The following is a 41,929-nucleotide window of genomic DNA, read 5'->3' as shown; positions in this document are numbered from 1 at the left end:
ACCCTGGTACACCTGCACGGTCACCGAGGGCTGGTTGTCCTCGGCCGTGGTGAAGACCTCCGAGCGCCTGGTCGGGATCGTGGTGTTGCGCTCGATCAGCCTGGTCATGATGCCGCCCTTGGTCTCGATGCCCAGGGACAGCGGGGTGACGTCCAGCAGCAGGACGTCCTTGACCTCGCCCTTGAGGACACCGGCCTGCAGCGCCGCGCCGATGGCGACGACCTCGTCGGGGTTGACGCCCTTGTGCGGCTCCTTGCCGCCGGTCAGTTTCCGCACCAGCTCCGTCACCGCGGGCATCCGCGTCGAGCCGCCGACCAGGATCACGTGGTCGATGTCGGAGACCTCGGTGCCGGCGTCCTTCACCGCCTGGTGGAACGGCCCCTCGCAGCGCTCCAGCAGGTCCTGGGTGAGCTGCTGGAACTGGGCCCGGGTGAGCTTCTCGTCCAGGTGCAGCGGGCCCTCGGCCGAGGCCGTGATGTAGGGCAGGTTGATGGTGGTCTCGGTGGCGGCCGACAGTTCGACCTTGGCCTTCTCCGCGGCCTCGCGCAGCCGTTGGAGGGCCATCCTGTCCCTGGACAGGTCCACGCCGTGACCGTTCCTGAACCGCTCGACCAGGTGGTCGACGATTCGCTGGTCCCAGTCGTCACCGCCCAGGCGGGTGTCGCCGGAGGTGGACCTGACCTCGACGACGCCGTCACCGATCTCCAGCAGGGACACGTCGAAGGTGCCGCCGCCCAGGTCGAAGACCAGGACCGTCTGCTCCTCCTTGTCCAGACCGTAGGCCAGCGCGGCGGCGGTCGGCTCGTTGACGATGCGCAGCACGTTCAGACCGGCAATCTCACCGGCCTCCTTGGTCGCCGTGCGCTGTGCGTCGTTGAAGTACGCCGGGACGGTGATCACCGCGTCGGCGACCTTCTCGCCCAGGTAGGTCTCGGCGTCCCGCTTGAGCTTCTGCAGCACCCGCGCGGAGATCTCCTGGGCCGTGTACCGCCTGCCGTCGATGTCGCCCGTCCCCGGGAAGCGCCAGCCCGCGTCGCCCATGTGCCGCTTGACCGAGCGTGCGGTGCGCGCCACGTTCGTCACGGCCTGCCGCTTGGCGATCTCCCCCACCAGCACCTCGCCGGCCTTGGAGAACGCCACCACCGACGGGGTCGTCCTGGCGCCCTCGGCGTTGGCGACGACGGCGGGCTCGCCGCCTTCCAGGACGGAAACCACCGAGTTCGTCGTACCGAGGTCGATGCCGACCGTGCGTGCCATCTCCGCCCTCCTCGTCCCGTCGGCCAGGAATCGAGCAAGATGTCGCCTGTCGCTGCTTCCTGCATAAAACGTGAGCCGTCCGGAGTCAAACGCGGAACCGGGCCCTCCGCGACACCCTGGCGCGATGCCCCACTGGGCAGCGCGGAGGGCAGCACACCGGGACACTCCGGGCAAGCGCGCCGCAGTCCATGTCAATCGGGGACGGGGCGCTTCCCGGAGGGTTACCGTGCTGCGATGAACGACAACGGCGATCCCGACGACGCGGTGCTGTTGGCACAGCTGGACACCACCCCCGGACGCGCCGACGCCTGGGAGCGTCTGCTGGCGGCGGCCGACGAGTTCGCGTCCCGTCCGCACGTCGAGGACGACGTGCGCTGGGAGATGCCCAGGAGGCAGCCGGACGGCAGCATGTCCTTCGGCTACCCGGTCTACGGCGAACGCGTGGAGCGCGCCCGCCGGGCGCTGTCCGAGGTCGGCGCGGTCACTCCGGCCTACCACTGGACGCGGTACGTCCCGCCGCGGCTGCCGGACGACGGCTCCCCGCCCTCTCCGGCCGACGCGATGCGGCTGGCCACCCACATCGTGCGCGGTGAGCGCTTCGGCGACGGCCACATAGGGAAGGCCCTGGAGCACGGCACCCTGCAGGCGGCCCTCGCCTCCCTGGCCGCCTGGTACCGGGACCGCTCCCGCGGATAGGCCGGAGCGGAGGTCACGGGCCAGGTGGTTCGGGCGCCGTGCCCGTCAGCTGTCGGCGAGGAGAGTTCCTTTTCCGCTGCTTGGCACACTCTTTCTCGCTGCGGCGTGTGACACCGGCGGACCGGGGCCCGGGACGGCGGGAGCCGCCGCCCGCGTCCGCCCACGTCCGCGCGGCGCCGTCGTCGGGGCACGGCCCGTCGGGGGGAAGCAGCGGGTGCGGCGCGTCCCCCGCACGCGCCGCACCCGGTGCCCGCCCCCGTGGCGGTGTACCGGCCAGGGGACCACCACGGGGGCGGCGCCGGCCCCGGCGTGTGCTCCGCTCGCACCCTCCCCCGTTGTGCGGAGCCGCCGGGGCCGGATCTCCGTGCTGCGGCCATACAGCACGTACCCCGTGTCACGACGACCCGTCGGCGTCGGACAACCAGAAGGCTAGGCGGCCGGGCGCGGCTGGAGGGCTGTGCATGTGCGGCGGCGCACTGTGCAGGCGATGCGCGCGGACGGGCGGCCGGACGCCCCGGCCCGTGCCGCGACCGTCACCCCCGCCGTCGCCCCGGCCTCACCGCGGGCGCGGGCCGTCGGCCACCGGGTCGTGGAGGATCTCCGCCGACAGTCCGCCGGTGAGGACCAGCGCCCACAGCACGTCGTGGCAGCCGGCCCCGGGCCGGGTCAGGGGGCGGCCCAGTGCCGCACCGGCCCGTTCCAGGCGCTGCGAGCAGCTGTTGCGGTGCATTCCGAGCCCGGCGGCCGTCCTCCCGACCGCGCCGTCGGCCGCGATCCACGCCGCCAGCAGGTCACGGGTGGCGGTGTCGAGCGGTTCGAGGAAACGCTCCGACTGCTGCCGGGCCGCGCCGGACCCGAGCAGCAGGGGCCGCAGCCGCGGCGGCTCGCCGCCGGGCTCCTCCGGCCTCCCGGGTCCTCCCGGCTCCCACGCCTCCCCCGGCTCCCCCGGACACTCGCCGAGCCGGAACGCGAGTTCGAGCACGGCGCGGTCGGCCAGCCTGCCCCGGTCCAGCCCGGCCTGCCGCATGACCAGTGACAGCCGTTTCCCCGCGGTGGTGCGGTCCACCCCGACCAGCCGGGCGGCGAACGCCGTGCCGTAGCCGAGCGCCAGCCGCGTGGTGTGCACCAGTTGGTCGCGCTGCTCGGCGGGCAGGCGCTCCAGGGGTTCCAGCAGGGCGCGGGCCCACTGCCCGGCGGCGGCGGGCAGGAGTGCGGCCAGCGGGGTTCCGCCGGTGTGGACGGTGATCCGCTCCGGTGTCTGCCGGGCGGTGGCCAGGGCCCGGAACGCGGACTCGTAGGCCCGGGCCGCGCGGCTCCACGGTTCGGGGCCGCTGACCCCGGCCACCCGGCCGGGCGCGCGGACGACGGCGGCCAGCGGGGCGGCGGACCCCAGTTCCGGGCCGGTGCCGGTGCCGGGGTCCGGGCCGGTGCCGGACGGTTCGGGGAGGACGACGATGACGTGCCGGTCGTCGGCCGGGCAGAGCACCACCAGCGCCCGTTTCCCCACCGCCTCCTCGCACTCCCGGGCGACCCGGACGCGCTCCTCGGCGGCCGCGCACTCCACCACGGCCAGCCGGCCGCCGTCCGCGGTGAGCACGCCCGGAGCCAGCGGTTCGGCCGCCCGTACCGCCGCGGCCACCCCTCCGACCATGAGGTACTGCAGGATCGACACGCGCAGCGCCATCTCGGTCCGGCGCAGCCGGCGGCCCGCCGCGCGTCTCTCCAGCGGGTGCCGCAGCAGGCCCAGTTGCCCGGCGGACAGCGCGACCAGGTCGCGCAGCCGGGGCGGCCAGGGTTCGGAGCGGACCGCGGCGAGCACCGGGTGCGGGGCCTCGGCGCCCGTGGCGTACAGCAGGACGTGCCGTTCCCCGGCGGTCAGGGCGGCGGCGTGCGCCCGCCCGTCCCGGACCCGGTCGAGCAGCCGGCCGTGACCGTCCAGCTCCTCCCACTCCTCCTCCCGCTCCCCGGTCCCGGGGCCGATCAGCCGTACCCGGGCGCCGCACTCGTCCGCCAGCTGCCGCAGCAGCCGTCCCGGGTCCTCCCCCTGCCGCTCCAGCCGGGCCGAGAGCCTCAGCAGGCGGTCGCGCTGCTCGACGCCCTCGCGCAGCACCCCGGCCAGCCGCCGCAGTACGAGCGCCTGGAGTTCCGCCGGGCCGCACGGGGAGACGGGCACCAGTACGGGCAGTCCCGCGGCGCGCGCCGCCGCGGCCACCCGCTCCTCCTCCGGTACGGCGCCGCCGTCCCCGGTGGCGAGCGCGACGGCGACCACTCCCCGGCCGGCCAGCGCCCGCAGGGCGGCGGGGAGTTCACCGGGCGGTCCCGCGGCCCCGGCCGGGACGACGGCCAGCGCCTCGTGCGTCCGCGCGGCGGTTCCGGTGCCGTCGCCGGTGCCGGCGGCGGTGCCGGCGGCGGTGCCGGCGATGAGTCGCCAGCGGTCGTCGCACGGCTCCACCCGGCCGATCACCCGCGCGGCGTCCTGCGGTACGCCGGCCGCCCCGCCCAGGTGGCGCAGGACCGGTCCGGCTCCGCCGGTCAGGTCGTACAAGGTCAACATCGCGCCGCTCTCCCCAGCTGGCCGTCCCCGCGCTCCGATACTCACCGACCGCCGGAGCGCGGCCAAATCGGAGCGCCCGCATCCGCTGAGCGGCCGTCAGATCGTAAAAAACGGTGCACGGCCCGTGACCAACCGGTAGGAGTGATCCTACTCTTTGCGTTCACACCGACACGGAGTCAGGGGGCAGGGGAAGTGCATCGGGCAAGCGTACGGAGACCGGGCCGGAGACTGGGGATCGCGGCGATCGTCCTGCTGGTGGTGGGACTGGCCGCCGGAGGAGCGAGCCTGCACCTCCGCGGCGGCTACCTCGACATCACCGTGTCCGGGTCCGCGATGGAGCCGACACACCGGGCGGGGGAGCGGATCGGCGCGGAGCGGATCGACGGCTCCGAGGTCCGCCCCGGCGATGTGGTCCTCTTCCAGGACCTGGCCTGGTACCCGGACGGCAGCCTGGGCCTGGAACGGGTCATCGCCACCGGCGGCGACCGGGTCACCTGCTGTGAGGGGGACCGGATCAGCGTCGACGGCAGGCCGCTCGAGGAGCCCTACGTCCAAGGCGGCGACCCGGTCGGCGTCCCCGGGCTGGAGTTCGACGTGACGGTCCCCGCCGGGCAGCTCTTCCTGGCCGGCGACGACCGTGCCAACTCCTTCGACTCCCGGCTGCGCGCCACCGGCGACCGGCCGGGCACGGTCCCGGCCACCACCGTGCGCGGCCGGGTTCTGGAGAGCCCGGCGGTTCCGCTGCTGCTGACCTCCGGGGCACTGGGCGGGGGCGTGCTCACGGTGATCGGGCTGGCCCTGGGCACGGCCGCGCTGATCGCCCGGCGCCGCGCACAGGACCCGCCCGCCGCGCCGTCCGCCCACCTCCCGGTCGCCGTGTAGGGCGGGGGCGGTCCGCGCCGAGCCTGGGGTCGCCGTCCCCTGGTTCGGCGCGGCCGCACCGGGGACGATGGCGGGCATGGACCTTCCCGAACTCGCCGCGTTCCTGAAGTCCCGGCGCGCCCGGGTCCGGCCCGCCGACGTCGGCCTGCCCGCCGGACCCCGGCGCCGGGTGCCCGGCCTGCGGCGCGAGGAGGCCGCCCAGCTCGCCGGGCTGTCGGCGGACTACTACACCGAGCTGGAGCGCGGCCGCGGCGCCCAGCCCTCGGTCCAGGTGCTGGCCTCCCTCGCCCGGGCGCTGCGCCTGCGCGGCGACGAACGCGACCATCTGTTCCACCTCGCCGGCCGGCCCGTCCCCCCGGCCTCCCACGGTCCGGCGGCCCATGTCCAGCCGGCCCTGCTCGGCCTGCTGGACCGGCTCACCACCACCCCCGCCCAGGTCATCACCGACCTGCACGAGACCCTCGCCCAGAACGCCCTGGCCGTGGCCCTCATCGGCCGGCAGCCGCTGACGCCCGGCCCGGCGGCGAGCTACGCCTACCGCTGGTTCACCGACCCCGCCGCCCGCGCGCTCTACCCGGTGGACGACCACCCGCACCAGTCCCGGGCCTTCGTCTCCGATCTGCGGGCGGTCGCCGCCCGGCGCGGCCATGACGCCCGGGTGAGGTCGATGGTGGCCGAACTGCGGCGGTGCAGCGAGGAGTTCGCCGCCCTGTGGGACACCCACGAGGTCGCCCTGCGCCGCAGGGACCACAAGCGTCTCGTCCACCCCGCGCTGGGAGTGATCGAACTGGACTGCCACAGCCTGTTCAGCGAGGACGGCCGCCAGCGGCTGCTGTGGTTCACCGCCCCGCCCGGCAGCCGGGACGCCGGCCGGCTCGAACTGCTCTCCGTCATCGGCGCCCAGGACATGACCGCCGAGGAGGGCGGCCTCCGCGAGGCGCCCCGCCGCACCGGCCCCGCCGCCCGGGACGGCGCCCCGTAACCCGCCGCAAGCCCGCCGCGGCCGTGCCCCGCGGTGCTTCCGGAATCGAAGACGGCATCCTTCTTTACCGGTTCACCTGTCACTGACATAGTTCCGGCATCCGCTGATGACTTCGAGGCGTCAGCCACCGGAAGGAGCCGGACGATGAGGACGAAACCGCTGGGAGGGACGCTGTTAGCCGCCGCGCTGCTGGCCGTCGCGGGCTGCGGCGGCGGGGGCGCGCCCTCGGCCGGGGACGCGACCGCCCCCGGCGATCCGGCCGAGGTCTCGGGGGACATCACCGTCCTGACGCACCGGACCGACCTCGTCCAGGACGGCACGATGAAGAAGTACGCCGCCGAGTTCAACAGGACCTATCCCAAGGTGAAGGTGAAGTTCGAGGGCATCACCGACTACGAGGGTGAAGTCAAGATCCGCATGAACACGGAGAACTACGGGGACGTGCTGATGATCCCCGGGGTGATCGCCCAGAACGACTACCCCAAGTTCTTCGCGCCGCTGGGCGAGACCGCCGAACTGGAGAAGAAGTACCGCTTCACCGGCAAGACCGACGTGGACGGGAAGACGTACGGCATCGCCAGTTTCGGCACCGTCAACGGCTTCGTCCACAACAAGGCCGTCTGGGAGGAGGCCGGGATCACCGACTGGCCCGCCGCCCCCGGGGAGTTCCTCGCCGCGCTGGAAGCGATCGGGGAGAAGACCGGCGCGGTGCCCTACTACACCAACTTCAAGGACGGCTGGCCGCTGTCCAGCCCCTGGTCCAACAGCGTCGGCTCGGTCAGCTGCGACACGGAGGCCAACGACGCACTCGCCGGCACCGAGGAGCCCTGGACCGAGGGCAGCGACCTGTACGTCATCGACAAGCTGCTCCACGACATCGTCGCGGACGGGCTGACCGAGAAGGACCCGACCACCACCAACTGGGAGAACTCCAAGGGCATGCTCGCCCGGGGCGAGATCGGCACCATGCTGCTGGGCTCCTGGGCGATCACGCAGATGCGGGACGCCGCCGAGCAGGCGGGGACGGACCCGGACGACATCGGGTTCATGCCCTTCCCCGTCGAGCGGGACGGGAGGTTCTGCGCCACGCTGCTCTCCGACTACCAGCAGGCGGTGAACATCCACTCCGACCACAAGTCCGCGGCCCGCGCCTGGATCGACTGGTTCACCGAGGAGTCGGGCTACGCGGAGACGGAGGGCGCGGTCTCGGCCCTGAAGGAGGACCCGATGCCCGAGACCCTCCGCCCCTACGTCGACAACGATGTCGAGTTCATCGAGCGGTCCGAGGCGAGGACCGGCGAGGTCAACACCGTCGACAACGCCTCCGAGATCGGCCTGGCCAAGCCGGACTACCGCAAGAAGCTGGTGGACATCGCCCGCGGCGCACAGGACGGCGATCTGGAGGGCTACTTCGCCGAGCTCAACAAGCGCTGGTCCGAGGCCGTGCGGACGGCCGGCTGACACCCGGCCGCGTGGACCGGGGGCACGGGTGGCGTACGCCTTCGGCCGCCCGTACCCGGTCCCCGCGCTCTCCCGCCTCCCCGCCTCTCCCCTCCTCCTCCCGCTCCCGTGTCCGCGGACGACGACAGGCCGAGACGAAGGGCCGACATGAGCGATACGACAGACACCACCGGCACGGCCGCCGCAGACGGCACGGCCGGCACGACGGACGCCGCCCCGGCGCTCGGTGTCCGCAAGGCGGCCGCCGCGCCGTCCGGCGCCCGCCGGGACCGCTCCCCCACCGCCTCCCCCGCCCCGCCGAGATCCTGGCGCGACCACCCGCTGCACCGCGTCACACCGTGGCTGTTCCTGGCGGTGCCGCTGGCGCTGCTGATCACGTTCACCTACGTCCCCGTGGGCAACATGGTCTTCTACAGCTTCACGGACTGGGACGGGGTGAGCCCGGACCGGAACTTCGTCGGCACCGGCAACTACACCGAGCTGTTCACCCGGCCCGAGCTGTTCCGGGTGTTCTTCGTGAGCTTCTACTACCTGGCCGCCTCGGTGGTGCAGATCGTCCTCGCGCTGTACTTCGCGACGGTGCTGAGCTTCAACGTCCGCTTCCGCAACCTGTTCAAGGGGATCCTGTTCTTCCCGTACCTGGTCAACGGCGTGGCCATCGGCTTCGTCTTCCTCTACTTCTTCCAGGACGGCGGGACGCTGGACTCCCTGCTGTCCTGGTTCGGCGCCGGCACCGACCGCGCCTGGCTGGGCACCCCCGAGTCGGCGAACACCTCACTGGCGGGGGTGTCGGTGTGGCGCTTCATGGGGCTGAACTTCGTGCTGTTCCTCGGCGCGATCCAGTCGATCCCCGGTGAGCTGTACGAGGCGGCGCAGCTCGACGGGGCGAGCCGCTGGCAGCAGTTCCGGTACGTCATCGCGCCGGGCATCAGACCGGTGCTGAGCCTGAGCGTGATCCTGGCGGTCTCCGGCTCGCTGTCGGTGTTCGAGATCCCGTACATCATGACCGGCGGGGCGACGGGGACCGAGACCTTCGTCATCCAGACGGTGAAGCTGGCCTTCCAGTTCAACAAGACGGGGCTGGCCTCGGCCGCGGCCGTCGTCCTGCTGCTGATCATCCTGCTGGTCACCTGGATCCAGCGCCGCATCGTGCCCGACGAGAGGGTGGACCTCGTATGACCCCGGTGACCGCTCCGCCGCCCGCTCCCGCCACCGCCCCCGCCCCTGCCGCCGCCACCCCGCCGCCCCGCGCGCGGCGCCGGTGGCTCGGCCCTACGCTGACCTATCTGTCGCTGGTACTCGCCTGCCTGGTGGTGCTGCTGCCGCTGGTGGTGGTCTTCCTGACCTCGCTGAAGACCTCGAAGGAGGTGACGGGCGGCGGCGACGCGCTGTCCCTGCCCGGCGACTGGCTGAACCTCGGCAACTACGCCACGGCGTTCACCGACGGGCACCTGCTCACCGCGTTCGGGAACACCGCCTTCATCCTGGCCTTCTCGATCACGGGCACGGTGGTGATCGGGTCGATGACGGCGTACGCGATCGACCGCTTCGACTTCCGGTTCCGGAAGCTGGTGGTGGCGCTGTTCCTCGTCGCCACGCTGGTGCCGGGGGTGACCACGCAGGTGGCGACGTTCCAGGTGGTCAACAGCTTCGGGCTGTTCGACACCCGGTGGGCGCCGATCCTGCTCTACATGGGCACCGACATCGTGTCGATCTACGTCTTCCTGCAGTTCGTCCGGGGCATCCCGACCACGCTGGACGAGGCGGCGCGGCTGGACGGCGCGAACACCGTCACGATCTTCTGGCGGATCATCTTCCCGCTGCTGAAGCCGGCGATCGCCACGGTGGTCATCATCAAGGGCATCACCGTCTACAACGACTTCTACATCCCCTTCCTCTACATGCCCTCGCAGGAGCTGGGGACGATGTCCACCGCGCTGTTCCGCTTCAAGGGCCCGTTCGGCGCGCACTGGGAGCACATCTCGGCGGGCGCGATCCTGGTGATCCTGCCGACGCTGCTGCTGTTCCTGTTCCTCCAGCGCTACATCTACAACGGCTTCGCGCGGGGCGCGGTGAAGTGACTCGCGCCCCTGTCCGTCAGTGGTCGAACTGGCCGCGGACGGCGCCGTCGGGGAACTCCTCGTTGTGCAGGTTGAGGTAGAAGTCGGGTGCGTTGGCGGCGATGTGCCCCAGACCGGCGGGGCCCAGTCTGCCCACGGTGCCGCCCAGCGCGAAGACGTTCTCCGGCACCGGCTGGGTGAACAGCGGGAACCGCACCCGGCCGTTGACGCCGGGCCCGCCCTGGTGGACGTGCGCGGCGGTGGGGCTGCCGATGTTCAGCCACGCCACGGAGTAGTCCGCCCGGCCGCCCCGGGGCTGGACGAAGCCGACGCCGTAGCCGTCCAGGTCACCGGCGAACGGCCCGCCGTCCTCGCCGATCTCCTGGAAGCCGCCGGCCAGGGCGCGCAGCTTGCCCGCCGTGAAGACGCCGAGCGGGTTGACCTTCTTCTTCAGGTGCCGGAGCTGGCCGCGCACCGCCCCGCCCGGGAACTCCTCGGTGTGCAGGTTGACGTAGAAGCCGCCGGGGTGGGCGGCGAGTGCCTTCAGCGCCTTGGTGCCCACGGTGACCCGGCCCGCGGCGGAGCGCGCCGTCTTCGGCATGGCCGTGGTGAACAGCGGGATCTTCACGTCACCGTTCCGCCCGGCGCCGCCGACGTGGATGTGGCCCGCGCTCGGCGGCCGGATGCCCTGCCACTTGAGGGCGTAGATCAGCCGCTTGCCCTTGACGGTGATCAGCGCGATCGCCCTGCCCTGGTCGTCGCCGGCGGCGGGCCCGCCGGGATCGCGGACCTCCTGGTCGCCGGTGAGCTTGGCGGCCAGTGAGAACGACGCGCTCTTCGTGGTGCGGAGGGCGCCGGGCGCGGAGGCGGCCGGGGCGGCGGACGCGCCCGGAACGCCTCCCAGCAGTGCGAGGGCGAGCGCCGCGGCCGACAGGGTCAGAAAACGCCTTCTCATGTGTGCGTCCTTCCGGGAGGCCAGGGGTCGGCCGGGCCGCCCCGCACGGGGCGGCCGGTCGTCTCCCTCCACGGACCGGCGCGGCGGACCGCTCAGGCGGGACCGGACTTTGGCGTTTTCGCACCAGCCCTGAGTCACCGGGCGGGAGTCGTGCGTATCCCCGTCGCGACACGGCCGCCGCGACCGGCGGCCGCGCCACGACGGGCACACGGACATCACGGACATGAGGACGGTCGTCATGCGCGCACGCATCACTCTGCTCGTAGCGCCCCTGGTGCTGGTTCTGGCCGCCTGCGGCGGCGGGGACCCCAGCGGCTACGGCTCCGCCGCGAGCGCGCCCCCGCCGGTGTCGGCGGACTCCTCCGGTGTCGGGGCATGGTCCCGGGCCCCGTCCGCGAGCGCCCCGGCGAACGGGGCGGGGGACGGCTCGGCGGACGGCCGGGAGGACGCCGGGAACACCTCGGCCGGTACGTCCGGGGGTGCGTCGGACCGCGACTCCGGCATCGCGCGGAGCAGACGTACCGCGCCGCGCATCGCCGTCCAGGTGGTGGAGTCGGACCTCGGGCGCATCCTGGCGGACTCCTCCGGCCGCACCCTGTACGCCTTCACCAAGGACAAGGACGGTGCGAGCAACTGCGACGCCGACTGCGTCGCGGAGTGGCCGGCGCTGATCAGCCCCGGCGAGGTGACGGCCGGGAAGGGCGTGGACAAGAGCCTGCTCCGCCAGGACCGGCAGGGCGGCGGTATCAGCCAGGCGGTGTACGGCGAGTGGCCGCTGTACTACTACGTCGGGGACGCCGGACCGGGCGAGACCAACGGCCAGGGCCTGGACGACGAGTGGTTCGCCGTGGCCCCCGACGGCAAGCTGGTCCGCACGGACGGCTGAGCCGGGCGGAGAGGCGCCGCAGCGGGGGCCTTCACGGCGAGGACGCCGCAGCCCGTGGGGTGCGGGGACCGGTCCCCGCACCCCACGGGCCGCGGGCGGTGTGGTCGAGGAAATCCGCCCAGGCGGCCGGGGACACGGACAGCGGCTGCCGCCGGATGTCCTTGGAGTCCCGGACGAGGACGGCCTGGAGACGTACGGCCACCTCGACGCAGTTGTCGCCTTCGCTTCCGCTGTAACTGCTCTTGAACCAGCCCTGTTCGTCAGTGGCGCTCATACGCTCCTCGCATCTGTTCCAGCAGGCTCACAGTGGCCCTGCCATCATGGGCCTGCGAGCGCAGGCTGCAATAGCGCTGGAGCAGAACACTCACGTCCTTAGGGGCAGTGAGCAGGTTGCTCGACCTCTGTCCTTCGGTGTAGCCGACCCACCGGTGGTCCGGGGTCTCCGCCAGGTACAGGTGCCCGTCGACTCCGCAGTGGTCCTCCTGGCAGAGAGGCATGATCTGGATCTCGACGTTGCGCCGCCTGCCCATGGCCAGCAAGTGATCGACGACGGCCAGCGTCACCTGATCGCCACCCACATTCCGTTCCAGTACGGCCTGCTCGATGACGAAGCTGAACGCGGTGTTCGGCTTCTGCTCGATGATCCGCTGCCGGTCAAGTCGAGCGGCAGTCTCTCGCTCAAGCTGTTCTTCGGTGACGGGTGGCAGGCGGCGCTCGAAGATTGCCCGGATGTACGCCTCGGGCTGCAGCAGGCCGGGAATCGCCCGGCACTCGTACGCGTACAGCGACAGCGCCTCCTCCTCGACACCCGCCCACTGGTGGAACCAGGAGGCCAGGCCCGTGCGGCGGGTCAGGCTGCGGTAGGCCGCCGTCAGGACGCGGGAGGCGACGTAGCCCAGAGGCTCCTCCGCGCGGGCGGGCAGGTCCTTCGGCGGGTACCGCTTGCCCTGCTCGATCTTGGCGATGTAGTGCGCCGAGTACCGCACCCGCGGGGCGAGCTCCTCCTGCGTCAGATTCGCCTCCTCCCGCAGCACCTTCAGCACCGCGCCGAACGTCCTGAGGCTGTCCGACACCTCCGCCTCACCGCTCGGACGGCCCTTCGCTCCGCCACCGCCGTTCCTGGCGCCGTCGTCGTTGTCCGCCGTCATGGCAGCCGCCTCCCCGTACCTCTGCGCGTCACATGGCGTGCCTTCCCCACTGCTCAACGTGACAGACTCGTCATCGTCACACCATGTGACCAACCCAGTCCGCACCGCCCACCCGCACAGCACGGCCTATACCAGTGGCGCCCCTGCCGCCCCGGGCCGGAGAAGGGCGGGGCAGCAGGGGGGTGCTGCTGGTCACGGGCGCTGGGAGTGGGGAAGCGCGGCCGACCCGGCTCGTACGCCGGGCCGCGCACCGGCGCGGCGTGGAGGGCCGGGGAGCCGGGACGGTTCAGGAGGGGCGGAACGCTTCCTCGCCTTCACCACCCCCGCCGCGAGCCTCATATGCCACCGTCGGCTCACCGGCTGAACAACGGCTTACAGCTGGTCTCCCGCGGCGGCTGGTTCCGGAGGATGCGGCCCGCCGCCGTCCTTGACGTCCTGCTCGCAGGTTCGTCCTTTGTAGGACTGGTCATTGGGCACCAACAGCACTCCGGCAACCTGCTCGGGGTGTTCGACGGCGAGCCAGTCGTCGCCCGTGTGGGCACCGTCCGGCCCGAATGCCTGGGACAGGTAAACCGTCTGACACCCCAACGCCACGCGCTCCTTGTCGACCGCGCAGGCATCCAGTGCGGGGTCGGGTGTCTCTCTGGCGCTGTCGAAGCGGTAGTGGAAGTGAACCCGGTCACCTTCGGAGGGCACCTGCGGGTGGGGCTCCAGGCGCCAGTCAACGACCTCGGCGGTGACGCCGAGAGGCCGCCCGGAGACGTCCTCGACCTGCACCCTGACACCGGCCTCACCACGCTCCGCCGTCGTGTCGGTGCAGTTCCAGTAGAGAGAACAGCCGGACAGGGCGAGAATCACCAGAGCCGACGGAGCACCGGCAAGTATCCGTGCAGGGAACACCGAGACGACCTCCGGTCGGAGTGGGGCGGAGCAGTGTATCCCGGGGCATGGCAACCGCGGTTGACAGCGACGAGCGCCTGCGGTCAGTGAGTCCTCTTCTTCGTCGCCGTCGCCGCCGGAACCGCGACGAAGGGGCCCGGCGCGTCACGGCGGCGGCCTCCTCGGAGGCTGTCCGCCACGGGGCTCCGAGTGCACCGCCCGATCCGGGCGCGGCGCGCAGGAGGCCCCGCCGGGCGGCGGGGCCTCCGCTCGGGCGCGGGGCGCGGCTTCGTGGCCCGCGGTTCCGGCGCCGCGGGCGGTCAGGTGCGGGTCCACCGCTGGTTCGGCTGATCGTTGCAGTGCCACGTCGTGATGCTGGTGCCGTTGGACCGCCCGTGCCACACGTCGAGACAGTGGCCGGAGTTCTCGGCCACGAGTTCGCCCTTGGCGCTCAGCCGGAACCGCTGGCCCTGTGTGCCGTTGCACTCCCAGAGCTGCACCACGGCCTCGGTCGACTGCGAACCGTTCTGGATGTCCAGGCACTGGTCGCCGATCCGCACGGTGCCGTCGCCGGGGAACCGCCACTTCTGCGCCTGGGAGCCGTCGCAGTCCCAGACGACCAGCCTCGCCCCCTGCTTTCCGTCGCCCGCGCTCAGGCACTTGCCGGTGTCGGCGCTGACGACCCGGAACGTCCTGGTCTCGGGCTTGGCCGGGGGCTTGGTCGCGGTCTTCCGCGTCACGACCACCTTCTTCTTCTGAGCCTCCTTGGAGGGTGTCTCCTTGTCCGGCCCGGCACCGGCCGGCGGCACGGCCCGCTTGGTCACCGTTCCGGCCGACGGTGTTTCCGAGGGCTTGGCCGCCGAGGGCTTCGCGTCCGGCGTGGCGGGCGCGTAGGTGGCCGGAGGGCGCCGCGGCCCGTCGTCGCCGAGCGAGGTGTCGGCGCTGTCGGCGACCGCGACGGTGTCCTTCTTCTCCTCGTCGGATCCGTTGTTGACCATGATCAGCAGCGGGATCGCGATGAGGACCGAGCCCGCTATGCCGGCCGCGGCCAGCATCGGCTTCTTCGGGCTGCCGGGCGGGGAGGCGCCGTTCCCGGCGGCAGCGCCCGTGCCGAGCGGCGCGGCGGGTACGGCGGCCGAGGCGGCCACCGCGGCGGCGGCCGGCTCGGCGGTTGCGGCGGTGCTCCGGTCCTGGGCCGGGGTCCGGCCCTGCGCCGAGGCCGGGGTGGTGGCCGGGGTGGTGGCGGCCTCCGGAGCCGTCTTCGGCTCCTTCGTCGGTTCGGTCTCCGGCTCCGGCTCCGGCTCCGGAGCCGCTGCGGCCGCATCCGGGGTCTTCGCCGCCGAGGCGGCTGCCGGGGCGGTCCGCTCGTCCGGCGCGGTGCCGGGGCGCACCGCCTTGTCCGCGTTCCCCGCCTCCGGCGTCCGGGCCTGGGCGGACGGGGTCAATGCCTGTCCCGGGTCCGCGGCCACGGAAGGCAGCGCGACCGCCCGGCGGACGGACGAGTCGTTCTCCGGAGGACCCGAGGAGGCTCGCGTCTCCCTGTCCCTGGAACGCTCCTGGCGAGGCATCACGTGTCTCCTTGTTCGTGCTGTCGCGTGTCCCCGGCTGCCGGGGACGGACCGCGGAGGGCCGTATGGCCTCCCGGCCGCCGGACGTACGTGCCGACGCGGTGTTCCGGCCGTCGCCGGCCTCGTCCGGCGGGCGGGCCCCGCGGAAGTCCCCCGGCCTGTCGGATGCCGTCACGCCGCTGTCGGTTCTCCTCCGGCCCGTGGTCTTCCCCGTCCGGCGGGTCCGGAGAGGGCGGCCGGGCCTTGCCCGCCGGCACGGGCCGCGGTTCCGCCGCGGTTCCGTGTGCGGAGGGGACAGAAGAATATGCGGCAGGCAGATGTGAGGCACCGTCGGCCTTCCCGTGGCCCGTGCCGGGGCCGTTTCCGTCCGGCCGAACCGGCGGGGCGCGGCGGGTGGTTGATCAGCGGGCCGGGTTCCTCCCGGACGGGCACGGACGGCCGTTCGTACGCCACCGCGTCCCGGCGTCCTGTGGTGGCGAGCGGTGTACGACCACCGGACCAGGTCTTCGGTGGCACTCCGGCCGGGCCCGGGGGCCGATTCGCCGGGCCCGGGCGACGGCATAGCGTCACAGCATGCGTATAGGACTGCTTGGCACCGGCAACGTCGCCCGGGCACTGGCCCGCGCCTGGAGCGCCGCGGGGCACGACGTGCTCCTCGGCTCGCGCCGGCCCGGGGAGCGGACGGATCTCGGTCTCCCCGTGGCGGGTCTGGAGGAGACGGCCGCCCACGCGGAGGTGCTCGTCAACGCCACTCCGGGGACCGTCTCCGTGGAACTGCTGCGCTCCATCGGGGCACCGGCGCTGGCCGGCACCCCGCTGATCGACGTCGGGGTCGGCCTCTCCGACGACTTCACCGAGCTCGCCCATCCCAACAGCAGCCTGGGTGAGCAGATCCAGCAGGCCTTCCCCCTCACCCCCGTCGTCAAGACGCTGTGCACCATGGACTCCACCGCGATGACCGACCCCGGCGGTCTCGAAGGCCCGAGCACCGTCTTCCTCTCCGGTGACGACGCCGAGGCCAAACGGACCACCGGCCGGCTGCTCACCGATCTCGGCTGGCCCGCCTCGTCCCAGCTGGACATCGGCGGCATCACCACCGCGCGGGGGCAGGAGCACTTCGCGCTGCTCTTCATGGCCATCGCGGACGGTCTGGGTTCCCACACGTTCAACATCAACGTGGTCGCCCGTCCCGGTACCCGGTAGGGGGCGGCGGGTGCCCGGGCCGGGCGTACGTGCCGCCGGTGCGCCCCGGCGACACGTGCGCCCGGCGGTCGCGGGGTCCGCCCGTGCCCGTGGGTCCCGCCGGTGGACGGGCCGGCGGGAGTCAGTGCGGCCGGCGGCCGGGACACGGGGCGTTCAGCGTTCGTTGCCCGCGCGCAGCCAGGCGAGGTACTCGGCGGCGGCGCGGTCGGTGTCGTAGGCGGGCCGGTAGCCGGTGTCCTCCCGGAGGCGGGTGATGTCGAGGTGGGTCCGTGAGGCGGTGCCGCCGGTGGGCAGGTCGATCCGGGCGTCGGGGACGGTCTTCCGGATCGCGGCGATGATCTCGGCGTTGGTCGTGGCCCGGCCGGAGCCGATGTTGTAGGTGCGGTGGTCGAGGTGGTCCGCGAGCTGGAGGAGGGCGATGGCCCGGCCGGTGTCCTTGACGTAGCACAGGTCGATGGCGTCCTCCGCGTACGCGGGCCGGCCGAGGAGGGAGAGGTCCGGCTCGGTGCCGAGGGCGGCGGCGCGGACGAGTTCGGGGGCGGCGAAGAACAGCGGGCCGTGGGGGTCGCGCGGTCCCCAGGTGGCGGAGATGCGGTAGTTGACGACCTCGACGCCGGTGGCGTCGGCCAGATGGCCGCCCAGCAGCTCGCCGATCTTCTTGAAGGTGGGGATCGGATGGGGCGCGGTCACGGGCAGGGGCAGGTCCTCGCCGAGCGCGCCCTCGGCGGTGACGCCGCTGTACACGCCGATCGTGCTGGCGACGCCCACCCGCGTCACCCCCCAGGCGCGGGCGGCCTCGAAGACGTTGAACAGGCCGTCGAGCGCCTTGCGGGTCTGCTCGACGGGCCGGCCGGGGTCGGGCGGCCAGGGCATCGAGCCCGCGAGGTGCACGATGCCGGTGACCTTGTGGCGGGCACCGACGTCGAGCAGTGCCGTCAGGTCGGTGATGTCGGCCCGCTCCACCACCGTCCGGGTGCCGGCGAGGTCGGCCGGCACCTCGGCCGTCCGGCGCTGGACCAGCAGGCAGTCCTCACCCAGGTCCGAAAGGGCCCGCACGGTGTGGGAGCCGATGAAGCCGAGACCTCCGGTGACCAGGATCATTGCGTGACTCTTCTCGTGTCTGACCGGCCGCCGACCGGCCGCCCGGTCTCGGGCGTTCGGCGGCGGGCGCGGTGGAAGGGAGTACCCGCCCCGGCTTCCAGCCGAAACGGATCGTTGTTCCGGTAGCTTACGGAACAGCGTTCCGCTTTTCAAGGGGAGAGAGGAACGGAGCCGCTGCGCACCGGCTTCTTGCCGGAACGGCAACGGATTTCGGGGCCGCGGGAAGGACGCAGCAGGATGGGCACCGGCGCGGCCGGAGCGGCGACAGCGGGCTCCGGGCCGTTCCGTTCGCCGACAACGGCCGGCACCGGCCGTCCGCACCGTGGAGGATTCATGCAGCGCACGCCCAACCCCGGCCCCGTCCACCGGCTGGTGCCCTCACCCGCCGGCCGCGTCCACCTGGTCGAGCAGGGCAGCGGACCGCTGGTCCTGCTCGTGCACGGGTTCCCGGAGTCCTGGTACTCCTGGCGCCACCAGCTGCCCGCGCTGGCCGAGGCGGGCTACCGCGCGGTGGCCGTCGACGTCCGCGGCTACGGGCGCTCCTCCCGGCCCGAGGCCGTGGAGGCGTACCGGATGCTCGACCTGGTGGCGGACAACGCCGCCGTGGTGCAGGCCCTGGGCGAGCAGAGCGCGGTGATCGTCGGACACGACTGGGGCTCGCCGATCGCGGCCACCTCCGCCCTGCTGCGACCCGAGACCTTCCGCGCGGTCGGACTGCTCAGCGTCCCCTACACCCCGCCCGGCGGGCCGAGGCCCACCGAGGTCTTCGCACGGATGGGCGGGGACGAGGAGTTCTACATCTCCTACTTCCAGCGGCCGGGCCGCGCCGAGGCCGAGATCGAGCCGGACGTACGCGGCTGGCTGGGCGGCCTCTACGCCGCGCTGTCCGCCGACACCATGCCCCCGCCCGGCGCCCCGCACCCGTACTTCGTCAGCCCCGGCGGCACGATGCGCGACCGCGCCCCCGCCGACGGCCGGCTTCCGGCCTGGCTGACCGAGGACGATCTCGACGTCTACGCCGGGGAGTTCGAGCGCACCGGCCTGACCGGTGCCCTGAACCGCTACCGCAACATGGACCGGGACTGGGAGGACCTGGCCGACCACGCCGGAGCCCCGATCACCCAGCCGTCGCTGTTCATCGGCGGCTCCCTGGACGCCTCGACCACCTGGCTGGCCAAGGCCATGGCGGCGTACCCCACCACCCTGCCCAACCTCGCCGGCTCACACGTCCTGGACGGCTGCGGCCACTTCGTCCAGCAGGAGCGCCCCGAGGAGACCAACCGGCTCCTGATCGACTGGCTCGACTCCCTCACGCTCTGAGTCACGGCCCCGCGTACCGGCGGCGCCGGGGTGTCCGACGAGGCGGCGGACGCGTCCGGCACGGCGGACCGTCCGTACGCCGCCGCGGCCCGGCCGGTACGCGGGGCCGCATGACACATCCGGCGGACGCCCGGCCCTCCGCCGCCCCCGTACGCACCTGCGTCCAGCACTTCAGCGCCGCCCGGCGCGGCGCCCGCCTCGCCCGCCTGCCGGCCGTCGAGCGGCTCGACTCCCGGGGCATCCCCTACGGCGGCGAGCCGTCCGCCACCGCCGCCCTGGTGGTGGCGGAGCCGGCCGCCAACGCCGTCACCCACGGCCGCGTACCGGGCCGGGACTTCGAGGTGCGGCCGGCGCTGGCCGCGGGCACCCTGCGTGCCGCCGTCCTCGCTCAGCCCTCCGGCCGTGAGAAGGCCGGCCGCGGATCCCGCCGATCAGCGCACGGCTGTTGCGCAGGGCCGCCCGCATCCCCTCGCCGGGCGCGGTGTTCGCCCGCTGGTGCAGGACGGCGCCCAGCATCAGGCGGTTCTCGTCACCGACGCGGACATCATCAGGATCGGCCCCGCGCTGGTCTCCCTGATCCGGCGGCACAGCCCGATGCCGTCCAGGCCCGGCAGCATCACGTCGAGCAGCAGCAGGTCGTAGCGGTCCTCCCGGAACCGTTCGAGTCCCGTCAGCCCGTCGCCCGCCACGTCCACGCGGTAGCCGTACCGCTCCAGGGCCATCGCGACGGATCTGCGGATCACCTCGTCGTCCTCGACGAGGAGGATTCTGACGGGAGCGGGGTCAGACATGCGCGTCCACCGGGTGCGGTACCGGTCGGCCCTCCGGTCGGCCCTCCATCATGCCCCGCCGGACGGTGGACCGTGCGTGGCCGAGAGCCGCTGCCCGACCGCGGGGGTGCGGCTCAGCAGGACCGATACACGGCCGATACACGGCCGCGCGGCCCCGGACACGCAGTCGCGCCGCCGCGGCCGCGGGATCGAGCGTGCCGTGAGGCATCCGCGCCGCCGCCGCGGACCGGCGCTCCTCGGCGCTCGGCGGTCCCCGGGCCAGTTCCGGGGCTCCTTCCGCGAGACCGTCCGGTGGGTCTTCCGGCAGGTCCGGAAGGCGGTGGCCCAGATGTCCGGTGGGGTGCCGCCGGCCCCGTCCGGGCCGGCGCCCGGTGTCGGCGGGAAGGACGCGGAACCGCCCGCGCGACCGGACGCGTTCCTGTCACCGTCGCGCCACGCACCGAGTTCGCCCGGGGCGGCGAGACAGCCGTACACCGCCCCACCGGGGAGTCCCGCCCCGGCGCTCCAGGGCACGGGTGCCCGTTCCGTGCCGTTCCGTCGGTGCTCCGGGGGTGTGCTACCTACCGCCGCCAGCCGGGCCCCTGCCCCTCGCTTGCGCCGGAGCGGCCGGGCCTCCACCGGCCGGGGAGACGGCGCGTGAGTCGCTCGGGCCCGTGGAATACGGGGTCTGGGCGAGGGACCTGAGCCCTTCGGGGCCGAGCGGTGTGCCGGGGACGGAAACGACCGAGGCCCGTCTGGAGGAGGACGCGGAAGACACCGGGCTCACCGGCGACGGTGCGGTGCTGTTCGGGTTCTCGGCCGGTCCGTCGCCCTGGGACGACAGGGACGACCGGGGGCTGTTCTGGGACAGCCAGTACTGCGCCAGAGCCGCGTCGTATTCGTGGCCGGACCTGCCCGGCCCGTCCGGCGCGGTGGCGCTCACCCTCGTGGTGGACGGCTCCGGCGTGCTCGTCTCCGAGGAGCCTCGCAGCGACGGTGCCTCGCGTTCGAAGGTGGACGCGGAGAACCTCTCCCGGATCTCCTCCCCCTCCCGCCGTATCGACGCCGACACCTCCCCCCTGACGATCTCCTCCGGCAGGTCGAGCCGGGGCGGCGCGGAACCGGCCACCGCGCTCCGCCGGCTCTCCTCCGGTGTGCCGGGCCGCTGCTCGGCGGGGGCGGTCTTCAACAGCTCCCTCTCGTATGCCCTGTTGGCGTACTCTCCGACTCTCGGCAGCAGACCGGCGTTGTATGCGCTCCCCAGCCCATCGCTTTTCCTGATCCCGTTCAGGAGCGCGTCCTCGAAGGCCTCGCGCGCCTTTTTCGGCAGGGCATCGACCTGGGCTTCGAGCCTGTCGAGCCTCGCCGCCCTTCTCTCCTCGCGTGAGGGCTCCCCGCGCGCCGGCTCCGCGGAGAAGGGCGGCACGTACTGCCCGGACATCCCGGGCTGCCAGGGCATCTCCTGCTGCCCGTGCGTCCCCGGCTGTCCGGACCCCGGCCGGCCCTCGCCCGGACCGGGGCCGCCGCTCCCCTCTCCACCGGCGGAGGGGGCGCCCCTCCCGCGCGACCGCAGCCGCCTCGCGAAACGGCGGAACGCCTCCAACAGCGTCCGCGCCGGACCGTCGTCGCCCGGCCCTCTTTCCGCCTTGAGCAGCCGTCGCGCCAGCCTTCTGGCCCGTAGCCCCTGCCCGGCCTCCCGTATCCGGCGCGGCTCCTCCCGCGCCCACTCTCCCGCCCGCCGCATCCCCCGGGGCGCTCGCTGCGCCCGGGTCAGCCGGTTCCTGTCGTCCCGGGGACGCGTGTCGGCGTCGGCCATGGTGTCCCTCTCTCCCGGTCGGAGGCGCTGACGCGGGGAACAACGGGCCGCCGGGACGGACGGTTCAACGCACGGCGCACTCCTCGTCGCCCGCGTGTGCCCCGGCGTCCTCGGCGTCCAGTTCGTACAGGCTCGCGCGCGTGTCGTCGGCCTCCGCCAGCAGCACGAGCGCCCTGGACCAGGCCGCGCGGGCCGCGTCGCGGTCGCCGTCGGCCCGGTGCGAGGCTCCGAGGTGCCGCAGGACGTCGGCTTCGAGGTAGCGGTCCCCGATCTCCCGGAACAGTTCCAGCGCGCGTGTCCGGTACCGCAGTGCCTGGTCGGTGCGGCCGAGCTGGGTGTGGGCGAAGCCCAGCCCGCACAGGGCGTACGCCTGGCCGGCCCGGTCGCCGGTGGCCCGTGCGGCATTCAGCGCGGCGCTGTTGATCTCCGTGAGGTCGTGCCAGAAGCCGAGGCGGTTGAAGTACACGTCCAGGGCGCAGGCGGTGCGCCAGGCGTGGTCGTCGAAGCCGTGGGCGGCGGCGTGCCCGACGATCGCCCGCAGAACGTACCGCTCCGTGCGCGGCCACGGGGTGGCGCCCTTCCGGTCGTCGAACCGGAGCGGCGCGCTGCCCGTTGTGCCCGGCGGCAGCGGCCGTACCTGCTCGGTGTCGCGGGCGTTGTCCAGCACGATCAGGGCGCGGCGGTCGGCGAGGACGCTGCGGTAGAGGGCGGCCCGCGCGTCGAGGCCGTCCGGGACGGAGTTCGGGGCCACCCCCAGCGCGACGAGGAACGCCGTGAGCGCGTCGGAGGGATCCATCACGGAGCCGTCCCGGTCGTATCCGCGCAGGTTCACGTAGAGGCTGCCGCCGGGGAAACGGTGGGCGACCCGGTGGGCCCGGTGCACGGCCAGGGTGGTCTTGCCGGCGCCGGCCATTCCGTCGATGAGGGCGACCACGGCCGTACGCGGGTGCCCCTCGTCGGGCAGGAGCCCGGCCACCCGCTCGAGTTCGGCCCGCCGTCCGGTGAACGTCGACAGGTCGGCGGGCAGTTGGGAGGGCCGTACCGTCCTCGGCGGGCGAGCCGGCGCCCGGCCCGGTTCACCTGGTCCTCGAACCGGTCGAGATCGCTGGAGACCATGCCGGTCTCCACGGCGTATCCGTCCCCGACGGACAGCACGGTCCGGGGTGGCCGCCCCGGGGCCCGGCCGGGCTCCAGCAGCCTGCGCAGGCGCGAGACGTAGGCGCGCAGCACCGGGACGGCGCCGGGCGGCGGGTCGGCACCCCATACGCCGTCGACCAGGTCGTCGAGGCCGGCCGGCCGTCCCCGGCGCAGCAGCAGTGCGAGAACGGCCCACTGCTGAGGTGTCCCGAGCGCCAGTTCCGTGTCACCGAGCCAGGCCCGCAGCGGCCCGAGTAACGAGATGCGAACGGGGTGCGCGGCCGGGTGATCAGAAGCCTCCACGGTCCGGACCTTAGGCGATCAGCACGGGTGGGTGTCGGCGCGTACCGGCTCGCCCCGCGCGCCGCTGTGCGCCGGAACCCCTGTCGACCAGGGGTCCCGGCAGGGGTTCCGGCGGTCGGCTCAGGCGGGGAATGTGACGGAGTGCACGTTTGTGCGGAGGGCGGCACCGGCCGGACGGGGCGGGCCGGCCGGCCACCACCGCTCCCGGCGCGGTTCCGGTGTGCCGTGCACACCGGAACCGTTCACACCGTGAACCTGACGGCTTTGAGCCAGCGGGAGTCGCTGAGCGTGCCGCCGAAGATGTAGCTGCCGGGTTCGGCGCACTTCAGACCCAGCCATCCCCGGGTGTGGACGTGGGCGTTCTGGCAGACCGAACCCTCGCCGACGTGGATGGCGAAGCCCAGCATGTGCGGAGCGCCCTTCTCGGTGACGTTGATGTAGTTGTCCAGGCCGTCGACCGCACTGGGCCAGGGCGTCCGCCACCAGCCTTTCTTGTGGAGGAAGGCGTTGGCGGCCGTGCCCTTCGTGCCGGACACCGCGATGTTGAGGGACCTGATCTTCTTGTCCCCCTTCACTGCGCCGGCCGTGGCTCCGTCGCACACCGGTTTCTGCCAGCCGCCGCGCTCGAAGTGGACGCGGTAGCAGATGTGCCGTCCCGGTTCCCTGGCCGCCAGCTTCGAGACGGCGGTCGCCGCGGTCTCCTGCGCGGGCTTGGCCGGCTTCGGTTTCTGTACGGGCTTGGCCGGCTTCGGTTTCTGCGCGGCGCGCGGCCGGGCGGGTGCCGAGGAGGAGGGGGAGCGCGAAGCCGAGGCCGATGGCGAGGAGGACGGCGACGGTGAGGAGGACGGCGAGGGCGACGCCGACGGCGATGTGCTGCGGAACTCGGGGGCGGGCGGCGGGGGCTGGAGGTTCATCGGGGAACTGTCCGTGCCGCTGCCCGCTCCGGTGGTCCGGTCCGCCTTCCCGTCGCCTGCCGCTCCGGCGCTGCCCAGCGCCACCAGCGAGCCGACGACGAGTACCGCCACCGCGACGCCCACCGATCCGACGACCAGGGGCCTCCGGAGCAGTCCGGGCGGCTCGTACTCGTCGTCGGACTGGGGCAGTGCCTTTCCGCGGCCGGGGCTCCGGCCGGGGACCGGGCCGAGAGCCGGGGGCGTGACCCGCGGTCCCGCGGGCCGCGGCGGCACGCCCACCCCGTCGTCGTGCCCGACGGCGTCACCGGCCCCGGAGAGGTCCGCGGGATCCGCGGGGAGCGCAGGACCCGCGGACTCGGCGGGCCTGTCCGGCCCTTCCTCCTCGTAATGCTGCTCCAGCAGTGTGCTGGAGCCGTCCGTCGCGACCTCGACGATCGCCACGTACCCCGCGGACGGGTCGGAGATGGCCGCCGTCACCGGGGCGTCCCTGCTGCGCGCGTAGCCGTGCAGTGTGTCGAGGATGGCGACGTCGACCGACTCGCCCTCCACCACCGGCACGGGCACGCCGTCAACGACGGCGGAGCCGTCACCGGAGATGATCACGGCGAGGTGGGAGGACGGCTCGGACTTCCCGCCGTCCGGCCCCGGCCGGCCGGGTTCCGCCACCTCCCCGGACGCGGGGGGACCGTCCTCCGTGCCCGGCCTGTCCGCTTCTTCACCCAGGCTCATGCCCATCCCTTTCGCTGCGCTGTCGGCCGCCAGCCGACGGACGGCCTCGTGCGGGTCCGCCGCGGCTCCGAACGGTCATGGACCGGACGGCGCGGCGGTGCCCGCGCACCGCAACGGGCAGCGGGGGGAAACGGTTCAACTCCCCGGCTCCACCGCCGTGGCGCACGCGACGGCGGCCCGTTCGGCACGAGCTCGATATGACCGCCGGTAACCCCGCGGATTGCCCCGAAGCTGTCGCCGTACCGGGAAGACAGGGCAGCGTTCGCCGGTACGGAAGGGCACATTCCGCGTGGGCGGCGGTATCGAGGGCGTCCGTCAGTAAAGTCGCAGGAGTGAATACGTCCCACGAAGACTCCATCCGCTTCGCCGTGCTGGGGCCGGTCCGGGCGTGGCGCGGCGAACAGGAACTGGACCTCGGTTCGCCGCAACAGCGAGTGGTACTGACGGCACTGCTGCTACGGCGCGGGCGCCCCGTCATGATCAGGGAACTCGTCGACGCCGTCTGGGGCGAGAGGCCGCCGGCGGCCGCCGTCTCCGTCCTGCGCACCTACGTGTCGCGGTTACGCAGGGCCCTGGAGCCCGGCCGTGGCACGGCCGGAGCGGCGCGCGTGATCGTCTCGGTCACGGACGGATACCTGGTCCGCGTCCCCGACGACGCGCTGGACCTGGGCCTGTTCGAGCGGCGGGTCGCCGAGGCGAGGAAGCTGCGTGCCGCGGGCGAGGAGTCCGCCGCCGCGGACCTGCTGCACGCGGCGCTCGGCACATGGCAGGGCACACCGCTCGCCGGGCTCTCCGGACCGCTGGCCGAGACCGAGCGCGCCCGGTTGGACGAGGAGCGGCTGACCACGCTGGAGACCCGGCTGGACCTCGACATCCAGCTGGGGCGCCACCGCGAAGTGATCGCCGAGCTGGCCTCGCTGGCCGGTGATCACCCGCTGCGGGAGCAGCTGTGCCTCCTGCTCATGCTGGCCCTGTACCGATCCGGGCGGCAGGCCGAGGCGCTGGCGGCCTACCGCGGGGCACGCGGCGTCCTGGTGGCCGAACTGGGTATCGAACCCGGCGCGCCCCTGCGGGAGTTGCACGACCTCATCCTGGCGGCCGACCCGTCGCTGACCCCCTCTCCGACGCACGAGCCGGCGGACCCGCCGCCGGACACCCCGGACACCCGGCCCGGCGGACGCCCCGGTTGCTCGGCCCGCCCGGCACAACTGCCCGCCGATCTGCCCACCTTCACCGGCCGGCACGACGAACTCGACCGGACCCGCGCCCTGCTGTCCGAGACCGGCGACCCTCCGAGCACCGTGGTGATCAGCGCGATCGGCGGCATGGCCGGCATCGGCAAGACGGCCCTGGCGGTGCGCTGGGCCCACGAGGTCGCCGACCGCTTCCCCGACGGACAGCTCTACGTCAACCTGCGCGGTTTCGACCCGACCGGCTCGGTCGTGGCGCCGGAGGAGGCCATCCGCGCCTTCCTGGGCGCGCTCGGTGTCCCCGCGCAGCGGATCCCCACCCAGCTGGACGCCCTGGCGGCGCTGTACCGCACTCTGCTCGCCGACCGGCGGGTACTGATACTCCTCGACAACGCCCGCGACACCGACCAGGTCCGCCCGCTGCTGCCCGGCTCCCCCGGCTGCCTGGTCATCGTCACCAGCCGCAACCAGCTCACCGGCCTGGTCGCCGGCGACGGGGCACATCCGCTGACACTGAATCCGCTGACACCCGCCGAGGCACAGGAGTTCCTGGCCCGCCGCCTCGGCGCCGCACGGCCGGCGGCGGAACCGCGGGCAGCGGAGGCGATCATCGCGCACTGCGCCCGGCTGCCCCTCGCGCTGGCCATCGTCTCCGCCCGGGCCGCCGCCCATCCCGGCTTCCCGCTAAGCGCCATCGCCGACGAACTGCGCGACAGCCACGGCAGTCTCGACGCCTTCGCGGGCGGCGAGCTCAGTGCCGACATACGAGCTGTCTTCTCCTGGTCCTACCACTCCCTGTCCGCCCCGGCCGCCAGGCTGTTCCGCCTGCTGGGCCTGCACTCCGGCCCGTGCGTCTCCGCACCCGCCGCGGCCGCCCTCGCCGGGCTCCCCCTCCGGGAGACCCGCGGCCTGCTCGTCGAACTGACGCGTGCGCACCTGCTCACCGAGCACCTGCCCGGCCGCTACACGCTGCACGACCTGCTGCGCTTCTACGCCGCCGAACGCGTCCGCGACGAGGAGGCACCGCAGGAGCGGGACGGGGCCGTCGAACGGCTCCTAGCCTGGTACCTGCACACCGCGGACGCCACCTATCCGTTCCTCACCCCGCACCGCCGGCGGGTCCCCCTCGAACCGCCGCCCCCCGGCTGCCATCCCCTGACGTTCACCGCGCACGACCAGGCCCTGAACTGGTGCGAGACCGAACGGCTCAACCTCGTCGCCGCGGTGCACCAGGCCGCCGCCGGCGGGCAGCCGGGTATCGCGTGGCGGCTGCCCGCCGTCCTGTGGGGATTCTTCTACGTCCGCAGCCACCTGCACGACTGGCTCGACACCACCAGGACGGGCCTCGCGGCCGCCCGTGGGGCCCACGACCGGGTGGGCGAGGCCCGGGCACTCGCGGACCGGAGCAACGCTCTGAACCTCGCGGGCCGGCACGACGAGTCCATCGACCACCTTCACCAGGCGCTGGCCCTCTGCCGGAGACTGGGGGACACGGTGGGCAGGACGGCGGCCCTGGGCAACCTGGGCGACGCCTACCAGCGGGCCGGGCGCCTCCGCAAGGCTGTCGAGTACCACCGCCGGTCGCTGGCCATCGACCGGATCACCGGCAACGTCTGGGGGCTGGGAATCGGCCTGGCCAATCTGGGCGACACCTACCAGCGGCTCGGCCGGTTCGACGAAGCCGCCGGCTGCCTGGAGGAGGCGCTGACCGTCCTGCGCGCCAGCGGCAACCGCTGGGTCGAGGGCGTCACGCTCGACATTCTCGGCACGGTCCGGCACCGGCTCGGCCGTCATGACGACGCGGTCGGGGACTACCGCCGGGCGCTGGAGGCGCACCGGGACGTCGGCAACCGGTGGGGAGAGGGCCACACCCTGGGCCATCTGGGTGAGGTCCTGCTGGCCGCCGGCCGGCCGGAGCAGGCCCACACGAGCTGGCGGCAGGCCCTGGCGATCTTCGAGGAGCTCGACCACCCGGACGCCGGGAAGGTCCGGGAGAGCCTTCGCCGTCTGGACGGACGTACGCCCGACACGCGGCCGGTCCCGGTTTCTCCCTGAAAGGTGGCCTCCGCGACCGGGACGCGACGCCCGGGCACGTCCCCGCGCGGTCACCGGGCGAGCACCTGCACGCGGGTGCGCCTTCCTCCGGGGGCCCGCCGTGACCCCGGACGGATCACGGCGGATCCGGCCCGGCCGCGGGAGGCGGTGGAGGAGTTTCTCCCCCTCGTTTCCCCGAAGGCCCTTCGCACCCCCGCGCACGGGCGTCAGTCCGCTTCTCGGTAGGTGCGGCCGCCGGCGTTGACGGTCGCCCCGTCGTAGAGACCGGTCGGGCTGGTCTCGGTGGACAGGGCGAACCACGCGTAGCGCTCCACGAAGTCCAGGCCCTCCAGCATCTCCGTCGACGAGGCGATGAAGGCGGTCTGCTCCTGCTCGCTCGGGTAGCGAGGGGTTTCCCGGGAGAAGTCGATGAGGGCGTACTCGGTCAGCCAGACCGGCTTGCCGTAGCGGTCGTGGACGGCCTGCAGGTAGTCGCGCAGCTGACCGACGGCGGCCGGGCCGAAGTCGGCGCCGTACCAGTGCAGGGGGATGAAGTCGACGCGCAGGCCGCGTTCGGCGGCCCCTGTCATGAAGCGGTCCAGCCAGCCGCCGGGGACCTCGGCGCCGGTGGCGACCGCCGGGGCGCCCAGGCGCAGGCCGGTCCGCTCCAGCCGGGGCCACAGATCCAGCGCCTGCTCGGGGCTCATGCCGGCCTGGGCGGGTGAGTCGGGCTCGTTGAAGCCGAGGAGGTGCGTGCCCTCCCGGGCCGCCCGGTCCAGTTCGGCGTCGGTGACCGAGCCGGGGCCCCAGATCATCGGGACGTACTCGACGCCCTCCGGCTTCGCGACCTCGCCGGTGGAGGAGGTCCAGTTGTAGTACCAGGACGCGCCGGAGTCGGCCAGCGCCCGGGCGGCACCGTCGACGGGGTTCAGGCTGACGCCCTTGCCGTCCGAGGACACGGGGGTACCGGGATCGGGGGTGAGGGTGTGGTCGGGGGCCGGCGCGGGGGCGTCCGGGCCGCCGCCGGCTCCGTGGAAGGTGACGGTCATGCCGGTGCACTGGGCGCACTGGCGCACCACCTCGTTGCCCGGCTCGGTGTCGTGCTTGGACCACGCGTACGCCTTGGGGCACTGCGCGGTGAGCGCCTCGCTGTAGGCGGTCTTCGCGTCCCGGTCCGGGTTGACGCACACCAGGGGCTTGCCCGTCGCCGGGTCCGTGGTGAGGTTCTCGGGCGGGCAGGCGGCCAGCAGGTCGCCGGGGCAGCCCACCTCGGCGCACTCGCCACCGTTCTCGGGCGGTGCCGCGCCGTCGGGGGTGATCGTGATGGTCGAGGAGACGGCGTTGACGTAGCTGACGTTGTACCAGGGCGCCCGGGCGTCGGCCGGATCGAAGTTGAACTCGGCGAGGCTGGCGGGCTGCTCCCCGGTGGTGCAGCGGTCGGCGTGCGGTCCGCAGTCGGCGACGGCGCAGTGGAACGTGCTGCCTTCCTCACCACCGCACCCCTGGCGGGCGAAGAACTTGCCGCGCCAGTGCCCGGCGCCCGAGTTCTCCGGGACGGTGATGGTGGCGGACTGCCCCGGGTCCAGCGTCGGCAGTCCGGTGAGCGGTGCCGAACCGTCGGCGTTGGCGGTGGCGCCGATCCAGATGCGTTCGGACATCTCGTTCCGGAAGGTGACGGTGTGCTCGGCGGTGGCCACCACCCCGGTCACGCGGTCGCTTCCGTCGTCGCGGTCGGCGGGAGGGGCGTAGACGGTTGAGACCACGACCGTCGCGGCGGCGACGACGGCCAGCAGGAGGGCCAGCAGGAGTGGGCGTCTGCGCACAGGCATGGAACGTGCCTCTCGGTCGGGCTTGCGCGGAGTTCGGGAGGGGCGATCACGGAATCGGCGATCACGGACTGGTGATCGGGAGCCGTTCGCGGGGGGCACGACGGACAGGCGGGCCGGACGGTTCACCGGACGTGCCGGAGGCGCGGGCCGGGCTGCCGCCGGACCCGCCGGGGAAGGCCGCCCCAGCGGGTCCGGGGGCCCGCCACGGGGCCGGGGCCTGCCGCGGCGGCGGCCCCGTCCGTCAGGCCGGGCGGGCGGACCCGGCGGGCGGGGGTGGGGGCGGGGGACCCGGCGGCGGGCCGAACGGGTCCTTGGCGTCGACGGGAGGGCTCTCCTTGGGCCGGTGGTTGCCGGGCTTGCAGCCGGCGAAGGGACCCATCGGGTCCCGCAGGGACGCCATCACCGGCCCCAGGTAGTCCCGGTGCCAGTTGGCGGCCCCGCACATCCCGGAGCCGGGACCGGTCAGTTCGGCCCAGGCGAGCCACAGGCCGTGAAGCTGGGCGACCGCCTCCGGGTGCTCCCACCAGCGGGAGCACCAGGGGGCCGTGGAGGTGACCTCCCTGCCGTAGACCGGCAGCAGTACGTGGTGCGTCCACAGGGTCAGCTGTCGCAGCTCCTGCCCGTACGCGGGTCCCTCCTTGTAGAGGATGAAGTGCGGTGGGCTCGGGGGTTTCTCCTGGGGAGCCCCGTTTCCCGGCTCCGCGCCGGCCTCCCCGGCGGGAGCGGCGCTCCGCTCCTCCGCGAGGGGCTCGACGGTCCCGGTGGTATCGGTGGTCTCGGTGGTATCGGTGGACATGGCAGCCCCGCTTTCTCTCGGCGGCTTCGGTCCGCCTCGTGCGGGGGCACCACGTGTACACGCCGCGTGCGGTTCACCGGCTGCCCGCACGCCAGGCATGGCGTCACCGGTGCTCTCGGGCCGGGCTTGCGTCCGTTGAACCGGCTGGACGCCGGTTCCGTTGTGCCCGCCACGAACAGGTCTCTGTTCTACGAAAGGATTCAGATGCCTCCAAAAAACCGAGACGGCACGGGCTCGGGCAGCGACGACTCCACCAGTTCCGTCGACAGCTACCTGGGCATCCAGGGGCTGAGGGACTTCATGGAAAGGCGCTCGCCCGAGGCCGCGATCGTCCCGATTCCCGACAACGTCGCGGAACGCGCTCCCACTCAGGAACCGGACGACCGGACCACCTTGAGGTGGGCCGACCTGCAGGGACGGAACACGACCTTCCACGCCGCCGGCCAGCGGAGCGACGGCAGCTGGTTCGTGGACACCTGGCAGAAGGGCAAGCAATGGGCACGTGAGAACAGCTCAACCATCCAGGACGTCGCCGAGGTCCTCGGCCCCCAAATCATCCAGGCGGCGGGCAGGATCACCCAGACCGAGCATCCGGTCGTAGGGGCGACCATCACCGCGAGCGGCGTCGCCCTGGAGATGGCCACCGGAGCCAGGAAGCTGTACAGGTACGGAACTTCCGCCGTTCAGACCGGCAGTGGGGGCGACGCGCTCAAGGCACTCGCCGGGGCCATCAACACCGGTACGGCGGTCGCCGCGGGGTACAGCTACCTCCCCAACGTCCCCCCCAACACCGCGCTGCGCCTTCAGGGGGCACACAACATCGGCATCGGGGCCGGCGCGCTCGCCCTGGGCCCGACGGCCCAGCAGCAGCAGGCCGCGGCGTCGACCCTGCCCACCGCCATCCCGATGACCACGATGCCGCCCGGCCAGACGCTGCCGGCCGGCTCCAGCGGGCAGTACCAGAACTACCCCGCGCAGTACCAGCAGTACCAGAACTACCCCGCGCAGTACCAGCAGTACCAGCAGCAGAGCGCGCAGAACTACTCCCGCCCGCTGAACACGGCGCCGGCGAGCAACACCCAGCCGAGCAGCTACAACCCCTCCTACACCAGCTACAGCACTCCCACCTACGCCAGTTACAACACTCCCAGCAGCAGCACCAACCCCGCCTACTACGCCCCCAGCTCCAGCGGCCAGGGCTACAGTCAGGGCTACGGTCCGGGCTCCAGCGGTACCCAGCCGTCCAGTCAAACCAGCGGATACTCCGCACAGGGATCCGCGCAACAGCGTGGCGGAAGGCGCGGACCCGCCGGAGGCGGGGGCGGAGGCAGGTGATCCTGGCGGCGAAGCCGCCGCCTCGGTGAACCGATCCGCTCGGACACAAGGGCGCCCGGCGGTCCGTGTCGACCCGTCACAGACGGGCGGCAACACGACCGCCGGGCGCCCGCCACATTGTCCCCTCGGCACCGGCCACACCGGTCGAGGCCGATCCCGGCGGGGACGGCATCCAGCATTGTCCCCGGAGGTGTCCCCGGTCGGCGACACACCGGACACCGGATGACGCCCGACCGCCGAACGCGGTTTCTCGGACGCCGGCGGCGCCCTCGTGACCCCGCCACCGCCACCGCCGCCGTTCCCGGCGTCGGGCCGGTTCACCGTGTCGCCGCGGCCCGCGCGGACGGCGCGGCCCGGCGCGGCGGGCGCCTACGTGTTCCACCGCTTGTTGGTGTCGTTGACCGCCAGCTCCGCCGCCGTCAGGTCCACGTGCAGCGGGATTCCGGGCCGGCTGCCGACCTTGATCAGGAAGTTGCCGAGGCCGGGCGGGTCGGCGCGACGGCCGTCGGCGGCGTCCCAGGCGGGCGGGGTGGACCAGTCCACCAGGAGGCGTTTCTCCGCCTCCGTCAGCTCCACGACCTGCGCCAGTTGCGGCATCTCCGCCGGCGGCAGGCCCGCGCAGACCACCATGCCCGCGCGTTCGACGAAGCCCTTCGCCTTGGTCCGGTCCTCCTCCGCGGGCAGAGCGAGCAGGTCGTCGATGCTGTGCGTGACCATGGCCAGGCCCACGCCCCGCTGCCGGTCCAGGCGGGTGAGGGCGTTGACTCGGTCGACCAGGCCGCGGCCGGCCTGCAGGACGCGCCACAGCTCGTCCATGACGAGGAAGTAGTTGCGCTGCGGCTCCAGGCCGGCGTCCGCCAGGGCGTGCGCCGCGGAGACCGCGCCGAAACCGTAGGACCAGCAGGACAGCAGGGCCGCCGCCTGGAGCAGGACCTCGCTGTCGTCGATGCCGCTGACGTCGAAGCAGACCGGGCGGTCCAGCTTCATCGCCTCCGTGGTCGGGCGGGCGAAGGTGCCGCCCAGGCGGCCGTCGCCCAGCAGGGCGGTGAGGGACGCCTCCAGGTTCTCGGTGATGTCCCGGTAGCGGGTGAGGTCGCCGCGGTCCAGGGCGACCGAACGCACCGCCTCCGGGGCGTCCTTGATGACCCGCACCAGGTCGCCGAGCACCGGTGCGTCCCGTCCCGGTTCCGTGCCGTGCCGGTCGTCCAGGACGTTCAGCGCCGCCGAGAGGACCGTCTCCTCGCGGTCCGTCGGCGGCGCCGAGCGCAGGATGGTCACCAGGGCCGAGACCATGTGGAGACGGCGGCCGTGGATGTCGGCGAGGAGGCGGCGGCGCGCGTCGCCGGTGAGCCGGGCCGCGGCCCGGCCGGACTCGCCGGGGTCCAGGACGTTGAGGTTTCCGCGGCCCCGGCCGAGGCTGATGACCTGGCCGCCGATGGCCCGGATCAGGTCCGCGTAGTCGGGCTTGAGGTCACCGAAGATCATCGGGTGGACGCCGTAGCCGGACAGGCCGAGGGCCATGCGCCGTACGACGGTCGACTTGCCGAGCCCCGGGCGGCCCAGCACGAACATCGAGGGGTTGGCCAGCAGGCCCGTGCGCATGAACCACGACACGGGGTCGCAGCACACCGTGGCCCCGGAGTCCAGGTCGCGGCCCAGCGGCACCCCGACCATGGGGGTTCCGGAGCCGGCGCCGAACGGCCACAGGCCGCAGACCTGGACGGAGGTGCCGCGCCATTCGGGCGCGGGGTCGACGTAGCCGACCATGCCGCCGCCGGGGCCGGGCAGGCCCCGGGGTGTCGAGCGCGGCCTGCGGGGTTCCTTGATCGTGCGTGCCATCGGACCAGTCCTCCGTCGTCTCCGTCTTCTCCGGCCTCTCCCCCCGTTCCCGCCGCGCTACATCGCGTCCCGCACCGTCTGGGGCAGTGCCGTGTGCAGCGGCAGGACCAGTCCCAGCGGCAGCGCCGCCGCGAAGGCCGCCGCCTGGGAGCCGTAGACGGGCCGTACGGCGATGCGCGCGGCCGGTGCCAGGTTGTCCACGGCCGCGGCCGCCGTCGCCAGTTCCCCGGCGGAGCCGACGGTCGCCGTGATCAGCAGGCCGAAGCGGATGACCCCGTGGCCCTGCGCCTGTTCCTCGGTGGTCCGGCGGGCCGCCGTCACCTCCGCGTCGTCGCGGGCCTGGCCGATCTGCGACTGCTGGGCCTTGAACAGGGCGTTCTTGTAGTCCTGCTGGACGACGCGGGCGCCCTCGGCGCGGGTGTGCGGGCGGTAGAGAAGGGTGACGCGCTTGCGGGCGATGTCGGGGACGGGCTGTACCAGGCCGGTCAGGACGTTGGAGAACACCTCGCCCTGCGGCGCCTCCGTCATGGCCCAGGTCACGCTGAACGCGCCGTCGTGGCGGTAGTGGTCCCAGCCCTCCTGCGCCGCCATGGGACCGGCCTCGTCCCAGGTCAGGCCGGTGCCACCGGTGGTCCGTGCCTCCTCGACCAGGGAGGCCACGGTCGGGTCGTAGGCGACGCGGACCGCCTCGGCGAGCTCGGTCGCGGTCATCGGCACGGCCGTGCCGGCACCGGTCATGGACAGCCCGGCGGTCAGGCCGGGCAGCCGGGTGCCGATGTGCAGCGCCATGTCCTCGGCACTGCGGCGGGGCGAACCGGGCCGGGCCGCGCCGGAGTACGTCAGGGCGATCCGGGTGGCGATCTGCGCGGAGCCGGCCGGGTAGGCGGCCAGGACCTCCCGGAACATCGATCCGGCCAGGTCCGGGGCGTCGGCCACGGAGTTGGCGGCGATCTCCTGGCGCAGCCGGACCCCGGAGTCGGGTGCGGTCTCCACGGTGACGCTCGCGGCGGCCAGGTCCGGCTCGGCGCCCAGGGTGGACAGCCACTGGCCCCAGTGGGCCACCCAGGTGTCGACCTGCTGCTCGTCGACGAGGGCGGCCCCGTCGGCCTCGCAGGAGATGACGACGGTGTGGTGGCCGGTCGCCGGGGTCGTGATCATGGCGAACGGGCGTCCGTAGCCGTCCCGCGCCTCCGTCAGCGCGGACTCGGCGGCCAGGCCGGGCAGTTTGCAGCGGCCGTGACCGGCCCGGCCCAGCGGGCCCGAGCGGTACAGGTGGCCGCCGGAGGAGGTGGTGCGCCACCAGGCCAGGCGGACCGCGCCGCGCTGCATCAGGGTGCGGCCGTGCCGGTCCCGCACGGCGAGCGGGGCGGTCAGCACCACCAGCACGACCGCCAGGCCCAGCGCCGCCCATATCGAGGCCAGCGTGGTCAGGACCACGGCGACCAGTCCGGCGAACAGCAGCAGGGTCACCCCGAGGGACAGCCCTCGCAGGCCGGAGGTGCGGGGCCGGCGGAAGTTGCCGTAGGTGCGGGGCCGGGGCGCTTCAGTGACTGTCACGGGGGGTCTCCTGCTGGTCGTCGGCGGGGTGGCGGGCCGGCGCCGGCACGAGGGCCGCCGGCTCCTGGTCGGGCGGGTCCGGCTGCCCGGTCTCCGCCGGGTCCGCCGGACGGGCGGTGCCGCCGGCGGTGCGCTCGGCGTCCGGTGCGCCGCGCGGCCGGTCGGCGCCCCGCGCCGGTACCGGGCCGGAAGCGGTACCGGGGGCGGTGGCGGATACGGGGGCGGATACGGGAGCGGGGGCGGTGCGTACGCCGCCGGCCCCCGCCCCGTCCGGGCTCAGCGCGGCGCCGGACACCGACCGGCCGGCGGCCAGGCTCCGCAGGTGCGGTACGGGCAGCGCCCCGGTGGCCGTCGCCGGGCCGCCGGGGGCGGTGGACGCCCGGCCGGCGCGGCCCGCCCCGGACGCCGCCGCCTGGACGACGGGGGCGGCGAACCGCAGCAGCGCGGGCAGGGTGAGGCAGGCCAGCACGATCAGGACGACCCCGGAGACCATGGAGACGACCTCGTTGTCCTGGCTTTGGCCGCTCATCGCGAAGGCGGCCGCGTACACGACGGCCGCGGCCGGTTTGTACAGCACGAAGGCGAGCAGCCAGCCCACGGACCGGCGGAACCAGGCCCGGCCGCCGACGGTGCCGCTGGCCGCCGCCGACAGGGGCAGCGTGCCGGTGAGGATCACCAGCATGGCCATCCGCACGATCATCAGCGCGATCTGCGCCACGCTGCCGGCGATCACCAGCACGGCCATGATCAGGACGAGGAACGACGAGTCCGTGCCGCCCAGCGCCAGCATGGCCGAGGTGCGTCTGTCGAACTCGGCGACACAGCCCGCCACCGGCTCGCCGGTGGCGCTGATCTGCCGGCAGCCGGTGGACCTGTCGATGATCCAGACGCTGAACCTGTCGCCCGCCACGGCCAGCAGGTTGACCGTGGCGACCCCGGCCGAGGAGACCACCACCAGGTTGAGCAGCCCCTGGAGCGCCTGCCGGGCGGGCTCGCCGCGGCGCTGCCAGGCGATGTGCCCGGCGGCGACGAGCAGGCACAGCACGGCGGCGAAGGACGTGAACCACAGCGTGGCCCCGCGCAGGAACGCCACCGGGCCGCCGGCCTCGCCCAGATCGGGCGTGCCCAGGTCCATCCAGGCGCTGCCTAGTGCCTGGACGGTGATGCTCGCCGCCTGTGCGGCGCTCTCGGCGATGTCGTCGAACGCGCTGCCGCCGAGGTCCTCGGGGGCCGTGCCCGCCCCGTCCCCCACGCAGTAGCCGCCGATCGTCGGGGCCACCCAGCCGAAGTCGCAGCCCGCCATCACACACCTCCCCACTGGGTGTATCCGGCGAGGGAGTCGACCGGGACGGGGGCGGCCGGGACGGCCGGGTACTCCAGCCTCCAGTCGCCGTCCCGCCACAGCACGGTCGTGGTGGCGGCCTGCATACGGCCGTCCGGGAACCGCCACACGGTCTGGATCACCGCCGTCGTGTCGTTGTAGGTGACGAATCTGAACCCGGCGATCTGCCCGTGCGCGGCGCCGCCCCGGCCGCCCGGGGGCGCCGTCCGCTCCGCCCCGGCCCGGTCGGCGAGGTAGGCGTCGCGGCCCGCTCCGACCAGCTGGGTGCGGGTCACCTTCCGCCAGTCCTCGGCGGCCAGGTAGCGCACGCTGATCTGGCTGGTGGCCAGCAGGGCGCCGACGGGGGTGCGCGCGTAGCAGCGCGCCACGTCCGCACCGGCCACGGCCGGACCGGCCGCCTCGGAGGAGGGGAGGGCGACGGCCTGGTACAGGGTCCAGGTCACGCCCGCGGGCGCGGAGGTGGGCACGTCCTGCCGTTCGTCGGTGAGTTCGGGGCACCCGGCGCCGGCGTCGCCGGACGCGGGTGCGGACCGCGGCGGGTCCGCGGTGCGTGCGCGGGAGCCGGGTGCCTCCGCCGTGGTGGCGCCGGCCCCGGCCGGGGTGCCCGGGGCCGGGGTGTCCGAGCCGATGGCGATCGCCGCGCCGATGACGGCGACGAAGCCGAGGAACGCGGCGGCGAGGACGAAGCCGGTGCGCAGCCACGGACTGCGCGGCTCGTCGGCCGCGCGGTTGCCGGGCTCTGTCATGTTCCTCTCCCATCCTCATGGGTCGTCGGGAGACGGGATGTCCCGCGGATCACGGTGTCCGGCACGCTCAGACCAGCGCCCCGACGACCCCGGACGCGGAGCCGACGAGCAGGCACGCCCCCAGGACGAAGCCGAGGCCCCTGGCGTGCTCGCGGCCACCGCCCCGGGAGTGGTCGACCGCCATCCGGGCGGCGACGCCGAAGATGCCCGCGACGCACAGGGCGGTGACGCTCCAGGCCACCCACTTGAGCACTGTCAGCAGCCCCTCGGCGCCGGGCGGCGCCTCTCCCCCGCCGACGTCCGGCACGCCCGAGGGTCCGGCGGACGCCGCGGCGAGGTCGACCAGGCCGACGAGAGGGGGCACGTGGTGTGAGGCGTCCAGAGCGGCCGCCAGCAGACTGGACAACGGGGTTCCTCCCTGTTCGGACCCGTCCGGGTCCCTGCGGGTCTATACGGGTCGGGTGAGTCCGGTCAGGTCGCGGGCCAGCGGCGCGCACTCCCTGGGCAGGTGCGCCAAGGGCGGTTCGCCGAGCCGCCAGGGCTCCACCCACGGGATCTCCCACAGCCGGGGCACCGCGCCGGAGACCAGCCGCACCAGGTCCCGCAGGGCCTTGGGGCGCCGGCCGGGGGCGTCGGCGACGACGACCAGGCCGAGCAGGTCGATGCCGGTGACCATGCCCGAGGCCCACTGCTGCACCGCGTTCTGCGCGGCCCGGAGGCCGTTCGCGCCGGAGCGGGCGACGAGCACGACCGACTGCTCGTGCTCGGCGGTGGGCCAGGCGCGGCCCGCGTCCCGCCCGCCGGGCACGGCCCGTTCCAGGGTGCTGACCCCCGCACCGCCGTGCGCGCCCAGCCACCACCAGGCGTGGCCGCCTCCCTGCCCCGCCCGGGCGACGGGCAGCGCGTGCTCGGGTGGCGGAACTCCGGCTCCCTGCGGTGCCGCCGGGCCCGTGAGCTCCGCCGACGCCTCCTGAACCGATCGACGGGGTTTCCCGTTGATGCCCCCCGGCGGACGCGGCTGCGGCAACCAGGGATTGACAACCGGCACATCCCCCACCACGGCATCTCCTTCGACTGCTGACACAACGGAAGGAACTTATACATAGGTTGTCAGAAGATCGCAAGTAGTGATGTTTCAGAAATAGCTCACATAAGGCTACTTGCTCATTTTTCGGACACATGGTTCTCCGGATCACCTGGTTTCTTGGGGGAGTTGGACATGAGCGGCCGATCCGCACAGGCGGGATCGACGATGCTGGTGACGGGCTGCGCCGCCCTGGGGCTGGTCGGCTCCGTGCTCGGCCTGTCGGTGCTGGGCGCCGTGGAGCAGCGGCGGGAAGCCGTCCCCACGGGGTTCGCCACCACGTTCGACGCCGGGCGCGTCCCGGCCGAGTTCGCGCCGTGGATCGAGCGCGCCGCCCGGCAGTGCCCGGAGGTCGGCGCCCCGCTGCTGGCCGCCCAGATCGAGGCCGAGTCCGGCTGGAACCCCGCCGCGGTGAGCCCGGTCGGCGCACAGGGCCTGAGCCAGTTCATGCCCGGCACCTGGGCGACGTGGGGTGTGGACGCGGCCGGCAAGGACGGCAGTCCCCAGCCGGACGGCGTGGCCGACCCGTTCACCCCGGGCGACGCCATCATGACCCAGGCCCGCTACGACTGCTGGCTCGCGGACATGGTCGGAAGGACGGACAGCGACGGCGACCCCACCCGGCTGATGCTCGCCGCCTACAACGCGGGCCCTGGTGCGGTCGAGCGGTTCGGCGGCGTTCCCCCGTACCCGGAGACCCAGTCCTACGTCACCGCGATCATCACCTCGATGACCGGCTACACCGACGGCGAACCGGCCGCGACCGGCGGCGCGTTCGGCGACCGGGTGGTGGCGAACGCCGAGAAGTGGCTCGGCACGCCCTACTCGTGGGGCGGCGGCGGGCCGGAGGGTCCCGGGCTCGGGTTCGCGCAGGGCGCGGACACGGTCGGCTTCGACTGTTCCAGCCTCGTCCAGTACGCGGTCTACCACGCCAGCGGCGGCGACATACTCCCGCCGCGGGTCTCCCAGCTCCAGGTCACCGCGGGCGAGGCGGTGGCCCGTGACGAGATGCGGCCCGGTGACGTGATCGGTTTCAACCTGAACGGCAGCTACGACCACATCGGCGTCTACGTCGGCCACGGGCAGTTCATCCACGCGCCGCGGACCGGCGACGTGGTCAGGATCAGCCGACTCGACGAGCCCTACTTCGCCGACCGGCCCCAGAAAGTGAGGCGTTTCGGATGACCTCCTCCCGTACGCGGGGTGCCCGGGACGCCGCCGCGGCCGCCGCGGCGGTGCTCGCGCTCGCCCTCGCCGCGGGCGGGTGCGGCACCGGCGGCGGTGACGGTGACGGCGGCGGGCAGCGCGCCCCCGGGACACCGCCGGCCCCCGTCGCGACCGGCACCGGCCCGTATCCGCCCCCGTCCGGGCCCGGCGAGGCCGCGCCGGTGCTTCCCGGCGAGGGCACTCCCGGCCCGCGGGGCACTCCCGAGGGGGGCGTCCCCCGGCCCGCCGACATCGACCGGACCGACGCCGACGCGGTCGGCCGTGCCGTGCTCACCGTGCTGTGGACGTTCGACACCGCCGTCGACCGCCGGCCCCACGACGCCGGCCTGCGCGCCGCGGACGCCGGCTGGCTGACCGACGCGTACGCGGACCGGCTGCGCGCACACCGGCCCCGGTCGGTGCCCGGCGCCCAGTGGCAGGAGTGGGCCGGTCACCGCGCCCGCACCACGGTCGCCCTGAAGAAGACCGAGGACGCCGCCAAGCCCGCCGACACCGGCACCGAGGCATGGCGGCAGTGGACCGTCACCGCCACCCCGCACGGCCGCGAGGGGTGGACGGGGAAACCCACCACCGTCGTGGCGTATGTGCGGCTCACCCGCCCGGCGGCCGGCCGGGTGTGGCAGGTCGCCGACGTCACCGTCCGATAGCCCGGAGGAAGTCCATGCACGCGACGCACGAGTCCACCGAAGTGCCCGCCTGGCCGGTCTACGCCCTCGCCGTGCACGGCGACGGCCGGGTCGTCGTCTCCGGCCCGCTGATGCCCGCCGTCGGGCATCCCACCCGTGCCTCGGCCGTCGGGACGGTGTCCGCCGCGGCCGCCCGGCTGGGCCGCCCGGTACGGGCCGAGGCCACCGAGCCGGACGGCACCGTGTGGTACCTGGCCATATCGCCCGACGGAGCGGTCGGTGAACTCCCGGGCGGCGGACAGCGCACGAGGGCACAGGGAAGGCGCGAGAACAGGTCTCCCGCTCCCCCGGAGGAGACGGCCGGCGAGCCGGCGCGGGCGGGCGGCCGGTCCGTCCCCGGAACCGGACCGGACCCGGGAACGGGAACGGGAACGGGGGCCGGGACGGAGACGGGGCCCGACGCGTACGCCGGGTCGCTGGCCCTGGTCACCGAACACCTCGAGGCGGGCCGTCTCGACCGGGCCGCCGAACTCGCCGCGCGCCTCGACGAGCAGGCCGCCGGCGCCCTCGGGGTCTCCCACCCCGACGCCCTGGGCATCCGCGAGGTCCGGGCCCGTGTCGCCGTCCTGGCCGGGGACACCGACGGCGGCGTACGGCTGTTCCGCGACGTCGCCGAGCGCTGGCACTACCGGGGGGACGGCGAACGGGCCGAGGCCGCGGCGGCCCGCGCCGAGACGGCCTGGATGCAGATCACCGACCTGGACACGGCGCTGTCCAGCGGGGTCGCCATGGTCCGTCTGCGCAACCAGATCCCGGGCGAGGACGAGGCCGCGCTCACCACCGTCCTGGAACACCAGGCGTGGCTGGCGGCGGCCCGCGCGGCCGACGGGCCGCCGTCGCGGGCACACCCCGCGGCAGTGGTTCCGCGGGGTGTGCCCGCGGCGGACCGGCCCGGGAGCCGGTCCGCCGGGACGCGGGGACGGCCTCCCATGCCGTCCTGGGAGCGCCCCGCGCAGGACACCGAAGTGGCGCGATGAGCCCGGAGCGCCTCATGCCGCGGGTGTGCGCCACCATGCGGGCACCGCTGTGACCTCCTCGCCGGGGGCCGCGACGAGGCCCAGGGCCATGCGCAGGGCTCGCACGGCGTGGTACAGGCGCGACTTGACGGTGCCCGGCGGGATGCCGAGCACAAGGGCCGCCTCCCGCGTCGACCTGCCGGTGTAGTAGGTCTCGTAGAGCACCTCTCGGTGCTTGGGCGACAGCGTCCTGAACGCGCCCTGGAGGATCACCGAGGAGAGCAGCCGGTCGATGTCGTCGCGTCTGGCCAGCAACTCGTCCAGCCAGGCGGTGCCGTCCACCTCCTGCGGGCGGGCCATGCGCAGCCGGTACTCGTCGACGACGAGGTTGCGGGCCACCCGGAACAGCCACGGCCGCAGGGGCCTTCCGCTCTCCAGGTCCTGGGTGCGCCAGCAGCGCAGCAGCGCCTCCTGCACCACGTCCTCCGCTCTGTGCTGGTCGCCCCCCAGCAGCCGCAGCACATACGCGTACAGGTCCCCCGACTGCTCGTCGTACAGCGTGCGCATCGCCCGCTCCCGGGCGGTGGCCGCTCCGGTGGACCCCATCACGGTCCGGTTCAAGGTGGTCTCCCTGCTCCTGCGACCTCATGGCGGAGGTCGGACTTCGGGCCGTGGTCGGCGGCCTCG

Annotated in this window: 34 protein-coding genes and 2 pseudogenes; 14 read left to right on the top strand and 22 right to left on the bottom strand. The window is 73.8% G+C overall.

Translation table 11 applies throughout. The features are described from left to right. Window positions 1–1,257, bottom strand: a 1,257-nt coding sequence (gene dnaK, locus V1L54_RS16665) for a molecular chaperone DnaK (protein WP_330118791.1), incomplete at its 3' end; no start/stop codon positions are given. A gap of 234 nt (window positions 1,258–1,491) precedes the next feature. Between dnaK and V1L54_RS16660 the strand changes: the two genes are divergently transcribed. Further along, window positions 1,492–1,953 carry a DUF6508 domain-containing protein gene (locus tag V1L54_RS16660; RefSeq protein WP_330118790.1) on the top strand — a complete coding sequence of 154 codons (462 nt, stop codon included), beginning with the start codon at window positions 1,492–1,494 and terminating at the stop codon, window positions 1,951–1,953. Window positions 1,954–2,509: 556 nt separating this feature from the next. On the opposite strand, the gene V1L54_RS16655 is transcribed toward V1L54_RS16660, so the two are convergent. After that, window positions 2,510–4,507: a helix-turn-helix domain-containing protein gene (locus tag V1L54_RS16655; protein WP_330118789.1), complete on the bottom strand. Its 1,998-nt coding sequence runs from the start codon at window positions 4,505–4,507 to the stop codon at window positions 2,510–2,512. A 192-nt stretch (window positions 4,508–4,699) separates the two neighbouring features. On the opposite strand from V1L54_RS16655, the gene lepB reads away from it, so the two are divergent. From lepB to V1L54_RS16630, 5 genes are all read left to right on the top strand, one after another. After that, window positions 4,700–5,389: a signal peptidase I gene (gene lepB / locus V1L54_RS16650; protein ID WP_330118788.1), complete on the top strand. Its 690-nt coding sequence runs from the start codon at window positions 4,700–4,702 to the stop codon at window positions 5,387–5,389. Window positions 5,390–5,465: 76 nt separating this feature from the next. Further along, complete coding sequence (locus V1L54_RS16645) at window positions 5,466–6,371, top strand: helix-turn-helix transcriptional regulator (protein WP_330118787.1); 906 nt, start codon at window positions 5,466–5,468, stop codon at window positions 6,369–6,371. A 144-nt stretch (window positions 6,372–6,515) separates the two neighbouring features. After that, window positions 6,516–7,832 carry an ABC transporter substrate-binding protein gene (locus V1L54_RS16640; protein WP_330118786.1) on the top strand — a complete coding sequence of 439 codons (1,317 nt, stop codon included), beginning with the start codon at window positions 6,516–6,518 and terminating at the stop codon, window positions 7,830–7,832. A 147-nt stretch (window positions 7,833–7,979) separates the two neighbouring features. Then, complete coding sequence (locus tag V1L54_RS16635; RefSeq protein WP_330118785.1) at window positions 7,980–9,011, top strand: carbohydrate ABC transporter permease; 1,032 nt, start codon at window positions 7,980–7,982, stop codon at window positions 9,009–9,011. Then, window positions 9,008–9,913: a carbohydrate ABC transporter permease gene (locus V1L54_RS16630; protein WP_330118784.1), complete on the top strand. Its 906-nt coding sequence runs from the start codon at window positions 9,008–9,010 to the stop codon at window positions 9,911–9,913. The genes V1L54_RS16635 and V1L54_RS16630 overlap by 4 nt, the downstream gene beginning before the upstream one ends. A 16-nt stretch (window positions 9,914–9,929) precedes the next feature. Here the strand turns inward: V1L54_RS16630 and V1L54_RS16625 are convergent, their stop codons facing one another. Further along, a complete protein-coding gene (locus V1L54_RS16625) occupies window positions 9,930–10,847 on the bottom strand; it encodes a CHRD domain-containing protein (protein WP_330118783.1) in 918 nt (305 codons plus the stop codon). Window positions 10,848–11,085: 238 nt separating this feature from the next. Here V1L54_RS16625 and V1L54_RS16620 point away from each other — a divergent pair, with 238 nt between their 5' ends. Next, window positions 11,086–11,733 carry a COG4315 family predicted lipoprotein gene (locus tag V1L54_RS16620; RefSeq protein ID WP_330118782.1) on the top strand — a complete coding sequence of 216 codons (648 nt, stop codon included), beginning with the start codon at window positions 11,086–11,088 and terminating at the stop codon, window positions 11,731–11,733. Between the two features lie 31 nt (window positions 11,734–11,764). On the opposite strand, the gene V1L54_RS16615 is transcribed toward V1L54_RS16620, so the two are convergent. From V1L54_RS16615 to V1L54_RS16600, 4 genes are all read right to left on the bottom strand, one after another. Further along, window positions 11,765–12,007, bottom strand: a complete 243-nt coding sequence (locus tag V1L54_RS16615; protein WP_330118781.1) for a DUF397 domain-containing protein — start codon at window positions 12,005–12,007, stop codon at window positions 11,765–11,767. Then, the gene (locus V1L54_RS16610) at window positions 11,994–12,881 is read right to left on the bottom strand and encodes a Scr1 family TA system antitoxin-like transcriptional regulator (RefSeq protein WP_330118780.1); all 888 of its coding nucleotides are present in this window, start codon (window positions 12,879–12,881) and stop codon (window positions 11,994–11,996) included. Before V1L54_RS16610 ends, V1L54_RS16615 begins: the two co-directional genes overlap by 14 nt. Window positions 12,882–13,253: 372 nt before the next feature. After that, window positions 13,254–13,739, bottom strand: coding sequence for a hypothetical protein (locus V1L54_RS16605; RefSeq protein ID WP_443076655.1), 486 nt, complete (start codon window positions 13,737–13,739; stop codon window positions 13,254–13,256). Window positions 13,740–14,080: 341 nt separating this feature from the next. Beyond that, a complete protein-coding gene (locus V1L54_RS16600; protein ID WP_330118778.1) occupies window positions 14,081–15,328 on the bottom strand; it encodes an RICIN domain-containing protein in 1,248 nt (415 codons plus the stop codon). 573 nt (window positions 15,329–15,901) lie between these two features. Here V1L54_RS16600 and V1L54_RS16595 point away from each other — a divergent pair. Next, window positions 15,902–16,531, top strand: coding sequence for an NADPH-dependent F420 reductase (locus V1L54_RS16595; protein WP_330118777.1), 630 nt, complete (start codon window positions 15,902–15,904; stop codon window positions 16,529–16,531). A 153-nt stretch (window positions 16,532–16,684) separates the two neighbouring features. On the opposite strand, the gene V1L54_RS16590 is transcribed toward V1L54_RS16595, so the two are convergent. Continuing rightward, window positions 16,685–17,632 (bottom strand): NAD-dependent epimerase/dehydratase family protein, encoded by a 948-nt coding sequence (locus V1L54_RS16590; RefSeq protein ID WP_330118776.1) that lies wholly within the window; start codon window positions 17,630–17,632, stop codon window positions 16,685–16,687. A 333-nt stretch (window positions 17,633–17,965) separates the two neighbouring features. On the opposite strand from V1L54_RS16590, the gene V1L54_RS16585 reads away from it, so the two are divergent. Continuing rightward, window positions 17,966–18,952, top strand: coding sequence for an alpha/beta fold hydrolase (locus tag V1L54_RS16585; protein ID WP_330118775.1), 987 nt, complete (start codon window positions 17,966–17,968; stop codon window positions 18,950–18,952). Window positions 18,953–19,488: 536 nt separating this feature from the next. Here V1L54_RS16585 and V1L54_RS16575 read toward each other — a convergent pair. From V1L54_RS16575 to V1L54_RS16555, 5 genes and pseudogenes are all read right to left on the bottom strand, one after another. Further along, window positions 19,489–19,743: pseudogene (locus V1L54_RS16575) on the bottom strand (response regulator); the annotation flags it as partial. A gap of 556 nt (window positions 19,744–20,299) precedes the next feature. After that, window positions 20,300–21,181: a hypothetical protein gene (locus tag V1L54_RS16570; protein ID WP_330118774.1), complete on the bottom strand. Its 882-nt coding sequence runs from the start codon at window positions 21,179–21,181 to the stop codon at window positions 20,300–20,302. 421 nt (window positions 21,182–21,602) lie between these two features. Then, window positions 21,603–22,514, bottom strand: a complete 912-nt coding sequence (locus V1L54_RS16565) for a tetratricopeptide repeat protein (RefSeq protein ID WP_330118773.1) — start codon at window positions 22,512–22,514, stop codon at window positions 21,603–21,605. 224 nt (window positions 22,515–22,738) lie between these two features. Further along, window positions 22,739–22,978 (bottom strand): annotated as a pseudogene (locus V1L54_RS16560) (AfsR/SARP family transcriptional regulator); the annotation flags it as partial. A gap of 242 nt (window positions 22,979–23,220) precedes the next feature. Next, window positions 23,221–24,621, bottom strand: a complete 1,401-nt coding sequence (locus V1L54_RS16555) for a hypothetical protein (RefSeq protein WP_330118772.1) — start codon at window positions 24,619–24,621, stop codon at window positions 23,221–23,223. Between the two features lie 332 nt (window positions 24,622–24,953). Here V1L54_RS16555 and V1L54_RS16550 point away from each other — a divergent pair, with 332 nt between their 5' ends. Continuing rightward, window positions 24,954–27,866: an AfsR/SARP family transcriptional regulator gene (locus V1L54_RS16550; protein ID WP_330118771.1), complete on the top strand. Its 2,913-nt coding sequence runs from the start codon at window positions 24,954–24,956 to the stop codon at window positions 27,864–27,866. A gap of 206 nt (window positions 27,867–28,072) precedes the next feature. Here the strand turns inward: V1L54_RS16550 and V1L54_RS16545 are convergent, their stop codons facing one another. Next, window positions 28,073–29,668: a glycosyl hydrolase gene (locus V1L54_RS16545; protein ID WP_330118770.1), complete on the bottom strand. Its 1,596-nt coding sequence runs from the start codon at window positions 29,666–29,668 to the stop codon at window positions 28,073–28,075. Window positions 29,669–29,915: 247 nt separating this feature from the next. After that, window positions 29,916–30,323 (bottom strand): DUF4913 domain-containing protein, encoded by a 408-nt coding sequence (locus V1L54_RS16540; protein ID WP_330118803.1) that lies wholly within the window; start codon window positions 30,321–30,323, stop codon window positions 29,916–29,918. Window positions 30,324–30,674: 351 nt separating this feature from the next. Here V1L54_RS16540 and V1L54_RS16535 point away from each other — a divergent pair, with 351 nt between their 5' ends. Beyond that, the gene (locus tag V1L54_RS16535) at window positions 30,675–31,805 is read left to right on the top strand and encodes a hypothetical protein (RefSeq protein ID WP_330118769.1); all 1,131 of its coding nucleotides are present in this window, start codon (window positions 30,675–30,677) and stop codon (window positions 31,803–31,805) included. Window positions 31,806–32,174: 369 nt separating this feature from the next. Here V1L54_RS16535 and V1L54_RS16530 read toward each other — a convergent pair whose 3' ends face one another. From V1L54_RS16530 to V1L54_RS16505, 6 genes are all read right to left on the bottom strand, one after another. Continuing rightward, complete coding sequence (locus tag V1L54_RS16530) at window positions 32,175–33,644, bottom strand: putative type IV secretion/conjugal transfer ATPase (RefSeq protein ID WP_330118768.1); 1,470 nt, start codon at window positions 33,642–33,644, stop codon at window positions 32,175–32,177. Window positions 33,645–33,701: 57 nt separating this feature from the next. Then, window positions 33,702–35,201: an SCO6880 family protein gene (locus V1L54_RS16525; RefSeq protein WP_330118767.1), complete on the bottom strand. Its 1,500-nt coding sequence runs from the start codon at window positions 35,199–35,201 to the stop codon at window positions 33,702–33,704. Continuing rightward, a complete protein-coding gene (locus tag V1L54_RS16520; RefSeq protein ID WP_330118766.1) occupies window positions 35,188–36,504 on the bottom strand; it encodes a hypothetical protein in 1,317 nt (438 codons plus the stop codon). The genes V1L54_RS16525 and V1L54_RS16520 overlap by 14 nt, the downstream gene beginning before the upstream one ends. After that, complete coding sequence (locus V1L54_RS16515) at window positions 36,504–37,289, bottom strand: DUF8175 domain-containg protein (protein ID WP_330118765.1); 786 nt, start codon at window positions 37,287–37,289, stop codon at window positions 36,504–36,506. Before V1L54_RS16515 ends, V1L54_RS16520 begins: the two co-directional genes overlap by 1 nt. A gap of 67 nt (window positions 37,290–37,356) precedes the next feature. Then, window positions 37,357–37,695: a hypothetical protein gene (locus tag V1L54_RS16510; protein ID WP_330118764.1), complete on the bottom strand. Its 339-nt coding sequence runs from the start codon at window positions 37,693–37,695 to the stop codon at window positions 37,357–37,359. 42 nt (window positions 37,696–37,737) lie between these two features. Next, entirely contained in the window at window positions 37,738–38,349 is a 612-nt protein-coding gene (locus V1L54_RS16505; protein ID WP_330118763.1) for a DUF6668 family protein, read from the bottom strand. Between the two features lie 159 nt (window positions 38,350–38,508). Here V1L54_RS16505 and V1L54_RS16500 point away from each other — a divergent pair, with 159 nt between their 5' ends. Genes V1L54_RS16500 through V1L54_RS16490 form a run of 3 tightly spaced genes read left to right on the top strand, consistent with a single transcriptional unit; the run spans window position 38,509 to window position 41,263 of the window. Continuing rightward, window positions 38,509–39,558: an NlpC/P60 family protein gene (locus V1L54_RS16500; RefSeq protein WP_330118762.1), complete on the top strand. Its 1,050-nt coding sequence runs from the start codon at window positions 38,509–38,511 to the stop codon at window positions 39,556–39,558. Beyond that, window positions 39,555–40,247: a hypothetical protein gene (locus V1L54_RS16495; RefSeq protein ID WP_330118761.1), complete on the top strand. Its 693-nt coding sequence runs from the start codon at window positions 39,555–39,557 to the stop codon at window positions 40,245–40,247. The genes V1L54_RS16500 and V1L54_RS16495 overlap by 4 nt, the downstream gene beginning before the upstream one ends. A 14-nt stretch (window positions 40,248–40,261) precedes the next feature. Further along, the gene (locus V1L54_RS16490) at window positions 40,262–41,263 is read left to right on the top strand and encodes a hypothetical protein (RefSeq protein ID WP_330118760.1); all 1,002 of its coding nucleotides are present in this window, start codon (window positions 40,262–40,264) and stop codon (window positions 41,261–41,263) included. Between the two features lie 12 nt (window positions 41,264–41,275). Here V1L54_RS16490 and V1L54_RS16485 read toward each other — a convergent pair whose 3' ends face one another. Next, window positions 41,276–41,863 carry a sigma-70 family RNA polymerase sigma factor gene (locus V1L54_RS16485; protein ID WP_330118759.1) on the bottom strand — a complete coding sequence of 196 codons (588 nt, stop codon included), beginning with the start codon at window positions 41,861–41,863 and terminating at the stop codon, window positions 41,276–41,278. Window positions 41,864–41,929 lie beyond the last annotated feature (66 nt).

The organism is Streptomyces rubellus (assembly GCF_036323805.1).
GTDB lineage: Bacteria > Actinomycetota > Actinomycetes > Streptomycetales > Streptomycetaceae > Streptomyces.
The sequence above is the reverse complement of the archived record's forward strand: the minus strand, read 5'-3'. Positions and strand labels throughout refer to the sequence as shown.

What these genes read in the sequence shown, in the direction of transcription:
- V1L54_RS16660 (WP_330118790.1), top strand. Translation starts at nt 1,492, where the DNA reads ATGAACGACAACGGCGATCCCGACGACGCGGTGCTGTTGGCACAGCTG.
- V1L54_RS16655 (WP_330118789.1), bottom strand. Translation starts at nt 4,507, where the DNA reads ATGTTGACCTTGTACGACCTGACCGGCGGAGCCGGACCGGTCCTGCGC.
- V1L54_RS16645 (WP_330118787.1), top strand. Translation starts at nt 5,466, where the DNA reads ATGGACCTTCCCGAACTCGCCGCGTTCCTGAAGTCCCGGCGCGCCCGG.
- V1L54_RS16640 (WP_330118786.1), top strand. Translation starts at nt 6,516, where the DNA reads ATGAGGACGAAACCGCTGGGAGGGACGCTGTTAGCCGCCGCGCTGCTG.
- V1L54_RS16635 (WP_330118785.1), top strand. Translation starts at nt 7,980, where the DNA reads ATGAGCGATACGACAGACACCACCGGCACGGCCGCCGCAGACGGCACG.
- V1L54_RS16630 (WP_330118784.1), top strand. Translation starts at nt 9,008, where the DNA reads ATGACCCCGGTGACCGCTCCGCCGCCCGCTCCCGCCACCGCCCCCGCC.
- V1L54_RS16625 (WP_330118783.1), bottom strand. Translation starts at nt 10,847, where the DNA reads ATGAGAAGGCGTTTTCTGACCCTGTCGGCCGCGGCGCTCGCCCTCGCA.
- V1L54_RS16620 (WP_330118782.1), top strand. Translation starts at nt 11,086, where the DNA reads ATGCGCGCACGCATCACTCTGCTCGTAGCGCCCCTGGTGCTGGTTCTG.
- V1L54_RS16615 (WP_330118781.1), bottom strand. Translation starts at nt 12,007, where the DNA reads ATGAGCGCCACTGACGAACAGGGCTGGTTCAAGAGCAGTTACAGCGGA.
- V1L54_RS16610 (WP_330118780.1), bottom strand. Translation starts at nt 12,881, where the DNA reads ATGACGGCGGACAACGACGACGGCGCCAGGAACGGCGGTGGCGGAGCG.
- V1L54_RS16600 (WP_330118778.1), bottom strand. Translation starts at nt 15,328, where the DNA reads ATGCCTCGCCAGGAGCGTTCCAGGGACAGGGAGACGCGAGCCTCCTCG.
- V1L54_RS16595 (WP_330118777.1), top strand. Translation starts at nt 15,902, where the DNA reads ATGCGTATAGGACTGCTTGGCACCGGCAACGTCGCCCGGGCACTGGCC.
- V1L54_RS16590 (WP_330118776.1), bottom strand. Translation starts at nt 17,632, where the DNA reads ATGATCCTGGTCACCGGAGGTCTCGGCTTCATCGGCTCCCACACCGTG.
- V1L54_RS16585 (WP_330118775.1), top strand. Translation starts at nt 17,966, where the DNA reads ATGCAGCGCACGCCCAACCCCGGCCCCGTCCACCGGCTGGTGCCCTCA.
- V1L54_RS16570 (WP_330118774.1), bottom strand. Translation starts at nt 21,181, where the DNA reads ATGCCCTGGCAGCCCGGGATGTCCGGGCAGTACGTGCCGCCCTTCTCC.
- V1L54_RS16555 (WP_330118772.1), bottom strand. Translation starts at nt 24,621, where the DNA reads ATGAGCCTGGGTGAAGAAGCGGACAGGCCGGGCACGGAGGACGGTCCC.
- V1L54_RS16535 (WP_330118769.1), top strand. Translation starts at nt 30,675, where the DNA reads ATGCCTCCAAAAAACCGAGACGGCACGGGCTCGGGCAGCGACGACTCC.
- V1L54_RS16530 (WP_330118768.1), bottom strand. Translation starts at nt 33,644, where the DNA reads ATGGCACGCACGATCAAGGAACCCCGCAGGCCGCGCTCGACACCCCGG.
- V1L54_RS16520 (WP_330118766.1), bottom strand. Translation starts at nt 36,504, where the DNA reads ATGGCGGGCTGCGACTTCGGCTGGGTGGCCCCGACGATCGGCGGCTAC.
- V1L54_RS16515 (WP_330118765.1), bottom strand. Translation starts at nt 37,289, where the DNA reads ATGACAGAGCCCGGCAACCGCGCGGCCGACGAGCCGCGCAGTCCGTGG.
- V1L54_RS16500 (WP_330118762.1), top strand. Translation starts at nt 38,509, where the DNA reads ATGAGCGGCCGATCCGCACAGGCGGGATCGACGATGCTGGTGACGGGC.
- V1L54_RS16495 (WP_330118761.1), top strand. Translation starts at nt 39,555, where the DNA reads ATGACCTCCTCCCGTACGCGGGGTGCCCGGGACGCCGCCGCGGCCGCC.
- V1L54_RS16490 (WP_330118760.1), top strand. Translation starts at nt 40,262, where the DNA reads ATGCACGCGACGCACGAGTCCACCGAAGTGCCCGCCTGGCCGGTCTAC.